53 protein-coding genes (1 of these 53 cut by a window edge) are annotated in these 56,973 nt (G+C 62.0%); 15 read left to right on the top strand and 38 right to left on the bottom strand.

The window, feature by feature from the left end:
• The 3 genes in view from A3AY_RS0126375 to A3AY_RS0126365 are tightly spaced (at most 15 nt apart) and all read right to left on the bottom strand, a layout consistent with a single transcriptional unit that may run on beyond the window.
• On the bottom strand, positions 1-254 hold the 5' portion of the coding sequence (locus A3AY_RS0126375; RefSeq protein WP_018328685.1) for a mandelate racemase/muconate lactonizing enzyme family protein. Its footprint begins 868 nt before the window's first position; 254 of the gene's 1,122 nt are visible here — the first part of the coding sequence; it begins with the start codon at positions 252-254; its stop codon lies off the left edge, out of view.
• A 15-nt stretch (positions 255-269) separates the two neighbouring features.
• Complete coding sequence (locus A3AY_RS0126370) at positions 270-1,769, bottom strand: aldehyde dehydrogenase (protein ID WP_018328684.1); 1,500 nt, start codon at positions 1,767-1,769, stop codon at positions 270-272.
• 2 nt (positions 1,770-1,771) lie between these two features.
• Positions 1,772-2,914, bottom strand: coding sequence for an iron-containing alcohol dehydrogenase (locus A3AY_RS0126365; protein ID WP_026203849.1), 1,143 nt, complete (start codon positions 2,912-2,914; stop codon positions 1,772-1,774).
• A 115-nt stretch (positions 2,915-3,029) separates the two neighbouring features.
• On the opposite strand from A3AY_RS0126365, the gene A3AY_RS0126360 reads away from it, so the two are divergent.
• The gene (locus A3AY_RS0126360) at positions 3,030-3,932 is read left to right on the top strand and encodes a LysR substrate-binding domain-containing protein (protein ID WP_018328682.1); all 903 of its coding nucleotides are present in this window, start codon (positions 3,030-3,032) and stop codon (positions 3,930-3,932) included.
• Positions 3,933-4,110: 178 nt separating this feature from the next.
• Here A3AY_RS0126360 and A3AY_RS41115 read toward each other — a convergent pair whose 3' ends face one another.
• Positions 4,111-4,245 (bottom strand): hypothetical protein, encoded by a 135-nt coding sequence (locus tag A3AY_RS41115; RefSeq protein WP_268841570.1) that lies wholly within the window; start codon positions 4,243-4,245, stop codon positions 4,111-4,113.
• 191 nt (positions 4,246-4,436) lie between these two features.
• On the opposite strand from A3AY_RS41115, the gene A3AY_RS0126350 reads away from it, so the two are divergent.
• Positions 4,437-5,279, top strand: a complete 843-nt coding sequence (locus tag A3AY_RS0126350; protein ID WP_234913119.1) for a DUF6030 family protein — start codon at positions 4,437-4,439, stop codon at positions 5,277-5,279.
• A gap of 431 nt (positions 5,280-5,710) precedes the next feature.
• Complete coding sequence (locus A3AY_RS0126345; RefSeq protein WP_420830256.1) at positions 5,711-6,460, top strand: sugar transferase; 750 nt, start codon at positions 5,711-5,713, stop codon at positions 6,458-6,460.
• A gap of 401 nt (positions 6,461-6,861) precedes the next feature.
• On the opposite strand, the gene A3AY_RS0126340 is transcribed toward A3AY_RS0126345, so the two are convergent.
• From A3AY_RS0126340 to A3AY_RS0126305, 8 genes are all read right to left on the bottom strand, one after another.
• A complete protein-coding gene (locus A3AY_RS0126340; protein WP_018328678.1) occupies positions 6,862-8,586 on the bottom strand; it encodes an ABC transporter substrate-binding protein in 1,725 nt (574 codons plus the stop codon).
• A gap of 75 nt (positions 8,587-8,661) precedes the next feature.
• A complete protein-coding gene (locus tag A3AY_RS36160) occupies positions 8,662-9,081 on the bottom strand; it encodes a DUF2160 domain-containing protein (protein WP_018328677.1) in 420 nt (139 codons plus the stop codon).
• A complete protein-coding gene (locus A3AY_RS0126330; protein WP_018328676.1) occupies positions 9,081-9,905 on the bottom strand; it encodes a carbohydrate ABC transporter permease in 825 nt (274 codons plus the stop codon). Before A3AY_RS0126330 ends, A3AY_RS36160 begins: the two co-directional genes overlap by 1 nt.
• Positions 9,906-9,927: 22 nt before the next feature.
• Positions 9,928-10,794: a carbohydrate ABC transporter permease gene (locus A3AY_RS0126325; protein ID WP_018328675.1), complete on the bottom strand. Its 867-nt coding sequence runs from the start codon at positions 10,792-10,794 to the stop codon at positions 9,928-9,930.
• Between the two features lie 2 nt (positions 10,795-10,796).
• Positions 10,797-11,885 carry an ABC transporter ATP-binding protein gene (locus tag A3AY_RS0126320; RefSeq protein WP_018328674.1) on the bottom strand — a complete coding sequence of 363 codons (1,089 nt, stop codon included), beginning with the start codon at positions 11,883-11,885 and terminating at the stop codon, positions 10,797-10,799.
• Positions 11,886-11,895: 10 nt separating this feature from the next.
• Positions 11,896-12,990, bottom strand: coding sequence for an ABC transporter ATP-binding protein (locus A3AY_RS0126315; protein WP_018328673.1), 1,095 nt, complete (start codon positions 12,988-12,990; stop codon positions 11,896-11,898).
• Between the two features lie 46 nt (positions 12,991-13,036).
• Entirely contained in the window at positions 13,037-14,569 is a 1,533-nt protein-coding gene (glpD, locus tag A3AY_RS0126310) for a glycerol-3-phosphate dehydrogenase (protein ID WP_040669236.1), read from the bottom strand.
• Positions 14,570-14,681: 112 nt separating this feature from the next.
• Positions 14,682-15,446 (bottom strand): DeoR/GlpR family DNA-binding transcription regulator, encoded by a 765-nt coding sequence (locus A3AY_RS0126305; protein WP_018328671.1) that lies wholly within the window; start codon positions 15,444-15,446, stop codon positions 14,682-14,684.
• 167 nt (positions 15,447-15,613) lie between these two features.
• On the opposite strand from A3AY_RS0126305, the gene A3AY_RS0126300 reads away from it, so the two are divergent.
• The 7 genes from A3AY_RS0126300 (at position 15,614) to A3AY_RS36155 (ending at position 24,007) form a co-directional block, all read left to right on the top strand.
• Positions 15,614-16,384: an SDR family NAD(P)-dependent oxidoreductase gene (locus A3AY_RS0126300; RefSeq protein WP_018328670.1), complete on the top strand. Its 771-nt coding sequence runs from the start codon at positions 15,614-15,616 to the stop codon at positions 16,382-16,384.
• 33 nt (positions 16,385-16,417) lie between these two features.
• Positions 16,418-17,314 carry a LysR family transcriptional regulator gene (locus A3AY_RS0126295; protein ID WP_018328669.1) on the top strand — a complete coding sequence of 299 codons (897 nt, stop codon included), beginning with the start codon at positions 16,418-16,420 and terminating at the stop codon, positions 17,312-17,314.
• A gap of 196 nt (positions 17,315-17,510) precedes the next feature.
• Positions 17,511-17,990 (top strand): formate dehydrogenase subunit gamma, encoded by a 480-nt coding sequence (locus A3AY_RS0126290; RefSeq protein ID WP_018328668.1) that lies wholly within the window; start codon positions 17,511-17,513, stop codon positions 17,988-17,990.
• Positions 17,987-19,543 carry a formate dehydrogenase beta subunit gene (locus A3AY_RS0126285; protein WP_018328667.1) on the top strand — a complete coding sequence of 519 codons (1,557 nt, stop codon included), beginning with the start codon at positions 17,987-17,989 and terminating at the stop codon, positions 19,541-19,543. The genes A3AY_RS0126290 and A3AY_RS0126285 overlap by 4 nt, the downstream gene beginning before the upstream one ends.
• A 230-nt stretch (positions 19,544-19,773) precedes the next feature.
• The gene (gene fdhF / locus A3AY_RS0126280; protein WP_018328666.1) at positions 19,774-22,653 is read left to right on the top strand and encodes a formate dehydrogenase subunit alpha; all 2,880 of its coding nucleotides are present in this window, start codon (positions 19,774-19,776) and stop codon (positions 22,651-22,653) included.
• 240 nt (positions 22,654-22,893) lie between these two features.
• Positions 22,894-23,721, top strand: coding sequence for a formate dehydrogenase accessory sulfurtransferase FdhD (gene fdhD, locus A3AY_RS0126275; protein WP_018328665.1), 828 nt, complete (start codon positions 22,894-22,896; stop codon positions 23,719-23,721).
• On the top strand, positions 23,711-24,007 hold the full coding sequence (locus A3AY_RS36155) for a formate dehydrogenase subunit delta (RefSeq protein ID WP_018328664.1): 297 nt from the start codon (positions 23,711-23,713) through the stop codon (positions 24,005-24,007). Before fdhD ends, A3AY_RS36155 begins: the two co-directional genes overlap by 11 nt.
• Here the strand turns inward: A3AY_RS36155 and A3AY_RS0126265 are convergent.
• Positions 23,997-24,428, bottom strand: a complete 432-nt coding sequence (locus A3AY_RS0126265; RefSeq protein ID WP_018328663.1) for an Lrp/AsnC family transcriptional regulator — start codon at positions 24,426-24,428, stop codon at positions 23,997-23,999. The genes A3AY_RS36155 and A3AY_RS0126265 overlap by 11 nt on opposite strands.
• Before the next feature lie 123 nt (positions 24,429-24,551).
• Here A3AY_RS0126265 and A3AY_RS0126260 point away from each other — a divergent pair, with 123 nt between their 5' ends.
• The gene (locus A3AY_RS0126260; RefSeq protein WP_018328662.1) at positions 24,552-25,655 is read left to right on the top strand and encodes a saccharopine dehydrogenase family protein; all 1,104 of its coding nucleotides are present in this window, start codon (positions 24,552-24,554) and stop codon (positions 25,653-25,655) included.
• 133 nt (positions 25,656-25,788) lie between these two features.
• Here A3AY_RS0126260 and A3AY_RS0126255 read toward each other — a convergent pair whose 3' ends face one another.
• The 8 genes from A3AY_RS0126255 to A3AY_RS0126220 form a co-directional block, all read right to left on the bottom strand.
• Positions 25,789-27,216: a mannose-1-phosphate guanylyltransferase/mannose-6-phosphate isomerase gene (locus tag A3AY_RS0126255; RefSeq protein WP_018328661.1), complete on the bottom strand. Its 1,428-nt coding sequence runs from the start codon at positions 27,214-27,216 to the stop codon at positions 25,789-25,791.
• Positions 27,217-27,450: 234 nt separating this feature from the next.
• Entirely contained in the window at positions 27,451-27,858 is a 408-nt protein-coding gene (locus tag A3AY_RS0126250; protein WP_026203846.1) for a F0F1 ATP synthase subunit epsilon, read from the bottom strand.
• 130 nt (positions 27,859-27,988) lie between these two features.
• Entirely contained in the window at positions 27,989-29,509 is a 1,521-nt protein-coding gene (atpD, locus tag A3AY_RS0126245) for a F0F1 ATP synthase subunit beta (RefSeq protein WP_018328659.1), read from the bottom strand.
• A 25-nt stretch (positions 29,510-29,534) separates the two neighbouring features.
• Complete coding sequence (locus tag A3AY_RS0126240; protein WP_018328658.1) at positions 29,535-30,410, bottom strand: F0F1 ATP synthase subunit gamma; 876 nt, start codon at positions 30,408-30,410, stop codon at positions 29,535-29,537.
• A 28-nt stretch (positions 30,411-30,438) separates the two neighbouring features.
• On the bottom strand, positions 30,439-31,968 hold the full coding sequence (atpA, locus tag A3AY_RS0126235) for a F0F1 ATP synthase subunit alpha (RefSeq protein ID WP_018328657.1): 1,530 nt from the start codon (positions 31,966-31,968) through the stop codon (positions 30,439-30,441).
• A complete protein-coding gene (locus A3AY_RS0126230) occupies positions 31,968-32,534 on the bottom strand; it encodes a F0F1 ATP synthase subunit delta (protein WP_026203845.1) in 567 nt (188 codons plus the stop codon). Before A3AY_RS0126230 ends, atpA begins: the two co-directional genes overlap by 1 nt.
• A gap of 263 nt (positions 32,535-32,797) precedes the next feature.
• Positions 32,798-33,184 carry an AGROH133_08824 family phage infection protein gene (locus tag A3AY_RS0126225; RefSeq protein WP_018328655.1) on the bottom strand — a complete coding sequence of 129 codons (387 nt, stop codon included), beginning with the start codon at positions 33,182-33,184 and terminating at the stop codon, positions 32,798-32,800.
• 191 nt (positions 33,185-33,375) lie between these two features.
• A complete protein-coding gene (locus A3AY_RS0126220; RefSeq protein WP_018328654.1) occupies positions 33,376-35,580 on the bottom strand; it encodes a primosomal protein N' in 2,205 nt (734 codons plus the stop codon).
• An 82-nt stretch (positions 35,581-35,662) separates the two neighbouring features.
• Between A3AY_RS0126220 and fsa the strand changes: the two genes are divergently transcribed.
• Positions 35,663-36,316, top strand: a complete 654-nt coding sequence (gene fsa / locus A3AY_RS0126215; RefSeq protein ID WP_018328653.1) for a fructose-6-phosphate aldolase — start codon at positions 35,663-35,665, stop codon at positions 36,314-36,316.
• 147 nt (positions 36,317-36,463) lie between these two features.
• Here fsa and A3AY_RS0126210 read toward each other — a convergent pair whose 3' ends face one another.
• Positions 36,464-37,405: a GNAT family N-acetyltransferase gene (locus tag A3AY_RS0126210; RefSeq protein WP_018328652.1), complete on the bottom strand. Its 942-nt coding sequence runs from the start codon at positions 37,403-37,405 to the stop codon at positions 36,464-36,466.
• Between the two features lie 135 nt (positions 37,406-37,540).
• On the opposite strand from A3AY_RS0126210, the gene A3AY_RS0126205 reads away from it, so the two are divergent.
• Both A3AY_RS0126205 and A3AY_RS0126200 read left to right on the top strand, forming a co-directional pair.
• Positions 37,541-38,476, top strand: a complete 936-nt coding sequence (locus A3AY_RS0126205) for a tyrosine recombinase XerC (RefSeq protein ID WP_018328651.1) — start codon at positions 37,541-37,543, stop codon at positions 38,474-38,476.
• A 97-nt stretch (positions 38,477-38,573) separates the two neighbouring features.
• Positions 38,574-39,656 (top strand): TraB/GumN family protein, encoded by a 1,083-nt coding sequence (locus A3AY_RS0126200; RefSeq protein WP_018328650.1) that lies wholly within the window; start codon positions 38,574-38,576, stop codon positions 39,654-39,656.
• 101 nt (positions 39,657-39,757) lie between these two features.
• Here the strand turns inward: A3AY_RS0126200 and A3AY_RS0126195 are convergent, their stop codons facing one another.
• Both A3AY_RS0126195 and A3AY_RS0126190 read right to left on the bottom strand, forming a co-directional pair.
• A complete protein-coding gene (locus tag A3AY_RS0126195; protein WP_026203844.1) occupies positions 39,758-40,111 on the bottom strand; it encodes an EF-hand domain-containing protein in 354 nt (117 codons plus the stop codon).
• Between the two features lie 16 nt (positions 40,112-40,127).
• The gene (locus A3AY_RS0126190) at positions 40,128-40,376 is read right to left on the bottom strand and encodes a hypothetical protein (protein ID WP_018328648.1); all 249 of its coding nucleotides are present in this window, start codon (positions 40,374-40,376) and stop codon (positions 40,128-40,130) included.
• Positions 40,377-40,913: 537 nt separating this feature from the next.
• Between A3AY_RS0126190 and ftsZ the strand changes: the two genes are divergently transcribed.
• Positions 40,914-41,939: a cell division protein FtsZ gene (gene ftsZ / locus A3AY_RS0126185; RefSeq protein ID WP_018328647.1), complete on the top strand. Its 1,026-nt coding sequence runs from the start codon at positions 40,914-40,916 to the stop codon at positions 41,937-41,939.
• Positions 41,940-42,026: 87 nt separating this feature from the next.
• On the opposite strand, the gene A3AY_RS0126180 is transcribed toward ftsZ, so the two are convergent.
• The 14 genes from A3AY_RS0126180 to A3AY_RS0126115 form a co-directional block, all read right to left on the bottom strand.
• Positions 42,027-42,827, bottom strand: coding sequence for an alpha/beta hydrolase (locus tag A3AY_RS0126180; protein ID WP_018328646.1), 801 nt, complete (start codon positions 42,825-42,827; stop codon positions 42,027-42,029).
• Between the two features lie 329 nt (positions 42,828-43,156).
• Positions 43,157-44,563: a dihydrolipoyl dehydrogenase gene (lpdA, locus tag A3AY_RS0126175; RefSeq protein WP_018328644.1), complete on the bottom strand. Its 1,407-nt coding sequence runs from the start codon at positions 44,561-44,563 to the stop codon at positions 43,157-43,159.
• A 22-nt stretch (positions 44,564-44,585) separates the two neighbouring features.
• Complete coding sequence (locus A3AY_RS0126170) at positions 44,586-45,338, bottom strand: SDR family oxidoreductase (RefSeq protein ID WP_026203843.1); 753 nt, start codon at positions 45,336-45,338, stop codon at positions 44,586-44,588.
• Between the two features lie 2 nt (positions 45,339-45,340).
• The gene (locus A3AY_RS0126165) at positions 45,341-45,835 is read right to left on the bottom strand and encodes a hypothetical protein (protein ID WP_018328642.1); all 495 of its coding nucleotides are present in this window, start codon (positions 45,833-45,835) and stop codon (positions 45,341-45,343) included.
• A gap of 2 nt (positions 45,836-45,837) precedes the next feature.
• Positions 45,838-46,479, bottom strand: coding sequence for a LysE family translocator (locus tag A3AY_RS0126160; protein ID WP_018328641.1), 642 nt, complete (start codon positions 46,477-46,479; stop codon positions 45,838-45,840).
• A 42-nt stretch (positions 46,480-46,521) separates the two neighbouring features.
• Positions 46,522-46,935, bottom strand: a complete 414-nt coding sequence (locus tag A3AY_RS0126155; protein WP_018328640.1) for an MAPEG family protein — start codon at positions 46,933-46,935, stop codon at positions 46,522-46,524.
• Positions 46,936-46,946: 11 nt separating this feature from the next.
• Positions 46,947-48,185, bottom strand: coding sequence for a 2-oxoglutarate dehydrogenase complex dihydrolipoyllysine-residue succinyltransferase (gene odhB / locus A3AY_RS0126150; RefSeq protein WP_018328639.1), 1,239 nt, complete (start codon positions 48,183-48,185; stop codon positions 46,947-46,949).
• 29 nt (positions 48,186-48,214) lie between these two features.
• Entirely contained in the window at positions 48,215-48,532 is a 318-nt protein-coding gene (locus A3AY_RS0126145) for a YciI family protein (protein WP_026203841.1), read from the bottom strand.
• 13 nt (positions 48,533-48,545) lie between these two features.
• A complete protein-coding gene (locus A3AY_RS0126140; protein ID WP_018328637.1) occupies positions 48,546-51,542 on the bottom strand; it encodes a 2-oxoglutarate dehydrogenase E1 component in 2,997 nt (998 codons plus the stop codon).
• Between the two features lie 162 nt (positions 51,543-51,704).
• Positions 51,705-52,607, bottom strand: a complete 903-nt coding sequence (gene sucD / locus A3AY_RS0126135) for a succinate--CoA ligase subunit alpha (protein WP_018328636.1) — start codon at positions 52,605-52,607, stop codon at positions 51,705-51,707.
• 18 nt (positions 52,608-52,625) lie between these two features.
• Positions 52,626-53,819: an ADP-forming succinate--CoA ligase subunit beta gene (gene sucC, locus A3AY_RS0126130; RefSeq protein WP_018328635.1), complete on the bottom strand. Its 1,194-nt coding sequence runs from the start codon at positions 53,817-53,819 to the stop codon at positions 52,626-52,628.
• A 32-nt stretch (positions 53,820-53,851) separates the two neighbouring features.
• The gene (mdh, locus tag A3AY_RS0126125) at positions 53,852-54,814 is read right to left on the bottom strand and encodes a malate dehydrogenase (protein ID WP_018328634.1); all 963 of its coding nucleotides are present in this window, start codon (positions 54,812-54,814) and stop codon (positions 53,852-53,854) included.
• A gap of 194 nt (positions 54,815-55,008) precedes the next feature.
• The gene (gene zapE, locus A3AY_RS0126120; RefSeq protein ID WP_018328633.1) at positions 55,009-56,205 is read right to left on the bottom strand and encodes a cell division protein ZapE; all 1,197 of its coding nucleotides are present in this window, start codon (positions 56,203-56,205) and stop codon (positions 55,009-55,011) included.
• A gap of 98 nt (positions 56,206-56,303) precedes the next feature.
• Positions 56,304-56,849 (bottom strand): protease inhibitor Inh/omp19 family protein, encoded by a 546-nt coding sequence (locus A3AY_RS0126115; protein ID WP_026203839.1) that lies wholly within the window; start codon positions 56,847-56,849, stop codon positions 56,304-56,306.
• Positions 56,850-56,973: the final 124 nt, after the last annotated feature.

Here is a 56,973-nt window from a genome sequence, read left to right as displayed (position 1 = left end):
TGGAAAGAAATATGCGACAGCACCTCGTAGTGCCGCTCCAGATGACGCGGATCCTGACCGATGAACAGGTCCTCGTGGCCCTCGAAGCCCTTCATCAGGTCGCCGGAGCCGATCCCCTCGCGGCCCTCGTTATCACGGACGCGGACGATCGTCACGTCGAATTGTTTCCGCGGACGGCCGTCCCAGCTCGCCTTGAAGGCCGGGTCGAGCGGCAGCCGGTGATGGGTGATCTCGATGGAATTGATCTTGCTCATGCGGCTCTCCTCGCCTCAGCCGAAATGCTGCCAGATGGTCTTGTAGTCGCAATATTTGTCGATCGCATGCACCGAGCGGTCGCGGCCGAAACCGGACTGCTTGAAGCCGCCGAAGGGCGTGGCGAAATTCGACATGTCGTAAGTATTGATCCAGACGGTGCCGGCATGGATCGCCTCGGAGAAGCGGTGGGCGCGGTTCATGTCCGTGGTGAAGACGGCTCCCGCCAGACCGTAGATCGTGTCGTTGGCGATCCTCAAGGCTTCGTCCTCGGTGTCGAAGGGGATTGCCGCGAGAACGGGTCCAAAAATTTCCTGACGGGCGAGGCGCATGTCGTTGGTCATATCGACGAAGACGCCGGGGGAGACATAATAGCCGCCGGTTTCCGACAGCGTCCGCTCGCCGCCGAAGGCACGCCGCGCACCTTCCTTCTCGCCGACCGCGATCATCGAGAGCACCTTGTTCATGTGCTCTTCCTCGATCAGCGCGCCGATCTGCGCCGACGGCTCGAAGGGATGGGCGAGCGTGATGTCGCTCCTGGTGACGGCTTCGATTTTGGCGATCAGCGCCTCCTGCACCGAGCGCTCGACAATCAGCCTTGTCGAGGCATGGCAGGTCTCTCCGGAATTGTAGAAACAGCCCCAGGCGACGGCGGTCGCCGCCGCATCGAGATCGGCGTCGGCAAAGACGACGAGCGGCGACTTGCCGCCAAGCTCGAGCGCCACGCGCTTGACGTTGGATTGCGCGGCATAACCCATGATCAGCTTTCCGACCTCGGTCGAGCCGGTAAAGGCGATCATGTCGACATCCATGTGCAGCGCAAGCGGCTTGCCGGTTTCCTCGCCGTAACCGGTGGCGACGTTCAGCACACCCGCCGGAAGACCCGCCTCGAAGCCGAGCTGGGCGAGCCGGATGGCCGACAGCGAAGACTGTTCGGCCGGCTTGAGCACGACGGAATTGCCGGCGGCGATCGCCGGGCCGAGCTTCCAGGCATCGATGATCATCGGGTAGTTCCACGGCGTGATGGCGCCGATGACGCCGATCGGCACCTTGCGGACGATGGCGCGCTCGCCCGGCGGGGTCGGTGCGACCTCGTCGTAGAGCTTGTCGATCATCTCGCCGTAGAACTGGATGCCATCGGCGCAGAGGCGAACGTCGACATTGAGCGAGGCCATGACCGGCTTGCCGACCTCCAGCGTTTCGAGCAGCGCCAGTTCGTCGCCATGGTCGCGGATCGCCTGGGCCCAGTTCAGCATGATCCTCTTCTTTTCAATCGGATCCTTCTTCCGCCAGATTCCGCTTTCGAAGGATGCGCGGGCCGCCGCCACTGCGCGGTCGATATCGGCGGCATTGCCCCGTGCAAGCCTGGCGCCGGGCTTGCCATCCATGGGACGCCTGCGGGTGAAGGTCTCACCGGACGAGGACGGCGACAGTTCGCCATCGATGAAATGGCGGCCTTCCGGCTTCAAGGCCGATAGCATGTCTTCCCAATAGTCGCGAGTGTAATCCTTGGTCATGGTCAGGCGGCCTTCGGAAGGGACATGATGATGGCTGCGAAACGGGCGATGTCCTCGTCGCTGATTTCGCGGATGGTCGAGCGGCGCATCGGCTGGTTTTCCGCCGCCTTCATCTCGGCGGCGAGCACAGCCGCATCCAGCGCCTCGAACGCATTCGGCAGGGCGCGGACAATGCCGCAGCGGTCCATCAGGCCGGAGACGAAGGCCGGAAGATCCGCCGCCTTGGCAAGACCGCAGGCTTTGGCAGCCGCATTGAGATCGGCGGTATCGGCCTCGACCAGCCAGGCAAGCGTCGCCTCGAAGCCGAGAGCGGTGGCAAGTCCATGGTGGACAGGAGCCAGGCCCGCCAGCGCGTGGCTGATCGTGTGGGCGATTGCGGTGCCACAATTGTCGATGGCAATCCCTGCATAGCACGAGCCGAGCAACACCTTGCCGCGCGCGTCCAGATTGTCCGGTTCGTTGACCGCTGTTTCCAGCGCGCCGGTGATAAGGCGCAGGGCTTCATGCGCATAGATTTTCCCACCGGCATGGGCGTTACGGTTGGTGGCTGCCTCGAAAGCATGGATGAACGCGTCCATGCCGCACCAGGCCGTGAGATTGGCGGGCAGCGTCGCGGTCAGCACGGGATCAAGCAGCACCAGATCAGCCTTGGTCTCGGCCCCCCAGATCCAAAGCTTCTTGCCCGCTGGCCCGGCGAAGATGCTGGTCGCAGACGTTTCCGATCCGGTGCCTGCCGTCGTCGGCACCATGATCTTCTTCAGAGGGTTCTTCGGCAGCGGATTGGCGGCGAGCGCATAATGCATCGCATCCTCGCCCGAGACAGCACAGCAGGCGGCGATCTTGGCGATGTCCAGCGCCGAGCCGCCGCCGATGCCGATCACGACATCCGCGCCCGCGACGGCCTCGGTCGCACGCCGCACATGGACGATCTTCGGTTCGCCGGCGAAATCGCAGAAGACACACGCCGCGATGCCTTCGGCCTGCAACTGGCTTGCGATGCGACCGGCAAGCCCCGATTGGGCAAGGAAGCCGTCGATGACGATGGCGGCGGTTTTCGCACCAAAGGACGAGGCGGCGGTGCCGATCGTTTCGTGAATATTCTCGCCGAAACGGATTTCGGGAACGAAGGAAGTGGAAAAAGCCACGGTGGTGATCCTGCAATGCATGTTTGATGCTGCTTCCAGCCTGCATCACAATCTGATATTTTCAAACACACGCATTTTTCGGCCATTTTGATAATCTGAAATCATGGAGACGGGAATGCTGGACCATATTCCGCTGGAAGCGTTCCGGGTGTTCGACGCTGCCTGCCGGCAGATGAATTTTTCGAAGGCGGGGCGCGAACTCAACATCACCCAGGCCGCCGTCAGTCGCCGCATCAAGGGACTGGAGGATCATCTCGGTGCGCAACTGTTCACCCGGCGCGGCAAGAACTTGGACCTGACGCCGCAGGGCGCGCGCCTGATCCAGCGCGTTCGCGCCGCGCTGGACTATCTGGAAGAGAGCCTCGACCCCTTCCGTTCCGTTAAAGGCGGGACGATCGCCATAGCGGCGAGCGGTTCGGTGTCGCATCTCTGGCTCGGCGGCCGCCTGCGCGATTTCGGCAAGGAGAACCCGTCGATCTCTCTCAGCCTGCTGACCTCGGACACGTCGTCGGATCTCGCCGCCGAAACCAATGATCTCGTCATCCTTTATTCGACCGGCGAACACCCGCGCTGGGACCTGACTTTACTGATGCCGGAGCGGCTGATGCCCGTTGCGTCCCCGGATTATCTCGGCAGCCGCGGCCTTAATGCCGCAACCCTCACCGTCTTGCAGATCGCGTCGCTGGATCTCATCGACTACGAACGCTTCAACGCGCACTGGATTTCCTTCCGGCAGTGGTTCAGCCGCATTTCTCCGCCGCTTCGGATGAAGCTGCAGAACCCGCGGTTTTCCTTCTCCACCTATATCATGGCGATCGATGCCGCGCTCCGGGGAGACGGTATTGCACTTGGCAGCCTCGGTTTGATCGAAGAGCAGCTTGCCGATGGCAGGCTCGTGACGGTCGGCTCGGAGTGTCTTTCCACCGGCTACGGCTATTATCTCGGCCTTCCGAAAGACAAGACGGTCACGCCGGAGGCGCGGCGGCTGCATGTATTCCTGACGGGCTCGCAGGGTTGACCGGCACCCGAGCGGCAAAGCGACCTCTGCACATCCGGCAAGACACCGGGCGCTCATTTGTCCGATGCAACCGAATCATGCGATGGTCTTGCCTCTGCAGCCGGGAACCACGTTGAGCCTCTCGCCTCCATCCTCCGAACTTGCGGCCCCACCAATGCCATGGTCAAATCTGCTGCTTTCATTTTACACCTTGATATGTCTGTTTTTTCTCGACAATACGTATCGCGAGGGTGATGCCGCCGGCGGCGCCTGGGATGCGATGCGTGTTCTCGGATTGTTTTTGTGCCTGCTCTGGCCATTGCTCCTCGTTCACGTGATCATCTCGGCCTGCAGAAACCGGCAGACGGGCTGACGAACGTCCACAATCTTGCCCGCCACGCACGCCAGGATGATCTGGCACGGATCGAAGGCACCGGCGATCGGGCAGCGTGACGCCTGGGCAGGTGGAAACCGCGGAGTTCGGGTTTCGGCATGAAGGAGGAGCAGAAAAGCAGATCTGGAAAGATGTTCTTTTTCGTTGCTGTCGGCCTGATCTTTGCCGGCATCCTTGCGACCGTGCTGCTGGCCAACGGCCAGCGCAACCTCCGGCACCTGCTCGCCTATCTCGGCCATTCCGATCTTCTGGCAACGGACAAGCCGGCGCCGAGACAGGTGAAGATTACCCGCAGCAAGAGCGTCCGCCTGCCGCCGGCGCGCATGGTTCTGCCGGTCTACGCCTTCAGCGACTTCAAGGCGCCGCAACAGCAGTTCATCCGCCTGATCCAGAGCGACCCGCGCAGCCTGTGCGAACGCCTGAAGGCCGGCGGCTTCGGCGATCTCGACTGGACGATCAGCAGCGGCAACAAGGACAATTGGGAATGCTCGTCGTCCGTCGATCTTCGGCCAAGAGGCGACGGTACGGCACAGTCCTCGATCTTCATCTTCATCAAAGGCGACGGCGAAAACCGCGTCACATCCTTCCGCGTCAAGCTGAACATCGAAGACGCCGCAGATACCGGTGAGGTTGCCGACCTCGCCGGCAAGGCGGCGACCATCTTCCTGAACCAGGTGCGCTGGGAGAACCCCGGCGAGATCATCCGCAAGATCCACGCCCTCGAAGCCTTCGACATCCGCAACTTCGGCAGCCGGATCCAGTTCAAGCGCGAGTTCGGCGAAACGCCGCGCTACAATTTTCTTGCCAACCAGATCAGAACGCGCGGCCAAAGCACGCCGGGCGATATTTTCTTCGACCGGACCAAATGGTTTCCGCTGAGCGGCAGCGACGGGCTGCCGATGATCGATGGCATGGTGGCGGGCGAAAGTGCTGAAGGGCTGACGTTGACGGCCCCGGAAAAGACGGCGCCGTAAGCGGAGTTTACCTGTTTTGAAATTACAACTGGCGCCGTGTCGACGGCGGGGAGCAACGGCAGCGCATTAAAATATGCCGCATCGCAGCAAGACGTTGAACCGACACCGCAATGACCCCAAAAATGAACCATTTTGGTGCGTTGCGAATTAACCACAAACAACAACATCGCGCATTCGGAGACTTGTCAAAGACAATCATATTTAATAAACAATTAAAAACACAAAATACCTTTTGCAAAAATATTCTTCAGGGACGGCAACACTCCACAGGCGTCCAGGAGAAGAACCTTGCCGCAAGGCAGGAAGCCTTATTGCTTTGAAAAACGACCGGCGTTTTGCCGGAAAACACAATTTTCAGTGACGGCCGCTTCGCGGTGGTCAGCGCTGCCTGCCAATAATGACAGGAGTTATTTAAAGCCATGACAGAAAAAATGATGTTGCAACAATCAGCTGCTATCGGCGTGGACGATAGCCTGTTGAGCCGGAATACTTCCGGGTTGCTTGCAGTTCAAACGAGGGAACGGCGCCCGGACGATAACAATTTTTACATTAATCCGGCCAGTGCGCCGAACATGCCTGTCCAGCTTGCAATCAAGCGAATGATCGATATCGGCGGCGCATTCTTCGGTATTCTTGTTCTTTCACCGGTTTTTCTTCTGATTGCCGTGCTCATCAAGCTGGAAAGCAAGGGGCCGGTTTTCTTCAAGCAGTTGCGAACGGGTCTCAACGAAGTGCCGTTCGAAATCCTGAAATTCCGCTCGATGTATACCGATCTCTGCGACGTCAGCGGCGTGCGGCAGACAATCGATAACGATCCACGCATCACCCCGCTCGGGCGCTTTCTGCGCAGGACCAATCTCGATGAATTGCCGCAATTGTGGAACGTACTGATCGGCGACATGTCGCTGGTCGGACCACGTCCGCACGTGCCCGACATGCTGGCTGCCGGCCGCAACTATGACGAACTGGTGCAGGGCTACGAATACCGACACCTGATGCGGCCAGGCGTCACGGGTCTTGCACAGGCCCGCGGACTGCGCGGCCCGACCGCACATAGCTGGGTGGCGATCCGCCGGATCGTTTGCGACGTCGAATATGTCCGGCAGTTCTCGCTGCTCCTGGACATGAAGATCATCGTGCGCACGGTGATCAACGAGTTGAAGGGCGGCACCGGCTTCTGAGACCCGCAACGCCTCTTCATCTTGACGGTCTGCAAAGCCGCCGGCGCCAGCTGGCGGCTTTTTGTTGTTGCCCTTACTGCATAATGCCGGAAACGATGTAAGGCGGAAATTATACCGCAATTTCACAGTGCTACAGCGTCCTTTGCGCGTCACGTTTGACGCGCGGCGCTGCAGAGCCACCGCACCATCCGCTGCGGGACGAGATGGATATTCCCTCTTCCACATTGTCAGTTTGATACCAGTGTCCTTGATGACCTTGGCAGGACCTGCACATTCCGTTGCCCTCATGGAAAGCCCGAGAGCGCTCGGCGATCACGCCTCCGGGAGAATAGCCCTCCCCTTGAACGCAAACCGCCCGGGCAGAGCCCGGGCGGCGATGTCTTAAAGAAAAGCCAGAGCGCTTAGTTCGACTGCCAGCTCTTGACCAGTTCGTCGTAGTTGACGGTTTGCGGCTTTTCTTTTTCGTTCTCGATCTTCAGCTGCGGTGCAAGGTTGCCGGCCTTGACGGCTTCCGCGTTCCAGTATTCGAGGTCGTGCTCCTCGGCGAGCTTCGGACCCATTTCACCCTGGATGCCGGCGCGTTCGAGGCGCTGCAGAACCTTTTCCTGTTCGGCGCACAGCGAATCCATGGCTTCCTGGGCGGTCTTTGCGCCGGAGGAAGCATCGCCGATTGCCTGCCACCACAGCTGGGCCAGCTTCGGATAGTCCGGGATGTTCGTGCCGGTCGGCGACCACTGAACGCGGGCCGGCGAGCGGTAGAACTCGATCAGACCACCGAGCTTCGGTGCACGTTCCGTGAAGCTCGGATGCTTGACCGTCGATTCGCGGATCAGCGTCAGGCCGACATGGCTCTTCTTGACGTCAACGGTCTTCGAAGTGACGAACTGCGCGTAGAGCCATGCGGCCTTGGCGCGATCATCCGGCGTGGACTTCAGAAGCGTCCAGGAACCGACGTCCTGATAGCCGAGCTTCATGCCGTCCTTCCAGTAGACGCCATGCGGGCTCGGAGCGAAGCGCCACTTCGGCGTACCGTCGGCGTTCACGACCGGCAGGCCTTCCTTCACGAAGTCGGCGGTGAACGCCGTATACGTGAACATCTGCTGGGCGATCTCGCCTTGCGAGGGAACCGGACCGGATTCCGAGAAGGTCATGCCCTGAGCCGAAGCCGGTGCATAGGCCTTCATCCAATCGAGATACTTCTGGATCGAGTACACCGCGGCAGGGCCGTTGGTGTCGCCGCCACGGGCAACGCAGGAGCCGACCGGCTGGGACTTCTCGTTGACCTTGATGCCCCATTCGTCTACCGGAAGGCCGTTCGGCAGGCCCTTGTCGCCGTTGCCGGCCATCGACAGCCAGGCGTCGGTGAAGCGCCAGCCGAGCGACGGGTCCTTCTTGCCGTAGTCCATGTGGCCATAGACCTTCTTGCCGTCGATTTCGCGACCGGTGAAGAACTCGGCGATGTCTTCATACGCCGACCAGTTGACCGGAACGCCGAGGTCGTAGCCGTACTTCGCCTTGAAGTCGGCTTTGTTCTTCTCGTCGTTGAACCAATCGTAGCGGAACCAGTAGAGGTTCGCGAACTGCTGGTCAGGCAGTTGGTACAGATCGCCGTCCGGAGCGGTCGTAAACTTCGTGCCGATGAAGTCGGCAAGGTCGAGACCCGGATTGGTTACATCCTTGCCTTCATTGGCCATCCACTTCGTCAGGCTGCGGGCCTGCTGGTAGCGCCAATGCGTGCCGATAAGATCGCTATCGTTGACATAGGCGTCATAGACGTTTTCGCCCGACTGCATCTGCGTCTGCAGCTTCTCGACGACGTCGCCTTCGCCGATCAGGTCGTGCGTGATCTTGATACCGGTGATCGCGGTAAAGGCCGGAGCCAGTACCTTGGATTCGTATTCATGCGTGGTGATGGTCTCAGACACCACCTTGATATCCATGCCGGCAAAAGGCTTTGCGGCATCGACGAACCACTGCATTTCCGCTTCTTGGGCTGTGCGGTCGAGCGACGACAAGTCGCCGATCTCCTTATCCAGGAACGTCTTGGCCTCGTCCATGCCCGCGAATGCGGAGCCGGTGAAGGCCAGCAGCATTGCCGCTGTCGATGTTAGAAGGTGCCGTCGCATTGTAGTCCTCCCTTAAAGGTTTGCGATTGCAGTTTCGGACTGCCTCCCCGGCAAATCCGTTTCAGTAATCTTGCCTCAGACCAGCTTGAAGACGCCGATGGCGTACACGATGGAAAGAGCAAGAGCCCACCACACGTTGGGACCGACAAGCCCCAGCCATGCGAGATGAATGAAGGCGCTGCCGAGCAGCGAAACGAAGAGACGGTCGCCACGCGTCGTTTCGAAGCGCAGGATGCCGACGCGCGGATTACCGCCCGGCCGCGCGTACTCCCAGACCGCCATCAGCGAAAGAAGCGCAAAGATGGTGAGGAAGAACATCGCGCCGGGGAAAGACCAGGCCATCCAGCCGCCGGGTATCAGCGGCGCGAACCAGTCACGCGCGCCGTCCTTGATCGGCAGCGCCATGACCAGCAGCCCGGTCAGGGCGGCATAGACGGCGAGGACGGCGGTCAGCGCCAGGGGCCACCGGCTTTTGCGTTGAGATAATGTGGCCATTAGACCCTCCCCAGGGCAAAGCCCTTGGCGATATAGTTTCTGACGAAATAGATGACGATCGCGCCCGGGATGATGGTGAGCACGCCGGCCGCGGCCAACACCCCCCAGTCCATGCCGGATGCCGAAACCGTGCGCGTCATGATGGCGGCGATCGGTTTGGCGTCGGTCGTCGTCAGCGTCCGGGCGATCAAGAGTTCGACCCACGAGAACATGAAGTTGAAGAAGGCGGCGACACCGATTCCACTGGCGATCAGCGGGATATAGATGCGTAGGAAGAAGCGCGGGAAGGAATAGCCGTCGATATAGGCGGTCTCGTCGATCTCCTTCGGGACGCCGGACATGAAGCCTTCCAGGATCCACACTGCCAGCGGCACGTTGAACAGGCAGTGCGCGAGCGCCACGGCAATATGCGTGTCGATCAGGCCGAAGGCGGAATAGAGCTGGAAGAAGGGCAGCGCGAAAACGGCCGGCGGCGCCATGCGGTTGGTGAGCAGCCAGAAGAAGAGGTGCTTGTCGCCGAGGAAGCGGTAGCGCGAAAAGGCGTAGGCTGCCGGCAGCGCCACCGAAACCGAGATGACCGTGTTCATCACCACATAGATGATCGAGTTGATGTAACCCTTGTACCAGGACGGATCGGTGAAGATCACGGCATAGTTCCGGAGCGTCGGCGCATGCGGATAGAGCGAAAAGGTGCCGGTGATCTCGGTGTTCGTCTTGAAGCTCATGTTGACGAGCCAGTAGATCGGCAGGAGCAGGAACAGGATGTAAAGGGTCGGCACGATCCAGGAAAGGTTGCGACCAGAGAGTTGAGTGGCTGTATTCATTTGTTTTTCCTCCCTCCGGCCGTCACTTCTGCGCATCGCTGGTGGTCATCACGGTGTAGAAGATCCATGAGAGCAACAGGATGATCAGGAAATAGATGATCGAAAGTGCTGCTGCCGGACCGAGGTCGAACTGGCCGATGGCCGTTTTGACGAGATCGATCGACAGGAATGTGGTGGCGTTTCCGGGACCGCCGCCGGTAACGACGAAGGGCTCGGTATAGATCATGAAACTGTCCATGAAGCGGAGCAGGAAGGCGATCAAAAGCACGCGCTTCATCTTCGGCAGCTGGATATAGCGGAACACCGACCAGCGCGACGCGCCGTCGATCTTGGCGGCTTGGTAATAGGCATCGGGGATCGAGACCAGACCGGCATAGCAGAGCAGAACGACAAGGCTCGTCCAGTGCCAGATGTCCATGACGATCAGCGTCACCCAGGCGTCGAAGACATTGTTGACGTAGTTGTAGTTGATGCCGAGCGCTGCCAGCGTATAGCCGAGCAGACCGATGTCGACGCGGCCGAAGACCTGCCAGATGGTGCCAACCACATTCCACGGAATGAGCAGCGGCAGCGACATCAGGACGAGGCAGACGGGAACGCCGAGCCCCTTCTTTGGCATGTTGAGAGCGATCAGAATACCGAGCGGAATCTCGATCGCCAGGATGATCGCCGAGAAGATCAGGTTGCGCGTCAGCGCGTCCCAGAAGCGGTCTGAATGCAGGACGTCGGTGAACCAGTCGGTTCCCGCCCAGAAGAATTCATTGTTGCCGAAGGTGTCCTGAACCGAATAGTTGACCACCGTCATCAGCGGGATGACCGCCGAGAAGGCGACCAAAACCAGTACCGGCAGGACCATGAACCAGGCCTTGTTGTTCCAGGTCTTTTCCATGATCAGGCCGCCCCCCCGATCGGCAGAGAATCTGTGACGCGCCAGGAATTGGCGTAGATATTGATGGCAGACGGATCGAAGGTGACGCGTGGATCGGTCGGGATCTCACCGTCCTCGTGAACGACGATGGCGATCGGCCGGCTTGCGAAGGAAGCACGGACGATCTTCTGGCGGCCGATATCCTCGACCTTGGAAATCGTCACCGGCATGCCCTCGCGGCCGAGCCGGACAAATTCCGGCCGGATGCCGAGTTCCGTCTTGGCGCCAGCGGCGATCTTCGGTGCAAAGGACAATGCGACCTTCTGGCCGTCGAGATCGACGGATGAGCCGTCGATCTTCGCCGGCAGCACGTTCATGCCCGGGGAGCCGATGAAATAGCCGACGAAGGTGTGCTTCGGCTTCTCGAAAAGCTCGGCCGGCGTGCCGATCTGGACGATCTCGCCGTCATACATGACGACCACCTTGTCGGCGAAGGTCAGTGCTTCGGTCTGGTCGTGAGTGACATAGACCATGGTGAAGCCAAACTGCTTGTGCAGCCGCTTCAACTGCGAGCGCAGCACCCATTTCATATGCGGATCAATGACGGTCAGCGGTTCGTCGAACAGGATGGCGCTGACATCGGAGCGCACCAGGCCGCGGCCAAGAGAGATCTTCTGCTTCTGGTCGGCGGTCAGCCCCTGCGCCTTCTTCTTCGCCCGGTCTGCAAGACCGATCATTTCGAGGATTTCATTGACGCGTCGGTCGACCTCGCCTTCCGGAACATGGCGATTGCGCAGCGGGAAGGCCAGATTGTCGTAGACCGTCATGGTGTCGTAGATGACCGGGAACTGGAACACCTGCGCGATGTTGCGGTCCTGCGTCGACAGGTAGGTGACATCCCGGCCATCGAACAGGATCTTGCCTTCGGATGGCTGCAGCAGCCCGGAAATGATGTTAAGCAGCGTGGTCTTGCCGCAGCCGGACGGGCCGAGCAGCGCATAGGCGCCACCGTCGTTCCATTCGTGATGAACTTCCTTCAGCGAATAGTCCGAAGGCGATTTCGGGCTAGGGCCGTAGGCGTGGCGGATATGATCGAGATTGATGCGTGCCATGGTGTCCTCCTCACGCCGCCCGAAAGGCGGAACCGCCGGCATGACCGCCGATCGCGCGCCCGTCTGTCCCGAAGGCCATCAGATGGCGCGTATCGACGAAAAGCTCGATCGCGGTGTCGGGCTCGATGTCGTGAATGCCGTGTTCGAGCATGACCCAGCGCGAACCGGCGCAATCGACGTGGATGAAACTTTCCGAGCCGGCGATTTCCGAAATGATGATCCGCGCCTTCAGCACCGCTGCGGTGTCATGCGGGCGGGCGAGTGAGAGGTGGTGTGGATGGAAGGCAACTGTGCAGGGGCCGTCGGCGATCCCCGACAGATGTGCCGGCACCGGCAGAACAGTGATGCCATCGCGATCGAAAGTATTGCCGGATTTCTGCAGATCAATGGTGTTGAGCGGCGGATCGGCAAAAGTCTTTGCGGTGACGATGTCCGCCGGCTTGCGATAGACCGAAATGGTCGATCCGAACTGGCTGACGCGACCCTCGTTGAGCGTCGCCGTGTTGCCGCCGAGAAGCAGCGCTTCCTGTGGTTCTGTCGTCGCATAGACGAAGATCGAACCGGACGCGGCAAACAGCTTCGGCAGTTCCTCGCGCAGTTCTTCGCGCAGCTTGTAGTCGAGGTTGGCGAGCGGCTCGTCGAGCAGCACGAGGCTGGCGTTCTTGACGATGGCGCGGGCAAGGGCCGTGCGCTGCTGCTGGCCGCCGGACAGGTTGAGCGGCGTGCGCTCCAGATAGGGCGTCAGCTTCATCAGCTCGGCCGCCTTGCGAACCTCGCGATCGATCGTTGCAGCATCCTTGCCGGAAATGCGCATCGGTGAGGCGATATTCTCATAGACCGTCATCGCCGGATAATTGATGAACTGCTGGTAGACCATGGCGACCGAGCGATCCTGCACGCGCACGCCGGTCACGTCTTTTCCGTCAAAGGTGATGGTGCCGGTCGTCGGCTTGTCGAGGCCGGCCATCAACCGCATCAGCGACGTCTTTCCGGAGAGCGTCGGGCCCAACAGCACATTGAGCGAGCCCCGCTCCAGTACAAGATCGGTCGGGTGGATATGCGTATCCGCTCCGACGACCTTGGTTATGTTTTTCAGTTCAAGCATTCTCAGGCTTCCTCCCAGCCGTCGGCAGCGCCATCCCGGCGCTTCCTCAGGCAACTTTGCGGATAGTCTCCCGCATGTATTCCTCCAACCCGGCGGCTTCCGCCTGGGTCAATTTCAATCCAAGCTTGGTGCGGCGCCACAATACGTCCTCGGCGCGGCGCGCCCACTCCTGGCCAATCAGCCACTGCACCTCGACCTCATAGAGATCGGCGCCGAAATGCCGCCCAAGGCCCTCGGCCCTGTCGATCTCGCCGAGCAGGCTTACGGCCAGCGTGCCATACAGCCGAACCAGCCGGCGCGCATGGCGCTCGGCCAGAAAGGGATAGCGGTTCTTCAGCTTTGCGACTTCGGCCTCGTAACCGTTCGCCGGGAAATTGCCACCCGGCAGTACGCTGTTCGCCGTCCACGGAGCACCCTTGGCGCCGATCGCATCGGCGATTTTTTCCAGCGCATGTTCGCTGAGCCGGCGATAGGTCGTCAGCTTGCCGCCGAAGACGTTGAGAAGCGGCGCGTCGCCATTGTTGGCGTCGATCTTCAGCACATAGTCCCGCGTGGCCTCCTGCGCCTTCGAGGCGCCGTCATCGTAGAGCGGGCGCACGCCGGAATAGGTCCAGACGACATCGGCAGGCTTGACCGGTTCGGAGAAGTACTCGCTCGCCGCATTGCAGAGATAGCTGACCTCGCCGTCGGTGATCTGGATGTTCTTCGGGTCGCCGGTGAAATCGCTGTCGGTCGTGCCGATCAGGGTGAAATCGGTCTCGTAGGGGATTGCGAAGATGATGCGGTTGTCCGGATTCTGGAAGAAATAGGCGCGCAGATCGTCGAACTTCTTCTTCACGACGATATGGCTGCCCTGAACGAGGCGGACATTGTGGACCTTGTTCTTGCCAACGGCATTGGACAAAACGACATCGACCCAGGGGCCGGCGGCGTTGATCAGCATGCGCGCCTTGAAGGTGTTGACGGCACCGGTCGCACCATCCTCGACATCGACCGACCAGAGGCCGCCCTCGCGCCGGGCAGAAACCACGCGGCTGCGGGTCATGATGCGGGCGCCCTTTTGCGCGGCGTCGCGGGCGTTCAGGACCACGAGACGGGCATCATCGACCCAGCCATCGGAATATTCGAATGCCTTGGTGAACAGCGCCTTCAGCGGCTTGGCGGCCGGATCACGGCGCATGTCCAGCGTGCGGGTGGCGGGAAGCAGCTTGCGGCCGCCGATATGGTCGTACAGGAAGAGGCCGAGCCGGATGAGCCAGGCCGGCCGGATACCGCCTTTGTGGAACGGCAGGACAAAGCGCATCGGCCAGATGATGTGCGGGGCCATCGCCCAGAGCACTTCGCGCTCCATCAGCGATTCACGCACCAGCCTGAACTCATAATGTTCAAGATAGCGCAGTCCGCCGTGAATGAGCTTGGTGGCGCGCGAGGATGTGCCGGAAGCGAAATCGTCCATTTCAGCCAGCGCCACCGAATAACCGCGGCCGACGGCATCCCTTGCGATGCCGCACCCGTTGATGCCGCCACCGATGACGAAGATGTCGAACACGTCCTGCGCAGGCACTGCTTTCCCTCCCATATTTCGCATTGCACAATATTGAGCACATGCGAAAGTGAAATCAATTAAAACGAAATTCTTACGAATGTCAAACGAATGTTTAAAGAAAGCCTGCACGCGGAAAACGCGGAAACTAGCGCGCGGTCTCGATCAGCCGGACGTCCTGCTCCTGGCAGATGGTCCGCACGTTTTCGACCGGACAGATGTCGGTGATGAAGGTGTGAACCTGGGTTATGTGGCCGATCCGCACCGGAGCGGTGCGCTCGAACTTGGTCGAATCGGAAACGAGGATGACATGGCGGGCATTGGCGATGATCGCCTGCGCCACTTTCACTTCGCGATAATCGAAATCGAGAAGCGCGCCGTCGTGATCGATCGCCGACGCGCCGATGACGGCGTAGTCCACCTTGAATTGCCGGATGAAATCGACGGCCGCCTCGCCGACAATACCGCCATCGGCACCGCGCACCACGCCCCCGGCAATGACCACCTCGATCGACGGGAAAACCCGCAAGCGATTGGCAACATTGATATTATTGGTGATAACCATCAACTCGGTGTGGTCAAGAAGCGCTTCGCCGACGGCCTCGGTTGTCGTACCGATATTGATGAACAGCGAGGAATTGTTGGGGATCATCGCCGCAGCCGCCTGGCCGATCGCCTGCTTCTCGAGCGCTGCAATCGACCGGCGGGCTTCGTATTTCACATTCTCGTTGCCGCGCGGGAAGATCGCTCCGCCATGAATGCGCGTCAGCACGCGCCCGTCGCAAAGATCGTTCAGGTCCTTGCGGATGGTCTGCGGGGTCACCGAAAAACGCGCGGCGAGCTCATCGACGAGAACCCGGCCCTCCGTTTTGGCAAGATCGAGGATTTCCGACTGCCGGCCCGTCAGATACATGAATATTCCTCCCCTTCTCGTTTTCGTTTTCTTTCATAATATGCAAAAACGAAAGCGACGCAATTTCATAAACGTGATGAGCGCTCGAAAATGAACCTGCATGCGCTTGTGCGTTGCAATTCGGGCCGGGATGCGACAGCCTGTCGTCGCTGAGGAGGAAGTTCGGAATGTTTCACCCATCGCTGTTCAAGGGCATGAATGTCGTCGTCACGGGCGCCGGGCGCGGGATCGGCCTGGAGGTGGCGCGGCAGTTTCTCGATTGCGGTGCGACCGTCTATCTGCACGGAGGACGCGTGGCGCGCGAGCCGCTGCCCGACTTTCTCGAGGCAGCCCTGACCGACGGCCGGGCGTTTCTGTCCTATGCCGATTTCTCCACCGCCGGCGGCGTCGAGCTGCTTGCAGCAAGCATCGCCTCGCGATTCCAGGCGATCGACGTGCTGGTCAACAATGCCGGCACCATGGTCGGCCGGTTTTCAGCCGACGAGCTGACGGACGAACACTATGAGACGGTGGTGCAGCTGAACCAGACCTCCGTCGTCCAGACCACCCGCGCCCTGCTGCCGCTTCTCAGGCGCGGCACGCACCCGGCCATCGTCAACACCGTTTCGATCTCGGCGCTGACCGGCGGCAGCGCCGGCTCATCGATCTATTCGGCGACCAAGGCCTTCGTCTCGACCTATTCCAAGGCGCTTGCCCGCGAGCTGGCGCCGGCCGGCATCCGGGTCAATTGCGTTTCGCCGGGCACGATCACCACCGACTTCCACGAGCGCTATTCCTCGCCCGAGAAACTGGAAGCGACGCGCAAGACCATCCCGCTGCAGCGGCTCGGCACGGCGGAAGATTGCGCGCCCGCCTATCTCTTCCTCGCATCGAGCGCGCTCTCCGGCTATATCACGGGCCAGGTTCTCGAAGTGAACGGCGGGCAGTTGATCTGCTGAGAGCAGACGAGACGGCAGTCGGGAGGGATCGGCGTGATCGACAAGCTGGAATTCTTCATTGCCCTTGCCCAGGAAAGGCATTTCGGCCGTGCCGCCGAACAATGCGGCATCACCCAGCCGACGCTCTCGGCCGCGATCAAGCAGTTGGAAGATCAGCTCGGCGTCATGCTGGTCAATCGCGGCTCGCGCTACCAGAGCCTGACACCGGAAGGCCAGCGCGTGCTGGAATGGGCCCGCCGGATCGTCGGCGATTCGCGCACCATGCACGAGGAGATGCGCGCAGCGCGACGCGGCCTCGTCGGCCACATCAGGCTGGCGGCGGTGCCGACGACGCTTGCCATGGTGCCGCGCATCACCGCTCCCTTCCAGGAAAAACATCCGGAAGTGACCTTCTCGATTCTTTCGACGACATCGCTCAAGATCCTCGGATTGCTGGAAAATCTCGAGATCGACGCCGGCCTGACCTATCTCGAGAACGAGCCGCTGGGACGCGTCACCAGCGTGCCGCTGCAGGTGGAGCGCTATCATCTCGTCACCGCCGCCGGAACCGAACTGGCCGATCGCGAAAGCGTGACCTGGAAGGAAGTCGGCGGTATTCGGCTTTGTCTATTGACCGCCGATATGCAGAACCGGCGCATCATCAACCAGCATTTCGCCGAAGCCGGCGTCACCGTCGCGCCGACGCTCGAATCGAACTCGATGATCGTGCTCTTTTCGCATGTGCGCACCGGCCACTGGTCCAGCATCATGCCCTACAACGTCGGGAAATCATTCGGGTTTCACGATGAAATCCGCCTGATCCCGATCGTCGAGCCGGATGCGCAGCACACCGTCGGCCTGGTGGCGACGCACCGCGAGCCGTTCACCCCGCTCGTCTCCGCGCTTTTGCATGAAGCCCGCATTTTGGCCGAGGCGCAAACCTTTCGATAGAAAATATCTATCACCCAACGAAACAGGCGTATTGACCCCTTCCGTCGCTGCTGCAAAGCTCATTTCCTGCGCGAAGCGTGATTGCGGCTTTGCCCTGACCGGCCGGATGTTCTTGGAGGAGCGCCGATCAACGTGGTCTCGGCAGATTGGTCTGTATCGCCAAGCGAAACTCGTTTCAGTTCGGGAGGTCTGAACGTTGAACCTGCATCTATCAAGCCGCGATATCGGCATCAGAACGCTGGATATCGTCAGCGAGAGGAAGTCGCTCGAAGGGCCGCTTCTGCCGATCCTGCACGAAATCCAGGCCGAGTTCGGCTATGTGCCGCAGGAGGCCCTGCCGATCATTGCGCGCGAGCTCAACCTCTCGCGCGCCGAAGTCCACGGCGTCGTCACCTTCTATCACGACTATCGCGACCACCCGGCAGGCCGGCATGTCTTGAAACTCTGTCGCGCCGAAGCCTGCCAGTCGATGGGCGGCGACCAGCTTGCCGAACGGGTCAAGACCCTGCTTGGCATCGATTTCCACCAGACGACGCTGGATGGAGCGGTAACGCTCGAACCCGTCTACTGTCTCGGGCTCTGTTCCGCCGCACCCGCCGCGATGCTCGACGGCGAGGTGCATGGTCGGCTCGATGCGGATGCGGTAGATGGCCTCGTTGCGGAGGTCCGCGCATGACCGTCAGGATCTTCGTTCCCAGGGATGCGGCGGCGCTGGCGCTTGGCGCCGAGCGGGTTGCCAAGGTGCTCGCAAGCGAAATCGAAGCACGCGGCCTCGACGCGACCATCGTGCGCAACGGATCGCGCGGCCTGCACTGGTTGGAGCCGATGGTAGAGGTCGAAACGCCCGAAGGCCGGATCGCCTACGGCCCGGTCAAGTCATCCGATGTCGCCGGCCTGCTCGATGCCGGGCTGATCGAAGGTGGCAATCATGCGCTCTGTCTCGGGAAGACCGAGGAACTGCCGTTCCTGAAACGCCAGACGCGGCTGACCTTTGCCCGCTGCGGCATCATCGATCCGCTGTCGCTTGCCGACTACCGGGCGCATGACGGGCTGAAGGGCTTGGAACGGGCCGTAACCCTTGCGCCGGCCGATATCGTCGCCCATGTGACCGAGAGCGGCCTGCGTGGACGCGGCGGTGCGGGCTTCCCGACCGGCATCAAGTGGAAGACGGTGCTCGAGACGCCGGGCGTGCGCAAATACATCGTCTGCAATGCCGACGAGGGCGACTCAGGTACCTTTGCCGACCGCATGATCATGGAAGGCGACCCCTTCGTGCTGATCGAGGGCATGGCGATCGCCGGCATCGCGACCGGTGCGACCAAGGGCTTCGTCTATATCCGCTCGGAATATCCGCACGCCATCGCGACGATGACTGAGGCCGTCGAGATCGCCCACAAGGCGGGGGTACTCGGGACTTCGGTGCTCGGCTCGGCGCACGCCTTCGATATCGAGATCCGCGCCGGTGCCGGCGCCTATGTCTGCGGCGAGGAAACGGCGCTCCTGAATTCGCTCGAAGGCAAGCGCGGCATCGTGCGCGCCAAGCCGCCGCTGCCCGCCCACAAGGGCCTGTTCGACTGTCCGACCGTCATCAACAACGTCATCTCGCTCGCCTCGGTGCCGATCATCATGGACAAGGGGCCGATCTACTACAAGGACTTCGGCATGGGCCGCTCGCGCGGCACGATCCCGATCCAGATCGCCGGCAATGTCCGGCATCGCGGGCTTTATGAGGTAGCCTTCGGCCTGACGCTGGGTGAGATCGTCGACGACATCGGCGACGGCACGGCCTCGGGACGGCCAGTGAAGGCGGTCCAGGTCGGCGGCCCCCTCGGCGCCTATTTCCCGCGCGCACTGTTCGACACGCCGTTCGACTACGAGGCTTTCGCGGCAAAAGACGGGCTGATCGGCCACGCCGGCATCGTCGTTTTCGACGATACGGCCGACATGCTGAAGCAGGCGCGTTTCGCCATGGAATTCTGTGCGGTGGAAAGCTGCGGCAAGTGCACGCCCTGCCGCATCGGCTCGACGCGCGGCGTCGAGGTGGCCGACAAGATCGCCAAGGGAATCGAACCGGAAAAGAACCGCGAACTGCTGGCCGACCTCTGCAACACGATGAAATTCGGCTCGCTTTGCGCGCTCGGCGGTTTTACGCCCTACCCCGTCATGAGCGCGATGAACCATTTTCCAGACGATTTTTCGCCGGCTCCGATTGTGGAGGCGGCGGAATGATGTTCAGAGCTTGTGGCTTCACCCCCCTCTGCCCTGTCGGGCATCTCCCCCACAAGGGGGGAGATCGCATGCGACTCCGCCCCGTTGCCAGGAACAATATCGCCTTACTCGGAATGCCCGAGGGAAAAGAACAATCTCCCCCCTGTGGGGGAGATGTCACGAAGTGACAGAGGGGGGTAAAGCCTCCCCGCGCGCAAAATTTTCCGTCCTTTCCGCACAGGAGGCCGCCCATGCCCCTCATTTCTGAAATCGACTTCGGCACCCCCGCTTCCCGCTCGGAAAAGATGGTGACGCTGACCATCGACGGCAACGAGATCACCGTGCCCGAGGGCACCTCGATCATGCGGGCCTCGATGGAGGCCGGCATCGAGGTGCCGAAACTCTGCGCCAGCGACATGATGGACTCCTTCGGCTCCTGCCGGCTCTGTCTCGTGGAAATCGAAGGCCGAGCCGGCATGCCCGCCTCGTGCACGACGCCGGTGGCGCCCGGGATAAAGGTCTCCACCCAAACCCCCCGATTGAAGGATGTCCGCCGCGGCGTCATGGAACTCTACATTTCCGACCATCCGCTCGACTGCCTGACCTGTGCCGCCAATGGCGATTGCGAGTTGCAGGACATGGCCGGAGCGGTCGGCCTGCGCGACGTGCGTTACGGCTACGACGGCGAAAACCATGTCAAGGCGCGCAATGACGGCGCGATCAACATCAAATGGTCGCCAAAGGACGAATCCAACCCCTATTTCACCTTCGATCCGGCTAAATGCATCGTCTGTTCGCGCTGCGTGCGGGCCTGCGAAGAGGTCCAGGGCACGTTTGCGCTGACGATCGAGGGACGCGGTTTCGACAGCCGGGTTTCGGCCGGCATGCATGAAAATTTCCTCGAATCGGAATGCGTCTCCTGCGGCGCCTGCGTGCAGGCCTGTCCGACGGCGACGCTGACGGAAAAATCGGTGATCGAGATCGGCCAGCCGGAGCATTCGGTCGTCACCACCTGCGCCTATTGCGGCGTCGGCTGCTCGTTCAAGGCGGAGATGCGCGGCGAGGAACTGGTGCGCATGGTGCCGTGGAAGGACGGCCAGGCCAATCGCGGCCATTCCTGCGTCAAAGGCCGCTTCGCCTATGGCTATTCGACCCACAAGGAGCGCATCCTCAACCCGATGATCCGCGAGAAGATCACCGATCCCTGGCGCGAAGTCAGTTGGGAAGAGGCCCTTGCCCATACCGCCGCCGAATTCCGCCGCATCCAGTATCAGCACGGCCGCGATTCGGTTGGCGGGATCACCTCGTCGCGCTGCACCAACGAGGAAACCTATCTCGTCCAGAAGCTGGTGCGCGCCGGCTTGGGCAACAACAATGTCGATACCTGTGCCCGCGTCTGCCACTCGCCGACCGGCTACGGTCTCGGCGCAACCTTCGGCACCTCTGCCGGCACGCAGAACTTCGATTCGGTCGAACACACCGACGTCGTCATCATCATCGGCGCCAATCCGACTGACGGCCATCCCGTCTTTGCCTCGCGGCTGAAGAAGCGGCTGCGCCAGGGTGCCAAGCTGATCGTCATCGACCCGCGCCGTATCGACATGGTGTCCTCGCCGCATGTCAAGGCGTCGCATCACCTGCCGCTGCGCCCCGGTACCAATGTCGCCGTCATCACCTCGCTGGCGCATGTCATCGTCACCGAGGGCCTCTACGACGAGAAATTCATCCGCGAGCGCTGCGACTGGTCGGAATTCGAAGACTGGGCGGCCTTCGTCGCCGAACCGCATCACAGCCCGGAAGAAGTCGAAAAACTTTCCGGTGTGCCGGCCGAGGAAATCCGCGGCGCCGCCCGGCTGTTTGCCACCGGCGGCAATGGCTCGATCTATTACGGCCTCGGCGTCACCGAACACAGCCAGGGCTCGACGACGGTCATGGCGATCGCCAACCTCGCCATGGCGACCGGCAATATCGGCCGCCCCGGCGTCGGCGTGAACCCGCTGCGCGGCCAGAACAATGTCCAGGGTTCCTGCGACATGGGCTCCTTCCCGCACGAACTGCCGGGCTACCGCCACGTGTCCGACGATGCGACCCGCGACATCTTCGAAAAGCTCTGGGGCGTGACGATCTCCAATGAGCCGGGCCTGCGCATCCCCAACATGCTGGACGCCGCCGTCGACGGCTCGTTCAAGGGCATCTACATCCAGGGCGAGGATATCCTGCAGTCCGACCCTGACACCAAGCACGTCTCGGCTGGTCTCGCCGCCATGGAATGCGTCGTCGTGCAGGACCTGTTCCTCAACGAGACGGCCAACTACGCGCATGTCTTCCTGCCCGGTTCAACCTTCCTCGAGAAGGACGGCACCTTCACCAATGCCGAGCGCCGCATCAACCGCGTGCGCAAGGTGATGACGCCGCGCAACGGCTATGCCGACTGGGAAGTGACCCAGAAGCTGGCGCAGGCGATGGGCTTGAACTGGAACTACAGCCATCCGTCGCAGATCATGGACGAAATCGCCGCGACGACGCCGAGCTTTGCCATGGTCTCCTACGACTATCTGGAAAAGATGGGTTCGGTGCAGTGGCCCTGCAACGAGAAGGCACCGCTCGGCTCGCCGATCATGCACGTCAACGGCTTCGTGCGCGGCAAGGGCAAGTTCATCCGCACTGAATATGTGGCCACCGACGAGAAGACCGGCCCGCGCTTTCCGCTGCTGCTCACCACCGGCCGCATCCTGTCCCAGTACAATGTCGGCGCCCAGACGCGGCGCACGGACAATGTCGTCTGGCACGAGGAGGACCGGCTGGAAATCCACCCGAACGATGCCGAGATGCGCGGCGTGCGCGACGGCGACTGGGTGAAGCTGATGAGCCGCTCCGGCGATACGACGCTCCGGGCCCTGATCACCGAGCGCGTCGCCCCCGGCGTCGTCTACACCACCTTCCACCATCCGACGACGCAGGCGAACGTTATCACCACGGACTTCTCCGACTGGGCAACCAACTGTCCCGAATATAAGGTGACCGCCGTGCAGGTCTCGCCGTCGAACGGCCCGTCGCAATGGCAGGTCGACTACGACGAACAGGCTCGCCAGTCGCGCCGGATCGCCGGCAAGATGGAGGCGGCGGAGTAATTTTCCGATGTTCGAGTTTGCCGTGCTCACCCCCCTCTGCCCTGTCGGGCATCTCCCCCTCAAGGGGGGAGATTGGCTGGGCACGCCCACAGCGTCGCACCCCTCGGTATTGCACCTGGAACTTTCTACGAGCGCGAATTTAAATGGAGCTCGCGGAAACATCCGCATATTCCAATCTCCCCCCTCGAGGGGGAGATGTCACGCAGTGACAGAGGGGGGTGCCGTGCACTCCGTTGCCGCATGACCCCATTCAAACTCACCCAGAAGGTCTCCGAAACCGCCCGCCGCAACGGCAAGCTCGCCGCCGGCACCCGCGTCGTGCCTGAGGAAACCCCGATCGCCTTCTCCTATGGCGGCTCGACCCATGCGGTGATGATGGCGACGCCCGGCGATTTCGAGGATTTTGCCGTCGGCTTCAGCCTGACGGAGGGGATCATTGCCGATCCCGCAGAGATCGAGTCGATCGAAGCGGTGGCAGACGAGAAGGGCATCGATCTGCAGATCGTCCTGAAAGACGAGCAGAACGACGCACTCATCGCCCGCCGCCGCCATATGGCCGGGCCGGTCGGCTGCGGGCTCTGCGGAATCGAATCGATCGAGCAGGCGGTGCGCAAGACACCGTCGGTGACGGGTTCGCCGCTACGCCTCACGGAAGTGCAGATCGTCGAGGCGGTGGCGCTCTTGAACGGCCAGCAGCCGCTGCATTTCGAGACGCGGGCCGTGCACGGCGCCGGCTTCTATGTCCCCGGCAAGGGACTGATCGCCGTGCGCGAGGACGTCGGCCGGCACAATGCGCTCGACAAGCTGGTGGGGGCTGCGGCGCAGGCCGGTCATCCCGGCGCAAGCGGCGCCGTCGTCGTCACCAGCCGGGTTTCCGTCGAGATGGTGCAGAAGACCGCCATCATCGGCAGCCCCTTCATCATCGCGATTTCCGCCCCGACGGCGCTTGCCATCCGCACGGCAGACGAAGCCGGGATGACGCTGATCGCGCTGGTGCGCGGCGCCGATTTCGAGATTTTCACCCATTCAGACCGTATCCAGTCCGGAGCCATCGCCGATGTCGCTTGATCACACCAATGCCAAACTCGTGCGGATGGCGAACCAGATCGCTACCTTCTTCAAGTCGCAGCCGGAGGCCGAGCGCGTCCATGGCGTTGCCACGCATATCAACAAGTTCTGGGAACCGCGCATGCGCAAGGCGTTCTTCGAACTTGTCGAACGCGGCGATGCGGGCTTCGACCCGATCGTGATTGCAGCCGCCGATATCATCAAACGCCCCGGCAGCCCTTCTCCGGCTGCGGAGACGCCGGAGCATGTCGATCTCGCCATGCAGCAGGCCGGCTTCAGCGATTGATTCGCGTCGACAGGATGATTGACGACAGGGTCTTCTCGACACCGTCGATCTCGCCGATCCGGTCGATAACCAGGTCGAGTTCACTGATCGAGGATGCGGCAATGATGGCGATCAAATCGAAGCTGCCGCTGACCGAATGCAATGTCCGCACGTCCTCGATGGCATGAAGCTCCTGCGTCACCCGCGAAAGCGCCTTTGGCGCCAACGTGATCAGCACATGCGCCTTGACGAGCCCCTTCTCGAAATCCTCCGATAGCCGCACGCCATAGCCGGCGATCACCCCATCCCGCTCCAGCCGCTCGATCTTCGCCTGCACCGTGGTGCGCGAGAGGCCAAGCTTGCGGGCAAGCAGCGCCGTGGCCATGCGGGCGTTTTCGCTGAGCAGCGACAGAAGCTGCCTGTCCTTGTCGGCCAACGTCATTATGAACATCCTTAACGGCGATATGCCGATTATTGTACGGCATTTCTATCATATCAGCGCTTCATATCAACAGTCGAAACTCCGACAATCGCAGCAGACAGATTCACGTTTGGGGGACCCGCCATGAAAAACATCGTCGTCATCGGAGCCGGCAAGATCGGCTCGACCATCGCCCGGCTTCTTGCCCATTCCGGCGATTACCACGTCATGCTCGCCGACCGCAGCGCCGAGCAGCTTTCCCAGATCGAAAGGCACGACGCGATCACCACCGCCGAGATCGACATTGACGACGGCAACGCGCTGGTCGGCCTGCTTGCCGGCAAGTTCGCGGTTCTCAGCGCTGCTCCGTTCCATCTGACGATCGCGATCGCCGAAGCCGCCTCCAAGGCCGGCGTCCACTATCTCGACCTCACCGAAGACGTCGAATCGACTCGCCGGGTGAAGGCCATCGCCGAAACTGCAAGCACCGCCTTCATCCCGCAATGCGGCCTGGCGCCAGGTTTCATCTCGATCGTCGCCAATGATCTTGCCCATCATTTCGACACGCTCGACAGCGTGCGCATGCGCGTCGGCGCCCTGCCGCAGTACCCCTCCAATGCGCTCAACTACAACCTGACCTGGAGCACGGACGGCGTCATCAACGAGTATATCGAGCCCTGCGAGGCGATCGTCGAAGGCCAGCTGATCGAAGTTCCGGCGCTCGAGGAACGCGAGGAGTTTTCGCTCGACGGCGTCACCTACGAGGCATTCAACACCTCCGGCGGCCTCGGTACGTTGTGCGAGAGCCTCAAGGGCAAGGTGCGCACGCTCAATTACCGCACCATCCGCTATCCCGGCCATGCCGCGATCATGAAGGCTCTGCTCAACGATCTCGGCCTGCGCCACCGCCGCGACGTGCTGAAGGATATCTTCGAGAACGCCCTGCCCTCGACCATGCAGGACGTCGTCATCATCTTCGTCACCGTCGCCGGCCGCAAGGATGGCCGCCTCGTGCAGGAAACCTACGCCAACAAGGTCTACAGCGCCGTCGTCGCCGGCCGCATGATGAGCGCCATCCAGATCACGACGGCCTGCAGCATCTGCGCCGTGCTGGACATGCTGGCCAAGGGCGAACTGCCATCGAAGGGCTTCATCCGCCAGGAGGAAATCGGCCTCGACGCCTTCCTCAAGAGCCGTTTCGGCCATTACTACGAACAGAAGGCCTATGCGGACAAAATGGCAGGCTGACCGGCGGGGCGGCATTAACAAGACCATGGACCGCAGCGCCCGGGATCGTCAAAATCCCGGGCGCTTTCGTATTCATCGTTCAGGACATTTGCAGGAGCTTGCGTGGCGTCGAGGCCCCATGTGCCCCGAAACTCTAGGTCCGGCCGAATTCGTCGGCCAGCCGGACAGTATCATCGTCCTTGAGATAGGAACCGGTCTGCACCTCGATCAGTTCCAGAGGGATCTTGCCGGGATTGGTCAGCCGGTGCACGACGCCCTGCGGGATATAGACCGACTCGTTTTCGTGCAGCAGGCGGGTCTCGTTACCGATGGTGATTTCCGCCGTGCCGCGCACGACGATCCAGTGCTCCGAGCGATGGTGATGCTTCTGCAGCGAGATCTTGCGGCCGGGTGTGACATGGAGCCGCTTCACCTCGAAGCGTTCGCCGCTCAGCACCGAGGAGACGTCACCCCAGGGGCGATAGGACGTCGGGTGGGTTTCCGTCAACGGCCGCGTCTTGGCCGACATGGCGAGCTTCTTGACGATCTTGCCGACGTCCTGGCTGTCCTTGAGGTGCCCGACATAGACGGCGTCCTCGCTGGCGATAACGGCGACATCCTCCAGCCCGTGCACGGCGAGATGAATATCCCGCGACAGGACGAGAGAGTTGCGGGTGTTGCTCACCGAAGCGTTTTCACCAACGACATTACCCTGTTCGTCCTTTTCGCCGATGGCCCACACCGAGTCCCAGCTGCCAAGGTCGGACCAGCTGAAGGATGATGGAACGACTGCCGCATCGGCCGTATTTTCAAACACCGCATAGTCCACCGAAATGTCCGGTGCCTGCGAGAAGGCCGCCTCATCAAGCCGGTCGAAGTCGAGATCGTGCTTCTTATCCTGGATCGCCCGCAGCGCCGCATCATGAACGGCCGGCGCATAGCGCAGGATTTCCGCGAGGAACCGGCCGACGGGCAGCATGAACATGCCGGAGTTCCAGAGATAGCGGCCGCTCGCCAGCAGTTCCTCGGCGCGTTCACGGTTCGGCTTCTCGACGAAGCGGGCAACGGTTTTTGCGCCCGTGTCGAGATCAGCACCCGTTTCGATGTAACCGTAACCGGTCGCCGGTTCGGTCGGCCGGATGCCGAACGTCACAAGCTTGCCGGCCCGGGCGGTCTCCCGCGCGATGCGGATGCAATCGAAATAGTGGTCGCCGGCGTCGATCTCGTGATCCGACGCGAGCACCTGCATGATCGCGTCATCGCCATATTCACGCTGGACGGCAAAGGCGGCCGCGGCAAGTGCCGGCGCCGTATTGCGGGCGATCGGCTCCAGCAGGATGCTCGACAGAGGCGCTTCGAGCGCGCGCGCCTGCTCGGCAACCATGAAGCGGAATTCGGCATTGGTGACGACGACAGCCGGCGTGTACCACTGCGGATCGGACACCCGCTGCAAGGTCTTCTGGAACAGCGAATGGTCGCCGAGAAACTGGAGAAACTGTTTCGGCGCCGCCGATCGCGACAGCGGCCACAACCGCGTTCCTTTGCCACCGGCCATGATGACCGGCACGATCTTCGAAGGCATGCGTATCCTCTTGTCCCTTGTCGGGCGGCCCGCCCGAAATACAAAAAGTCTGCGAAGGACGCAGCCTACCGGAAAACGATCGTTAGTGAAACCATCTCGCAAATGCGGGAATTTAGAAACAAAGCCTTAGCGCGGTAGTGGCCGTCCGGAAAATGGATATGTCGCGTCAAAATCGAAATGGTGGTTATTAAAAAACCCCGCCGGAGCGGGGTTGGAAAGTCATTCATTAGCCTTTCAGAAGGCGACTAGAATGCCGTTCAACTGGGTGAGCTCGGTCAGGAACGTCTCGGCCCTCGTACGCTGTTCGTCGCCATGCGCAATGCCCTCGAGTTCGTTCTTGGCGGCCTCGATCCGTTTCTCGATCAACGTGCGATCGACCTCCTCGACAGGAACGGCCGATTCGGCAAGCAGTGTGCAGCCCGTCGGCAGGATGTCGGCGAAACCGCCGAATACGACGTAACGGCTGACCTTGCCGTCGGCTGCCTTCACGGTCACGACTCCGGGCTTGACCGTCGTCATCGTCGGGGCGTGATTGGCCATGACGGTCATCTCGCCTTCCGTTGCCGGAATGACGACTTCGCTGACGCGCTCGGACAGCAGCAGGCGTTCCGGAGAGACGAGTTCGAAATTGAAATCAGCCATGATCATTCGCTTCTTTTGGAGCTACCGGCCAAAATCCGCCAGTAGAGAATTCCGTTCGGTACAGCCGGACTTATCCAACCGCAGCGATTGAAGATCGGGGCGAGCCTTGGTCCGCCCCGATCGAAACGCATCAAGCGGCTTCGGCAGCCAGCTTCTTGGCCTTTTCGATTGCTTCCTCGATGGAGCCGACCATGTAGAAGGCGGCCTCCGGGAGATGGTCGTAGTCGCCGTTGACGAGGCCCTTGAAGCCCTTGATCGTGTCTTCGAGCGCAACCAGCTTGCCCGGCGAACCGGTGAAGACTTCGGCGACGAAGAACGGCTGCGACAGGAAGCGCTCGATCTTGCGGGCGCGGGCAACGGCCAGCTTGTCTTCTTCCGACAGTTCGTCCATGCCCAGGATGGCGATGATGTCCTGGAGCGACTTGTAGCGCTGCAGGGTCGTCTGCACCTTGCGCGAGACTTCGTAGTGCTCTTCGCCGACAACCATCGGGTCGAGCATGCGCGAAGTCGAGTCGAGCGGGTCAACAGCCGGGTAGATACCCTTTTCGGCGATCGAGCGCGACAGAACGGTCGTCGCATCGAGGTGGGCGAACGAGGTCGCAGGCGCCGGGTCGGTCAAGTCGTCGGCCGGAACGTAGATGGCCTGAACCGAGGTGATGGAGCCCTTGGTCGTCGTGGTGATGCGTTCCTGCATCTGGCCCATGTCGGTGGCGAGCGTCGGCTGATAACCCACGGCCGAAGGAATACGGCCGAGAAGAGCCGACACTTCGGAACCTGCCTGGGTGAAGCGGAAGATGTTGTCAACGAAGAACAGAACGTCCTGACCTTCGTCGCGGAACTGTTCGGCGATCGTGAGGCCCGTCAGAGCGACGCGAGCGCGCGCGCCCGGCGGTTCGTTCATCTGGCCGTAAACGAGGGCAGCCTTCGAGCCTTCGCCGCCGCCATGCTTGTTGACGCCGGATTCGATCATTTCGTGGTAGAGGTCGTTGCCTTCGCGGGTACGTTCACCCACGCCTGCGAACACCGAGTAACCACCGTGCGCCTTGGCGACGTTGTTGATCAGTTCCATGATGAGAACGGTCTTGCCGACGCCGGCGCCGCCGAACAGGCCGATCTTGCCGCCCTTGGCGTAGGGAGCCAGAAGATCGACGACCTTGATGCCGGTGACGAGGATCTGCGCTTCGGTCGACTGCTCGACGTAGCTTGGTGCTTCCTGGTGAATGGCGCGTTTGCCGGAGGTGACCAGCGGACCCGCTTCGTCGACCGGCTCGCCGATGACGTTCATGATGCGGCCGAGCGTTTCCAGACCGACCGGAACGGTGATCGGGGAACCCGTGTCGGTGACCGGCTGACCGCGGACCAGACCTTCGGTCGAGTCCATGGCGATCGTGCGGACGGCGTTTTCGCCGAGGTGCTGGGCAACTTCGAGAACAAGGCGGCTGCCGTTGTTGTCGGTTTCCAGCGCGTTCAGGATCGCCGGCAGCTGGCCTTCTTCGAAGGTTACGTCGACGACGGCGCCGATGACCTGCGTGACGCGACCGACTGCACCCGCCGATGCGATGACTGCGGATGCCTTTACAGCCGCAGGCTTGCGGGCTGCTGCGGGCTTCTTCGCCGCTGCTGTATCTGTGGGGGTAGCTGCCTTAGCCATAATCCTTACCCTCTTGTCCTAGACCTTAGAGCGCTTCCGCGCCCGAAATGATTTCAATGAGTTCCTTGGTGATCTGAGCCTGGCGCTGACGGTTGTAGGAAAGCGTCAGCTTGTTGATCATTTCACCGGCATTGCGCGTGGCGTTGTCCATCGCGCTCATCTTGGCACCCATTTCGCCGGCAACATTTTCGAGCAGAGCCCGGAAAACCTGCACCGAAATGTTGCGCGGGATGAGATCGCTGAGGATCTCGCCCGCGTCGGGCTCGTATTCGTAGATTGCGCCGGTATCGGCGACCGCTTCCGCCGGAGCCGCCGCCGGGATCAGCTGCAACGTCGTCGGAACCTGGCTGATGACCGACTTGAACTCCGAATAGAACAGCGTGCAGACATCGAACTCGTCCTTTTCGAACAGGCCGATGATCTTCTTGCCGATCTGGTCGGCGTTCTCGAAGCTGATCTTCTTGACTTCGCGCAGGTCGACACGGTCGATGATCAGCGACGAGAATTCGCGACGCAGGATATCGAAGCCCTTCTTGCCGACGCAGATGATCTTCACCGTCTTGCCTTCGGCAAGCAGCTTGCGCACGTGGTCACGAGCGAAGCGGGCGATCTGCGAGTTGAAGCCGCCGCAAAGACCGCGTTCCGCCGTGCAGACCACCAAGAGGTGCGTCTCGTCGCGGCCGTTGCCGGTCATCAGGCGCGGCGCGCTGTCGTCCGAACCGACAGCCTGAGCGATGTTCGAGAGAACCGCGCTCATCCGCTGCGAGTAAGGCCGGGCGGCCTCGGCCGCCTCCTGGGCACGCCGAAGCTTCGCCGCGGCGACCATTTTCATCGCCTTGGTGATCTTCTGCGTCGCCTTGACGGAGGCGATCCTGTTTTTCAGATCCTTAAGTGAAGGCATCCGTTATTCCGTCCTTAATGGAACCCGATCAGGCGAAGGATTTTGCGAAGGCGTCGAGAGCAGCCTTGAGCTTGCCCCTGGTGTCGTCGCTGATGGCCTTTTCCGTGCGGATCGTATCGAGAATGCCCTTGCCTTCGGAGCGCATGTACGAAAGCAGACCCTGTTCGAAGGCGCCGACCTTGTTGACGGCGATCTTGTCGAGGTAGCCGTTCACACCCGCGAAGATAACAGCGACCTGCTCTTCGGTCTTGAGCGGCGAGAACTGCGGCTGCTTCAGGAGTTCGGTCAGGCGCGCGCCACGGTTCAAGAGGCGCTGCGTTGCAGCGTCGAGGTCCGAACCGAACTGGGCGAACGCGGCCATTTCGCGATACTGGGCGAGTTCGCCCTTGATCGAGCCGGCAACCTGCTTCATCGCCTTGACCTGGGCGGCCGAGCCGACGCGGGAAACCGACAGACCAACGTTAACGGCCGGGCGGATACCCTGGTAGAACAGGTCGGTTTCAAGGAAGATCTGGCCGTCGGTGATCGAAATCACGTTGGTCGGAATGAACGCCGAAACGTCGTTGCCCTGGGTTTCGATGACCGGCAGAGCCGTCAGCGAACCAGCACCCTTTTCGTCCGACAGCTTTGCAGCGCGCTCGAGAAGGCGGGAGTGCAGGTAGAAGACGTCGCCCGGATAGGCTTCGCGGCCCGGCGGGCGGCGCAGAAGCAGCGACATCTGACGATAGGCGACGGCCTGCTTGGAAAGGTCGTCGTAACCGATCAGCGCGTGCATGCCGTTGTCGCGGAAGTATTCGCCCATAGCAGCGCCAGCGAACGGTGCGAGATACTGCATCGGAGCAGGATCGGAGGCCGTCGCAGCAATAATGATCGAGTACTTCAGGGCGCCACGCTCTTCAAGCACCTTGACGAACTGGGCAACCGTCGAACGCTTCTGGCCGATGGCGACGTAGACGCAGTACAGCTTTTCCGCTTCCGGGCCGTTGTCGTGAATGGCCTTCTGGTTCAGGATCGTGTCCAGAATGATGGCGGTCTTGCCGGTCTGGCGGTCGCCGATGACGAGCTCGCGCTGGCCGCGGCCAACCGGGATCAGGGCGTCGATAGCCTTGAGGCCGGTCGACATCGGCTCATGTACCGACTTGCGCGGGATGATACCCGGAGCCTTGACGTCAACGCGCGAGCGCTGCTTGGCATTGATCGGGCCCTTGCCGTCGATCGGGTTGCCGAGCGCGTCGACGACGCGGCCGAGCAGTTCCGGACCAACCGGCACGTCAACGATGGCGCCAGTCCGCTTGACGGTGTCGCCTTCCTTGATTTCGCGGTCGGCGCCGAAAATAACGACACCGACGTTGTCGGCTTCGAGGTTCAGCGCCATGCCACGAATTCCGCCTGGGAATTCAACCATCTCGCCGGCCTGGACATTGTCCAGACCGTAGACGCGGGCAATACCGTCACCGACGGAAAGCACCTGACCGACTTCGGAGACGACTGCCTCCTGGCCGAAGTTTTTGATTTGATCTTTCAGAATTGCGGAAATTTCCGCGGCGCGGATATCCATCAGCCGACCTCTTTCAGTGCAAGCTTAAGGCTCGAGAGCTTTGTGCGAAGGGAAGTGTCAATCTGGCGGGACCCGACCTTGACGATCAAACCACCGAGAATAGACGGATCGACGGTGACGTTGACCGCCACGTCTTTGCCGGTGACGCCCTTGAGCGCCGCCTTCAATTCAGTTTGCTGCGCTGCCGTGAGCGCATGGGCCGAAGTCACCTCAGCGGAAACCTCGCCCCGATGACGGGCGGCGATTTCGCGATACGACTTGACGATGCCGGGAACCGCGAACAGGCGGCGATTGCGTGCAACGACTTTCAGGAAGTTGCCTACCAGACCCGTGATGCCGGCCTTCGCGACGATCGCGGAAATGGCCTTGAACTGGTCGTCGGCGGAAAAGACCGGGCTGACAATGAGGCGCTTCAGATCGGCACTGTCATCGATCATGCGCTGGAATGCGTCCAGATCAGACCCGACGCTCTCCACCGCTCCCGCTTCAAGCGCGAGATCGAAAAGCGAAGACGCGTACCTTTCTGCAACACCGGAAATAAGCTGGGATGTGTCTGCCACGGGCACAAACTTCTCTTATTTTAATCCAAGGGCGATGTCTGCGGAGAAACCGTAAACCCAACACCTTGAATTTGTTGCTATATTTTTAAGGATGCGCAAGCCGGGCGGCCTGCTTCCCCCACAAGTCGCGGTTCGTCTAGCATAGGATATCTGGACTCGCAACACGCGAACGGTACGAATGCGTGATAAGTCTGCATCGTTTTGGCCGAATTTCGCCAAAAATGGGGTATGAGCTGGCGAAGTCGTTGTGCGCCCGCCGCAAAACCTCGTCAGACGAGGCCGAAGACGTAGGCCAAGGGCAAGGCCGCGAGCACGATTTGAACGCTCAGGAACAACCAGTTCATGACGGTGTTGCCGCCGTCCGACAGCATCGACAGGATGCGGCCGAAAGCGGCGAGAGCGAAGGCGGCACCGAGCGCCAGATACACCATCGGCTGGGCGAGAAGCAGGGCGGCGATGCCGAGGCCAAGATGAAAGCCACCCATGGTCGAGCGCGCCTCGGCGTAGCCACCGCGCCGACCCTCGCGCAAATCGATGCCGACGACCCGATAGGCGAGACCGGGCGCAAAGAGAAAGACAACCCCGATCAACGCCGTGACCACGGCCGCGCAGAACGCCAGAAATTCTCCTGTTTCCGCCGGAATGTAGAACTCCATGGTGCGCCCCTCGCCACTCGCTCAGCCGAATCGCTTATCGCACAGACGGATTCTTCCGAAAAGGCGATCATGGTTGCGGCATGCGCCCCACATCACACATCTATTGGAACGCAGGTATCATCCCTTTTTCGCCTCAGATCTGCGAAGCAGGGGTAATTCCTACGGAAGGGAGACCGGCCGATACTGTCGCCTCACAGAAAACTCTGCGGGTCGATATCGAGCTGCACGCTGACGGAGCCGCGCACTTTCGGACCGCTCGCCATCATCGTCTTCACGAAGGCCTGCATGTCGCTGTTGCGGCGGCCGTGCACCAGGAGCCGGAAGCGGTGACGGCCGCGGATCAGCGCGAGTGGCGCCTCGGCCGGCCCGAGGATGCTGATGCCGCTGACGCGGGGTGCGGCCTGCCGCAAGCCGCGCGCGTGCGCTTCCGCATCGGCGCGGGTATCGGCCGAGACGATGACGGAGGCCAGGCGCCCGAATGGCGGCAACAGCGCCTTTTCGCGCTCGTTGATCTCCCGCTCGTAAAACGCTTCCGAATCGCCCGAGACAATCGCCTGCATCACCGGATGCTGCGGCTGGTAGGTCTGCAGCAGGCCGAGGCTCTTCAGGCCGGTGCGCCCCGCCCGACCCGTCACCTGGCTGAGCAGCTGGAACGTTCGCTCGGCCGCCCGCGGATCGCCATTGGCAAGGCCGATATCGGCATCGACGATGCCGACGAAGGTCATCATCGGGAAATTATGGCCCTTGGCGACGAGCTGCGTGCCGACGACGATATCCGCTTCGCCGCGGGCAATGGCCTCCAGTTCCAGACGCAGCCGCTTGACGCCCATCAGATCGGAGGAAAGCACGATGGTGCGGGCATCGGGGAAATGCCGGTCGACCTCTTCGGCGATGCGCTCGACGCCGGGACCGCAGGCAACCAGATGATCGAAGGTGCCGCATTCCGGGCAGCTCTCCGGCGTCCTTTGCGCATAGCCGCAATGATGGCACTGGATCTGCCCACGGAACCGGTGCTCGACCAGCCAGCTCGAGCAATCGGGACACTGGAAGCGATGGCCACAGACGCGGCAGAGCGTCAGCGGCGCATAGCCGCGGCGATTGAGGAACAGCAGCGCCTGCTCGCCGCGCCCGACGGCCTTGCCGATCTGGTTGAGCAGCACCGGCGACAGGAAGCCGCCGCGCTCCGGCGGATGCCGGCGCATGTCGACGACGCCGAGGTCCGGGAGTGCGGCGTCGCCGAAGCGAGTCGGCAGGTGGATCGGCCTGTAGCGGCCGAGATCGCCGTTCACCCGGCTCTCGACCGAAGGCGTCGCCGAAACGAGAACGATCGGGAAATTGCCGATGCGGGCGCGCACCACCGCCATGTCGCGCGCATTGTAGAAGACGCGGTCTTCCTGCTTGTAGGCCGGGTCATGCTCTTCGTCGACGATGATGAGGCCGAGATTTTCGAACGGCAGGAACAGCGCGGAGCGCGCGCCGGCGACGACACGGACACGACCCTCCGTCACCTGCCGCCAGACCTTTTCGCGTGTGCGCGGCGCAAGATCCGAATGCCACTCGGCAGGCTTGGAGCCGAAGCGGTCCTGGAAACGCTCCAGAAAACTCGCCGTAAGCGCGATTTCCGGCAACAGGATCAGCACCTGCTTGCCCGCCCTCAGCGTCGCCGCGATCGCTTCGAAATAGACCTCGGTCTTGCCGGAGCCGGTGATGCCGTCGATCAGCGAGACGGAAAAACCGCCTGCCGCGACACTCTCCAACAAGTCCTGCGCCGCCTGTTTCTGCGGTCCCTCGAGACGATGCTCGACATAGTCCGGGTCCGGCACAGCCACGACCGGCGGCGGCGCCATGAAGACCGTCTCGAACACGCCCTGCGCCACGAGCCCGTCGATCACGCTCGACGAGGTTCCCGCCGCATGGGCAAGGCCCGAGCGCGTCCAGGCAAAGCCGTTATCGGCGGCGGCTATCACCCGCTCGCGCGCTGTCGTCATCCGTTCGGGCCGCGTGTCGGTGAGCCGCAGCCCCTCGATCATCGGCTCCGGATCGAAGGCAGCCGGCGCGCGCAGCGCCATGCGGGCGACGAGACCGGGTGGCGAGACGGTATAGGTTGCGACCCAGTCGATGAAAGCGCGCATGTCCTTCCCGAGCGGCGGGCAGTCGAACACCTGGGTAACGGCCTTGAGCTTCTTCGGGTCGACGCCGCCATCATCCGTGCCGTCCCAGACGACGCCCATGACCTGGCGCGGTCCGAGCGGCACCTGCACGATCGAACCGGGTTCGACGGCCATTCCTTCCGGCACCGTATAGGAGTATGCTTTCGGAGCGGGCATCGGCACCAGCACGGGCACGACCCGGCGGGCGAACAGGCCGTCAAACAAATCGGTCGAATCTTCGGTCATCAGCCGTGACCTTGCCTGCGGATTGCGTTAAAGAAAACCCCCGAAACATCAAGCAGCCCGCGCATCCCAAGGGAGAATACCCATGAAGTTTTTTGTCGATACAGCCGATGTGAACGAAATCCGGGAGTTGAATGACCTCGGGCTCGTCGATGGCGTGACGACCAATCCGTCGCTGATCCTGAAGTCCGGCCGCAACATCCTGGAAGTCACCAAGGAAATCTGCGGCATCGTCGAAGGCCCGGTTTCGGCTGAAGTCGCGGCGACCGATTACGAATCGATGATGAAGGAAGCGGCTGTCATATCGAAGATCGCCGACAACATCTGCATCAAGCTGCCGCTGACGCTCGATGGCCTGAAGGCCTGCAAGAACCTGACCTCCGACGGCCACCAGACCAACGTGACGCTGTGCTTCTCGGCCAACCAGGCGCTGCTCGCCGCCAAGGCCGGCGCCACCTTCGTATCGCCCTTCGTCGGCCGTCTCGACGACATCGCCTTCGACGGCATGGACCTGATCCGCGAAATCCGCCAGATCTTCGACAATTACGGCTACGAGACCGAAATCCTCGCCGCCTCGATCCGCACGGTCAACCACGTCAAGGAAGCAGCCCTGATCGGCGCCGACGTGATCACCGCACCGCCGGCAACGCTGAAGGCGCTGGTCAAGCACCCGCTGACCGACAAGGGCCTCGAAGCCTTCCTCGCCGACTGGGCCAAGACCGGCCAGAAGATCGCCTGATTGGTTCAGAGCGTTGAATGAGCTGGAAGCCTCGCGAGACGATCGCGGGGCTTTTTTTGTGTGGGGCAGCGCCGTCCAGCGCGCTTCAAGCCCACCTTACTACCTGATACCTAAATCGGAATCTATCTAAGGAATTATGCAGCAGTTTCAGAGTGCTACATCGTCCTTTGCGATGGGCTCCCGCGACGGAACAGCTGTGAACGCCGCATCGCCATCCCGCGCCAGATCAAACACCGTGTGCTGCTCCAGAGCGCGCGTCACCTCGGCCGGATCGCCGTCCAGCGCATCAGGCCCGATGAGGTTGCCGATGGTGAAATCGAAGACGTTGCCCTTCTTGTTCAGAAGTTCGTGGAACACCGTCATGTCGCGCAGTTCGGTCGACCACTTGGCCAGCCAGTAGAACAGGCCGGAATTGCGCGCCGTCATGTGGACCGGCAGGATCGGCAGATTGTATTTGCGGGCAAAGCCGACGGCGGAGGTTTTCCACGGACGTTCGTTGAGCCGCCCGTCCGCCCAATAGGCGATGCGGCCGGACGGAAAGAGCACGGTCGCCTTGCCTTCCGCGATCGCCCGGTTGGTGACTTGCAGCGTTTCGCGCGCCTTCAGCTTCGTCTTGTAGTCGTCGCGCCATTCGACCGGAATGACCATCTCGACAAGGCGCGGATTGACCCGGATGGCATCGCGATTGGCGAAGAACATCATGTCGGGCCGGCGCTGCTTCAGAAGGTCGAAGACGGCGACGCCGTCGGCAATGCCGGTCGGATGGTTGCTGACCAGCAGGAAGCCGCCGGTTTGGGGAATGCGCTCGACATTGCGCACACGGATATCGAGCGCGAGGACATCACTCAGATACTGGAAGGCATGAAAGCCCGGCAGGTTGGCGACATTGTCGGCAAACTCGATGGCCTTGCGATAATTCAGGACCGTATAGAGAAACGGCCGCATCACCGGCCAGAGCGGATGCCTGACGATACGCTCACCACGCTCGGCAATCAGCCTGTCGACGATATGCCCCGGCTGGCCCTGGGAAACCAGCGCGATCGTCTCTGCAAAATACGTGAAACCGCTTGCCGAATCGCGTCTTGCCATCGTCTTCCCGCCTCGTCTGCGCTCAGCTATCGCAGGTGAATATGATCCGGACGTGACAGTTTCCAAGGGTCATTAGGAAAAACATAACGGCATCCGGGGCAAACTCGCCACGACCGAATGGCGGGGAAAACGAGCATGAACGAACTGCTGATTATCGGCCATCCGGAACTGATGGCGGAGCGCCAGCGCTGGCTGGCGGCGCTCAGCCGGGAGCGGCGGCTGTCGGACAAGACCGTCGTCGCCTACGAGCGCGACACGCGGCAGTTCCTGCACTTCCTCACCGGCCACCTGAGCGGCCCGGTCCGCTTGAGCGATATCCACGCGCTGCGTCCGGGCGACCTGCGCGGTTTCCTTGCGGCCCGCAGAAAAGACGGAGCGGGTGCACGAACGCTCGGCCGCGGGCTTGCCGGGCTGCGCTCCTTCCTTAGGCATCTGGAGAAAAAGGGCCTCGCCAACGCCGCCGGTGCAGCGGCCGTCCGCTCGCCGAAACAGCCGAAATCCCTGCCCAAGCCGCTGACGGACAAGGACGCATTGACCGTCGTCACTCATGAGGCGCAGCTTGCCGAAGAACCCTGGATTGCCACCCGCAACGCCGCGGTGCTCACGTTGCTTTACGGCTGCGGCTTGCGCATCTCCGAAGCGCTCGACCTGACGCCATCCGATTTTGCCGGCACGCCGACGGCGCTGCGCATCCATGGCAAGGGGGGCAAGACCCGCGTGGTCCCGCTGATCGCGGCGGCGGTCGATGCCGTGCGGGCCTATGAGAAACTCTGCCCCTATCACCTTGTTGACGACGGCCCGCTGTTTCGCGGCGCCAAGGGCGGCAAGCTGCAGGCGGCGATCATCCAGCGCGAAATGCAGCGGTTGCGCGGCGCGCTCGGCCTGCCGGACACCGCAACGCCGCATGCGCTGCGCCACTCCTTCGCCACGCATCTTCTGGCCGGCGGCGGCGACTTGCGGACCATCCAGGAACTGCTCGGCCATGCCAGCCTCTCGACCACCCAGGTCTATACCGGCGTCGATTCCGCCCGGCTCCTGGAAATCTACGACCGGGCGCATCCGCGCGCCTGAATTTCGCCCTCGTCGAAGCGTTAACCAGCTTTGTTAAACGCGCGTGAGGCTTGCGCGGATAGGCTGGCGCGATGACCCGCCACACACAGGATCGATAATGTTTCAGCATCTTGCAAAGCCGGCCCGCGCCGTGGCGAGGGAACTGGGCGACACGGTTCTCACGCTGATCGCAACGCTGCATGTGCTGTTTGCTCTCAGCCTGATTGTCACGCTTCTCTCCCTCTCGCCGGCCCGTGCGGCGCAGGATGCCTGCGGCGGCAGGAACCTGATCGCCGAGATGCGTGCCTCCGATCCCGCGCGGTTTGCCGCTCTTGAAAGGCAAGCCGCGGCCGTGCCGAACGGCAAGGGCCTGTTCTGGAAGATCGAGAAGCCGGGTATCGCGTCGTCCTATCTGCTGGGCACCATGCATGTCACCGATCCGCGCGTGCTTGCCATGCCCAAGGGTGCCAGCGAGGCCTATGAAACCGCAAAGACCGTGATCGTCGAATCCGACGAGATCGTCGACGAGCGCAAGGCAGCGGCAGCGCTCCTGATGCAGCCGGAACTGACGATGTTTACCGACGGCAAGTCGATCAAGGACTTTCTGAAGGCCGAGGAACAGGAAAAGCTGACGGCAGGATTGAAGGAGCGCGGCATTCCGCTGACCTTGGTGGCGAAGATGAAGCCCTGGATGATCGCCAGCTTCGTCGCCCTTCCCGCCTGCGAGATGAGCCGCAAGGCGGCCGGCGCCTCGTTCCTCGACAAGAAACTGGCGGAGGATGCGCTGAAACAGGGCAAGAGCCTGAAAGGTCTGGAAACGCTGGTGGAGCAGCTGAAGGCCATGGACGCGCTGCCGGTGCAATTTCATCTCGATGCGCTGATCGAGACCCTTGATCTCGGCGACACCGTCGCCGACGTGATGGAGACGACGACGGAACTCTATCTGACCGGCGATACCGGCATGGTCATGCCGCTGATGAAGGCCGTTTCGGAGGAGAAGTCACCTGGCGACAGCACCGATTACGCCGATTTCGAGCAGCGCATCGTCATCGACCGCAACAAGACCATGGCCGCCCGCGCCAGGCCGATCCTCGACGGCGGCAACGTCTTCATGGCGGTCGGTGCGCTGCACCTGCCGGGGGATGAGGGCGTGATCGAACTGTTGCGCAAGGACGGTTTCAGCATCACTGCGGTCAACTGAAGCCAGCCTTACCGGGCGGCGGCTGTTGCGTACCCCTGCAATCCGATACCCCGGCAGATCCGGCAGCGGAAATGCCGGGGCATCGAAACAGCAAGCCGAACTTATTGCAGACCGCCGTCCCCGCTGCGATCTGCGGCGGTAAAGTCCGTCATGACCCGATCCATGAATTCGCTCTGGCCAACGACGCCGTCGCGGTTGGCATCGCTGAGGGAGAACTGCTGGGGGGTTAACACCTTCGCCACTTCCGCGGACTGCAAGCTGCCATCCTTGTTCTTGTCCAGGCTGGTGAACGCGGTCGCCATGAAGGCCTGATACTCCGAGCGTTCGACGGTTCCGTTGGAATTGCTGTCAAGCTGGTCCTTTTGCCCCTGATACATGGACACAGGCTGATCCTGCGCGGCGACAAACGTTGGCTGGCACAGCAGCAATATCGCGATCATGGCTCTCATTTTCATGGCCGAACCCGCCCCCTTACATGCATGTCAGGCGATTGCCGAGCAGGCCTCCGAGCCCGATGCCACCGCCGATGGCGGCGATCTGGCCGGTTCCGGAGCCTATGGTGCCTCCAATCAGGCCGCCGACGATCGCGCCGCCGACCGTTCCCGCAACGCAGCCGAATTCGGCGTTGCGATCGATGACAGCCTGGGATGTCGGTGCAGACTGGCAGGCGGACAGCGCCAAGCACCCTGCGAGGGTGACGGTTACAGTACGTTTGCTCATTTCTTCCTCCACAATTTCCACCACGATCGCGACTGGATCGGTGGATGTGCTGGCCTGCTGCCCGGATAAAATAAGCTTTCGCCTCCTCGGCGGGAAAGGCGCCTGTGTCAGGTCAATAAATGGCTCGCCAGAAGGTATTCAACATCAGGGCGGCAAGAGCGTGACGAATTCACACACCGTACGGTATTGGGCCTCGCTTGAGACCCGGTCCCGATACTACAACTGGGCATGCATGATGACAACTCTCCGCGTCTGCCGACAGTCCCAACGGCGTCGTGGATTGCCGCTCGAGCTTGCGCGCGTGGAACCGAGCGCGCTCGATCGTGGGGGACCCTCACGCAAAATCGTTGCAAATTCGTCCATCGTCGTCAAAGCAAGGCACCACACACTTGCACCCGCGCCGTCTCTCTGCCTTTTTGCGAAGATAACCTGCGGCGGCCTGATTCGCGCCCGCTCCGCTTCGCATTCTTGTTGCAGCTTCCGGAACGCGCTTCCATACGTGCCGGGGCAGCGACCACGTTCCAAGGAGATGACGAGATGTCAGAGATCAAGAAACCCGTGATTTCGGAGATGAGACCGAAGATCACGGTCATCGGCGTCGGCGGCGGCGGCGGCAACGCCATCAACAACATGATCGCCGAAGGCCTGCAGGGCGCCGACTTCGTTGCCGCCAACACGGATGCGCAGGCGCTCACCATGTCGAAGGCGCCGCGGCTGATCCAGCTTGGGGCGCAGGTGACCGAAGGTCTCGGTGCCGGATCGCTGCCGGAAGTCGGCCGCGCCGCGGCGGAGGAATCGATCGACGAGATCATGGATCACCTTGGCGGCACTCATATGTGCTTCGTCACCGCCGGCATGGGAGGTGGCACCGGAACGGGTGCTGCGCCGGTGATCGCCGCCGCTGCCCGCAAGGCCGGCATCCTCACCGTCGGCGTCGTCACCAAGCCGTTCAGCTTCGAAGGCAAGCGGCGCATGCAGGCAGCCGAGGAAGGCATCGAACGGCTTCGCGAAGCGGCCGACACCGTGATCGTCATCCCCAACCAGAACCTCTTCCGGATCGCCGATGCAAAGACCACCTTTGCCGATGCTTTCGTCATCGCCGACCGGGTTCTCTATTCGGGCGTCGGCTGCATCACCGACCTGATCGTCAAGGAAGGCCTGATCAACCTCGACTTCGCCGACGTCAAATCGGTGATGAAGGGCATGGGCCGGGCAATGATGGGAACCGGCGAAGCGATCGGCGACGGTCGCGCCTCCAAGGCCGCCGAGGCGGCGATCGCCAATCCGCTGTTGAGCGAAGTCTCGATGAAGGGCGCCAGGGGCGTGCTGATCTCGATTTCCGGCGGCTCCGACATGACGCTGTTCGAGGTGGATGAGGCAGCGACCCGCATCCGCGAGGAGGTCTACGAGGACGCCGACATCGTCGTGGGCGCAATCTTCGACAAGGGACTGGACGGCGTCTTCCGCGTTTCGGTCGTCGCCACGGGCCTCGACCAGCACGCCCCTGGCAGCGAGGTTACGGCCGGCGCAACACAGCCGGCGCAAGCGCGGACACTGCAGTAGGCCAAAGAGGCTACCGAGCGGGCGGCACGTTTCCCGCCCGGTAGCCATGTGATCGCGCTGCTCACCAAGTTCCGGCTCCGGGGCGGTTCATTTCAGCGCCTCCACGAAGCCGATAACCTCGCCAACCGTACGGTCATTCCAGATATCATTGTGACCCGAGCCGTCGTCGATCAGCATTTGCTTGGGTTCGGGTGCGATGCGGTACAAGGCCTCGCCCGAAGATAGGGGGATGCTGTCGTCACGCCGACCATGGATGAACAGCTTTGGTTGGCTCACCTTCGCTATTTTGAAATCCGAGCGGAAGGGATCCTTGATGAGAAGCGCGACCGGAAAGAACGGATAGTGCGACTGCGCGACCGACAGAACCGACAGGTATGCGGACACGAGAACCACGCCGATGGCCGGCCTCTGCGCGGCCGTGTTCACGGCGATGCCGGTGCCCAGCGAGCGGCCGAGCACAACGATCTCGCTTTTGGAGCTTGCTGAAAGCCAGTCGAACGCCGCGATGCCGTCGGCTAGCAGCGCCTCCTCGCTCGGTGAGCCGGTCGATCCCGGATAGCCGCGATAGGAAATCGCCAGCAATCCAATACCTCGCGCGGCCAGCGCCTGTGCGAGAAAGCCGTAGCTGCCGACACGATCACCGTTCCCGAAAAAGAGCAGAACGCACGGCTTGCCGGATGTGCCATGGCTATAGAGTCCGTGAAGCATTTCTCCGTCGGGCGTCTTGATGGAGACGTTCTCGCCCCACTCTGCGTGCTCTGAGGCAGGTGCCGCGCCTGTGCCGGGAAAGAGGAGGGCACGTTGCGAAAGATACACCAAGCCAACCAGCGACACATAGGCAAAGGCCACCGTCAGAGGCAGGATCAGCAGGAGTTTTGTGGCGCTCATGCAGCATATTCATCGGAAGATTCGTCAGTGTCCAGAACTCTTCCGCATCGAACTCGCCCCGCTTCTGGGCATAGCAGAAGCCTCGAGCGCATGCCGTCAGCTTGCGGTCGGACGGGCAGCCGGTCCAACATCGTGCGGACGATCAACCGGTGGAAGGGCGTGATCACGGCGATTGCCCGGAAGGATTTCTCGGTAGAGCAGGGTCGTCATGCTGACGATCTGCACGGCATCTCCGACGTCACGTATAGCCGCGACAATGCGGAAATCCAGCCGCGGCGAGCGCTGGACGGGGGGCAAAGGGGCCGATTGTCACGGCCCCTTGCAGTTCCTTACATATGGATCGGCTTTGCGAAGGTCGCCAGTGCCGCTTCCTTGACCGCTTCCGACATCGTCGGGTGGGCGTGGCAGGTGCGGCCGAGATCTTCCGACGAGCCGCCGAATTCCATCAGCACGGCGATCTCGTGGATCATCTCGCCGGCGCCGAAGCCGACGATATGGCCGCCGAGAACGCGGTCGGTGGCCTGGTCGGCGAGGATCTTGACGAAGCCGTCGGTGGCCAGCATGGCGCGAGCGCGGCCGTTGGCAGTGAACGGGAACTTGCCGACCTTGTAGGCGATGCCTGCCGCCTTCAGTTCTTCCTCGGTCTTGCCGACGGAGGCGACTTCCGGCTGGGTGTAGACGACGCTCGGGATGACGTCATAGTTCACGTGACCCGCCTGGCCGGCGATGATCTCGGCAACGGCGACACCCTCGTCTTCCGCCTTGTGGGCGAGCATCGCACCGCGCACGACGTCGCCGATCGCATAGATGCCGGGAATGCTGGTCTGGAAATGGTTGTTGATCTCGACGCGGCCGCGCGTGTCCATGACGACGCCGGCCTTGGCGAGGCCGAGACCCTCGGTGAACGGCTTGCGACCCGTTGCGATCAGGACGACCTCGGCGTCGATCGTCGCAGCATCGCCGCCCTTGACCGGCTCGAAGGTCACCCTGGCGCCGGAACCCTGCTTTTCAACGCCGGTCACCTTGGCGCTGAGCTTGATATCGATGCCCTGCTTGGCGAGCATCCGCTGGAACTGCTTGGCAACGTCGCCGTCCATGCCGCCGAGGATGGTGTCGAGATATTCGACCACAGTTACCTTGGCGCCGAGGCGCGACCAGACCGAGCCGAGTTCGAGGCCGATGACGCCGCCGCCGACGACCACCATGGTGGCCGGAACCTTTTCCAGCGCGATACCGCCGGTCGACGAGATGATGACCTTCTCGTCGATCTCGACCTCAACGCCCGGAATGCCGGCAACATCGGAGCCGGTGGCGATGACGATGTTCTTCGTCTCGATCACCTGCTCCTCGCCCGCGTCGTTGGTCACCGAAACCTTACCTTCACCAAGCACCTTGCCGGTGCCCTGGAAGGCATCGATCTTGTTCTTCTTGAATAGGAAAGCGACGCCGTCGACGTTCGCCTTCACCGTCGCATCCTTGTGGGCGAGCATCTTCTCAAGGTTCAGCTTCGGAGCCTGTACCTCGACGCCGAGAGCGTCGATGCCATGGGCGGTCTGGTGGAAGACCTCCGAGGCATGCAGCAGCGCCTTGGATGGAATGCAGCCGACATTGAGGCAGGTACCGCCATAGGTGGAGCGCTTTTCGATAACGCCGACCTTCAGGCCGAGTTGGGCTGCCTTGATGGCGCAGACATAGCCGCCAGGTCCGGTGCCGATAACGATGAGATCATATGCCATGAATGGTCCTTCCTGAGAGCGGCTATCGTCCGCCGCTGACGTTGAGAATGGCGCCCGTTACATAGGACGACGAAGGGGAAAGCAGGTAGAGAACGGCGTCGGCGACCTCTTGCGCGGTGCCCGGCCGTTTCAGGGGAACGCTTGGTGAGAGTTCGCGAGCGCGATCCGGAAGACCGCCCGAGGCGTGTAGCTCCGTATCGATGATGCCGGGACGGACCGCATTGACGCGGATGCCGTCCGAGGCAACCTCGCGCGACAGGCCGATGGTGAAACTATCGATCGCGCCCTTGGAGGCGGCATAATCGACATATTGTCCGGCCGATCCGAGCACTGCGGCCATCGAGGAAATGTTGACGATCACGCCGCCCTTGCCGCCGTGACGCACCGACATGCGCCGCACGGCAGCGGCCGCGCAAAGGATCGAGCCGGAGACGTTGACGCGCAGCATGCGGTCGAGCCGCTCCGGCGTGATCTCGTCGATCCGGGCCGGCATGCCGACGATGCCGGCATTGTTGACCAGGCCGTCGAGACGGCCGAAGGCCTTGTCCACCGCGTCGAAGATCGCACTGACGCCGGCTTCGCTGCCGACATCGCCTTCGACCGCGACGGCAGTTCCGCCGGCTTGCGCGATCGCGGCGACGACGGCATCCGCCGCGGGGCGGTTAGAGGCATAGTTGACCGCGACGGCCCAGCCGTGCTCGGCCGCCGAGAGGCAGACAGCCGCACCGATACCGCGGCTGCCGCCGGTTACCAAAAGGACGGGTTGATCGCTGATCTTCATTGGACGCATCCCTTCAAAGACAGAACATCCCAGGGCGCGACGGTCGCCTTGCCCCAGATGGACGAGTTGCGCACGGCGGGACCGAAATCAGGCAAAAGCAGCTGGGCTGCCGCTTCCGATCCCTCCTCGGGCAGGGGACCGACCTTGCCGTCGCCACCGATGGCATAGATCACGCCCTCCCAGACGGTGCAGGCGGCGATCTCCTCCCCGGTGGAATCGCCCTGCGGGCAGTTGTTCATGATCATGCCGTTCGGCCGGACGGGTTCGCCCGACTGCATGACGATACCGTCGAGAACCAGATCGGTCTTTGCCACCTTGACCTTGAAGTGATTGCTGGTCGCGGCGCTTGCCGAGCCCACCGGTTCGAAACGCAGTTCATAGGCGCCGTCCGCATCGCCATAGACCGCCTGCTCCTGCAGGCACTCCGCCGCAGCCGCTGGCGTCACGGCCAGCAGGATACAGAGGATCGATGCGGGAGCGGCGGGGCGCATGCTCAGGAAGCCTTTTCCGTGGCGAGCTTCAGGCCAAGCGCGATGAAGACGAGGCCGCTGACGCGATCGATCCACTGGCTCGCGCGCGAGAAGGCGGCGCGCATCTTCGGCGTCGTCATGAACAGGCTGACGCCGACGAACCAGAGGATCAGGCTGCCTGCCATGACCAGGCCATAGCCGAACTTCACCGCGATCGGCGTATGGGCGCTGACCACCGTCGAGAAGATCGACAGGAAGAAAAAGACGGCTTTCGGGTTGAGCGCATTGGCAGCAAAACCGAGGCCGAAGGCCTTCAACACGGTCTGGCGCTTTTTCGTCGGGTCTGCGCCTTCGTGCTCGACCGTCATGTCCGTCTTGCCGGCCCTGAGTGCCTTGACACCGATATAGAGTAGGTAGGCGACGCCGCACCATTTGACGATGTTGAACAGGTAGATCGACTGCGAGATGACCAGCCCGAGACCGAGGATCGTGTAGGTCACATGAAACATCAGCGCCGTGCCGACGCCGAAGGAGGTGACGATCGCCGCGCGGCGGCCGTGAACCAGCGATTGGCGCATGACCATGGCAAGATCGGCGCCGGGCGAGACGATGGCGAAGGAGAAGATCGCCATCAGCGACACGAGTTCGAGGAGATAGGGATGCACGGCACGTCTCCGGTTATCGCTGTCGGGGTTCCGCTTTCCTGTTTAGAAAACGAGCGCCGATACCATGATGAGAAGCCCGGCGAGCGAGCCAAGCCAGAAGAGCGAGCGGACATAGGAAACGCCCGCCAGATAAAGCGGAATATAGGCAATCCTGAAGGCAAACCAAAGCCAGGCGCCGGTCAGGCCCCAGCCGGTCGGGTCGCCGGCGATGGCAAGGGCAAGCGCCAGTCCGACGAACGCCGGATAGGTCTCCTGGAAATTGCCGGATGCCCGCTCAGCGCGTCCGGCCAGCTTGCCGGACGGCTTCCTTTCGTCATCCCGCGGACCGGCATTCCAGGCCGATCCGAGTTCGAATGTAGACATCATGCCCTGCAGGCTGACATGAAAGACGAGCAGCACGACGCTCCAGGCGAGAAGCGAAATAAATGGCGATGCCGCCAGTGCTGCCGCGTCCATTGGGGCGCTCCTTAGAGATCCAGAACCAGACGTTCCGGATCTTCCAGGCTTTCCTTGACGCGCACCAGGAAGGTCACGGCCTCCTTGCCGTCGACCATCCGGTGATCGTAGGAGAGCGCCAGATACATCATCGGACGGATGACGATCTGGCCGCCGACGACGACCGGGCGCTCCTGGATCTTGTGCATGCCGAGAATGCCGGACTGCGGCGCGTTGAGGATCGGCGAGGACATCAGCGAGCCGTAGACGCCGCCATTGGTGATCGTGAAGGTGCCGCCCTGCATGTCTGCCATGGAAAGCGAGCCGTCACGCGCAGCCTTGGCAAGACGGCCGAGATCCTTTTCGATTTCGGCGATCGACATCTGGTCGGCATCGCGGATGACCGGAACGACCAGGCCCTTGTCGGTGCCGACGGCCATGCCGATGTGGCAGAAGTTCTTGTAGATGATGTCGGTGCCGTCGATCTCGGCGTTGACGGCCGGGATTTCCTTCAGCGCATGCGTCACCGCCTTGGTGAAGAAGCCCATGAAGCCGAGCTTGACGCCGTGCTTCTTTTCAAAAAGATCCTTGTAGCGGTTGCGCAGGTCCATGACGGCCGACATGTCCACCTCGTTGTAGGTGGTAAGCATGGCCGCCGTGTTCTGGGCGTCCTTCAGGCGCTTGGCGATGGTTTGGCGCAGGCGGGTCATCTTGACGCGCTCTTCGCGCGGGGCGTCCTCGGTCGAGGACGGACCACGGGTCACGATCTTGACCGGCTCGGTAGCCGCCGGCGTCGAAATTCCCTTGGCGACGGCAGCGATGACATCGCCCTTCAGCACCTGGCCGCGCTTGCCGGAGCCATCGACCTGATCGGCCGACAGGTTGTTTTCGGCAAGCATCTTGGCGGCGGCCGGAGCCGCCGGCATGGCAGACGCGGCCTGCGGGGCAGCAGCGGCAACCGGAGCAGCGGCGGCGGCAGCCGGAGCGGCGACCTTCTTTTCAGCCGCGGGCGCGGCAACAGCGGCGCCGGCGGCGCCGTTGGCGATCTGGCCGAGCAGGGCGCCGAGGCCAACGGTTTCACCGGCATTGGCGACGATTTCGGAAAGCGTGCCTGCGGCTGGCGCCGGAACCTCGATGGTCACCTTGTCGGTTTCGAGCTCGAGCAGCGGTTCATCGGCTTTGACGGTGTCGCCCACCTTCTTGAACCATGTGCCGACGGTCGCTTCGCTGACGGACTCTCCGAGGGTAGGAACGCGGATTTCTGTGGCCATTTTCAGATCCTGACTTTGATCGTTATCGGTTATGCGGCAGGTGCGGCGACGTGCCGGAGAATGAGTTTGGGTATCGCGGCAATTTCGAACCGGAAGCCGAGGCTGGCGGCGATGACGGGGTCGCCGTCGGCGAGAGCCTGGGCGGCATTCCCGTCGGGAACCTCCACCAGCGCCATGCCCCAGGCACCGTCCTTGGCGAAGACGGGACCGAGCGCAATGGCGCGTCCCGCATCGGCCTGGGCTCGCCAATAGGCTGAGTGACGCTCCATCGCAGCCATTTCCTCAGACGTTGCATCCTGAGGAAACGTGCTGCGGGGTGGCACTAATTTCAGATGAAAATAGGCCATGGAGCGCTGCCTCTCAACCGCCGAGCGCGTCTTCTAGGAAGGCGGCGAGCTGGGCGAGGTGCTTGGACATCAGGCCCGTCGCCGGAGAGGCGGCGGCCGGACGACCGGTGTAGCGGACGCGCTGGTACTTCGCATCGATATGGGCAAGCACCCATTCCAGATACGGGTCGATGAACGACCAGGCGCCCATGTTCTTCGGCTCTTCCTGGCACCAGACCATTTCCGCATTGCGGAAGCGCGAGAGCTCATTGATGAGCGCCTTGGCCGGGAACGGATAGAGCTGCTCGACGCGCAGCAGATAGACATCGTCGATGCCGCGCTTCTCGCGCTCTTCCAGCAGGTCATAATAGACCTTGCCGGTGCAGAGAACGACGCGACGGATCTTGGCGTCCTTCTGCAGCTTGATCGGGCCGTCCTTGATGACTTCGGCATCGTCCCAGAGCAGGCGATGGAACGAGCTTTCGCCGGCCATTTCCGACAGCGAAGAGACGGCGCGCTTATGGCGCAGCAGCGACTTCGGCGTCATCATGATTAGCGGCTTGCGGAAGTCGCGCTTCACCTGACGGCGCAGGATGTGGAAGTAGTTCGCCGGTGTCGTGACGTTGGCGACCTGCATGTTGTCTTCGGCGCACATCTGCAGCCAGCGCTCGAGGCGAGCCGAAGAGTGTTCCGGACCCTGGCCTTCATAGCCATGCGGCAGCAGGCAGACGAGACCGGACATGCGCAGCCACTTGCGTTCGCCCGACGAGATGAACTGGTCGAAGACGACCTGTGCGCCGTTGGCGAAGTCACCGAACTGGGCTTCCCACAGCGTCAGCGCATTCGGCCGGGCGAGCGAATAGCCGTATTCGAAACCGAGGACCGCCTCTTCCGAGAGCATCGAGTTGATGACCTCGTAGCGCGCCTGGGTCGGCGACAGATTGGCAAGCGGGATATAGCGTTCCTCGGTCTCCTGGTCGTAGAGGACCGAATGGCGCTGCGAGAAGGTGCCGCGCTCGCAATCCTGGCCCGACAGGCGGATCTTCGTGCCTTCGATGGCAAGCGTGCCGAACGCAAGCGCTTCCGCCATCGCCCAGTCGATGCCTTCGCCGGTCTGGATCATGTTGGCGCGGCTGTCCATGAAGCGCTGGATCGTCTTGTGGACGTTGAAGCCTGCCGGGACCTCCGACAGCTTGCGGCCGACATCCTTCAGCGTCTTCATCGGCACCGAGGTCTTGCCGCGGCGCTGTTCGTCCTGGTTGTCGGCAGCGCGCAGACCCGACCAGACACCGTCCAGCCAGTCGGCCTTGTTCGGCTTGTAGGCCTGTCCCGCCTCGAATTCCTGCTCCAGATGGGCGCGCCAGTCGGCCCGCATCTTCTCAAGCTCGCCTTCGGTGATCAGGCCCTCGGCGATCAGGCGTTCGCCATAGAGCTGGACGACCGTCTTGTGGGCGCGGATGACCTTGTACATCTTCGGCTGCGTGAACGACGGCTCGTCGCCTTCGTTATGGCCGAAGCGGCGATAGCAGAACATGTCGATGACGACTGGCTTGTGGAACTTCATCCGGAATTCGGTGGCGATCTTGGCCGCGTACGTTACCGCTTCCGGATCGTCGCCGTTGACATGGAAGATCGGCGCCTCGATCATCTTGGCCACATCCGACGGATAGGGCGACGAGCGCGAGAAGGCCGGATTGGTGGTGAAGCCGATCTGGTTGTTGATGATGAAGTGCACGGTGCCGGCGACGCGATGGCCGCGCAGGCCGGACAGCCCGAGGATTTCAGCCGTCACGCCCTGGCCGGCGAAGGCGGCATCGCCGTGCAGCAACAGCGGCATGACCTGGGCACGCTCCGACAGGGGAATGATGTCGCCCTCGAAGACCTTCGCCATCTGGTCCTGCTTGGCACGGGCCTTGCCCATGACGACCGGGTTGACGATTTCAAGATGCGACGGGTTCGCCGTCAGCGAGAGGTGGACCTTGTTGCCGTCGAACTCGCGGTCGGAAGAAGCACCCAGATGGTACTTCACGTCGCCCGAACCTTCGACATCGTCAGGTGCTGCAGAACCGCCCTTGAACTCGTGGAACACGGCGCGGTGCGGCTTGCCCATGACGTTGGTGAGCACGTTCAGACGGCCGCGATGGGCCATGCCGAGGATGATTTCCTTGAGGCCGACCTGGCCGCCGCGCTTGATGATCTGCTCCAGCGCCGGGATCAGCGATTCGCCGCCGTCGAGGCCGAAACGCTTGGTGCCCTTGTACCTGACGTCGATGAACTGCTCGAAGCCTTCCGCCTCGATCAGCTTCTGCAGGATCGCCTTCTTGCCTTCCGCGGTGAACTCGACGCCCTTGTCGGGGCCTTCGATGCGCTCCTGGACCCAGCCTTTGATTTCCGGATCGGAGATATGCATGAACTCGACGCCGAGCGTCGAACAATAGGTCCGCTCGAGGATTTCGAGCATCTCGCGGATGGTCGCGTATTCGAGGCCAAGCACGTTGTCGAGGAAGATGCGGCGATCATAGTCGCTCTCTTCGAAGCCGTAGGACTTCGGCGACAGCTCGTTATAGTCCTCGACGGGGGCTGCAATGCCGAGCGGATCGAGCTTGGCGTGCAGATGGCCGCGCATGCGATAGGCGCGGATCATCATGATGGCGCGAACGCTGTCACGGGTCTGCTGGTGGACATCGGCGGCACTCGGCGCAACGCCGGTGACGACAGCCTGTTCCTCGGCCTTGGCCTTTACCTTCTTTTCGATGACCTTCTCGACCGTGCCCCAGTCGCCATCGAGCGCCGAGACCAGTTCGCCATTGGCGACGATCGGCCAGTTCGGCTTTTTCCAGGAGGCGCCCTTGGCCGCCTTGATCACGTCGTCAGGCTGGTCCTGCAGCGCCTTGAAGAACGACTGCCACTCGCCGGAGACCGACGACGGGTCGCTTTCGTAGCGCGCATAAAGCTGCTCGATATAGCTGGCATTCGCTCCGTCGAGGAACGAGGTCAGCAGAAATTGCTCGTTGGCTTCTTGCCTTGCCATGGTGCTTCGCGGACCTGTCCGTCCGCCTCCTGACTTGTTAACTCTTGCCGGCTTTCGGTCCCGGTCGACCTTTCTGGCATCGGCGCCTCAGCGCCGTTGCCTTCTTCCGTCGAGGGGCAGCCGGGCCGGCACCAACCGCCTGCCCGATCACATCGCGCTGTCTCAGCCCTTGAGGACTTCGACCAGCGTCTTGCCGAGGCGCGCCGGCGACGGCGACACGCGGATGCCCGCCTGCTCCATCGCTGCGATCTTGGATTCCGCATCGCCCTTGCCGCCGGAAACCACGGCGCCGGCGTGACCCATCGTGCGGCCCTTCGGTGCCGTGCGGCCCGCGATGAAGCCGGCCATCGGCTTCTTGCGGCCCTTCTTGGCTTCATCGATCAGGAACTGCGCTGCGTCTTCCTCGGCCGAGCCGCCGATTTCGCCGATCATGATGATGGACTTGGTTTCGTCGTCGGCGAGGAACATCTCCAGCACGTCGATGAACTCTGTACCCTTGACCGGATCGCCACCGATGCCGACGGCCGTGGTCTGGCCGAGACCTTCGTTGGAGGTCTGGAACACGGCTTCATAGGTGAGCGTGCCCGAACGGGAAACGATACCGACCGAACCCTTGCGGAAGATCGAGCCCGGCATGATGCCGATCTTGCATTCTTCCGGCGTCAGGATGCCCGGGCAGTTCGGGCCGAGCAGACGGGACTTGGAGCGGTCGAGGCGAGCCTTGACGCGCACCATGTCCATGACCGGAATACCTTCGGTGATGCAGGTGATAAACGGAATCTCGGCTTCGATCGCCTCGATGATCGCGTCCGCGGCGCCCGCCGGCGGAACGTAGATGACGGTCGCGTCGGCGCCGGTCTTTTCCTTGCCTTCGGCAACGGTCGCGAAGATCGGCAGGCTTTCGCCCTTCGATCCGGTCCAGGTTTCGCCACCCTTCTTCGGATGGATGCCGCCGACCATCTGCGTGCCGTAGTAAGCAAGCGCCTGTTCGGTGTGGAATGTACCGGTCTTGCCGGTCAAGCCCTGTACAAGGACCTTGGTGTCTTTATTGACGAGAATGGACATTATTTCCGGTCCTTCAAATTAGCCGTTGATCGCCGCGACGATCTTCTTCGCCGCGTCGTCCAAGTCGTCAGCCGCGGTAATCGCGAGACCGGACTCGTTCAGGATCTTCTTGCCGAGTTCGACGTTGGTGCCTTCGAGGCGCACGACGAGCGGAACCTTGAGGCCGACTTCCTGAACCGCGGCGACAACGCCTTCAGCGATGACGTCGCACTTCATGATGCCGCCGAAGATGTTGACGAGGATGCCCTCGACCTTGGGATCTGCCGTGATGATCTTGAAGGCAGCCGCGACCTTCTCCTTGCCTGCGCCGCCGCCGACGTCGCAGAAGTTGGCGGGCTCCTTGCCATAAAGCTTGATGATGTCCATCGTCGCCATGGCAAGGCCGGCACCGTTGACCATGCAGCCGATGTTGCCGTCGAGAGCCACATAAGCGAGGTCCCATTTGGAAGCCTCGATTTCCTTGGCATCTTCCTCGGTTTCGTCGCGTAGCGCGCGCACGTCGTCGTGGCGGAACAGCGCATTGCCGTCGAACGACATCTTGGCGTCGAGAACGCGCAGATGGTCATTCTTCATGACGATCAGCGGGTTGACCTCGAGCAGCGCCATGTCCTTCTCGTTGAAGGCTTTGTAGAGCAGCGGGAAGAGCGACTTGGCGTCTTCGGCAGCAGTGCCCGAAAGCTCGAGCGCCTTGGAGATGGCGGCAACGTCGGCAGCCGTCACGCCGGCTTCCGGATCGATCGCGATGGTGTGGATCTTCTCAGGCGTGTCGTGGGCGACGGCCTCGATGTCCATGCCGCCCTCGGTCGAAACGACGAAGGCGACGCGGCCGACGGAGCGGTCGACGAGCAGCGAGCAATAGAGTTCGCGAGCAATGTCGGCGCCGTCCTCGATGTAGAGGCGGTTGACCTGCTTGCCGGCTTCGCCGGTCTGCGCGGTCACCAGCGTGTTGCCGAACATCTCCTTGGCATGAGCCTTGGCTTCTTCGATCGAGAAGGCCAGGCGAACACCGCCCTTGGCATCCGGGCCGAGTTCCTTGAACTTGCCCTTGCCGCGGCCACCCGCATGGATCTGGCTCTTGACGACATAGAGCGGGCCGGGAAGCGACTTCGCAGCGGCTTCGGCTTCGTCGGCGGAGAAGATGGCGACACCTTCCGCGACCGGTGCGCCAAAGCTCTTCAGCAGGGCCTTGGCCTGATATTCATGAATGTTCATGGGGATATTTCCTGTTTAAGCCGGCGGGCGAATTACTTCAGGCTGGGCGCAATGGTGATGCAGGCTTCGCAAAGACCGGCAACGGCGGCGACCGACTTTTCGAAGGCGTCCTGCTCGGCCTTGTTGAACTCGACTTCGATGATGCGCTCGACGCCGCCGGCACCGATGATGGTCGGAACGCCGACATACATGTCCTTGACGCCGTACTGGCCGGTGAGGTGGGCGGCGCAGGGCAGAACGCGCTTCTTGTCCTTGAGGAAGGACTCGGCCATTTCGATCGCCGAGGCGGCCGGGGCGTAGTAGGCCGAGCCGGTCTTGAGCAGGCCGACGATTTCGGCGCCGCCGTCACGGGTGCGCTGGATGATTTCTTCCAGCCGCTCCTTGGTGACCCAGCCCATCTTGACGAGATCGGTCAGCGGAATGCCGCCGACGGTCGAGTAGCGGGCGAGCGGCACCATCGTATCGCCATGGCCGCCGAGAACGAAGGCGGTGACGTCCTGGACGGAAACATTGAATTCCTGGCTCAGGAACAGGCGGAAGCGCGAGCTATCGAGCACGCCGGCCATGCCGACGACCATGTTCTTCGGCAGGCCGGAGAACTTCTGCAGCGCCCAGACCATCGCGTCGAGCGGGTTGGTGATGCAGATGACGAAGGCGTTCGGGGCATATTTCTTGATGCCGGCGCCGACCTGTTCCATGACCTTGAGGTTGATGCCGAGCAGGTCGTCGCGGCTCATGCCCGGCTTGCGGGCAACGCCGGCGGTGACGATGCAGACGTCGGCACCTTCGATGGCCGAATAATCGCTGGCGCCGGTCAGATTGGCGTTGAAGCCTTCGACGGGCGAGGACTGGGCGATATCAAGGCCCTTGCCCTGCGGGATGCCGTCAGCGATGTCGAACAGGACGATATCGCCGAGTTCTTTCAGGCCGGCGAGATGCGCCAGCGTGCCACCAATCATTCCAGAACCAATAAGTGCGATCTTGTTGCGCGCCATGAAAGTGCTTCCTTTGCGATCCAAATCTGACAAGGCCTGACGTGGCGCCTGAGACGCGAGCTGGGCAAACCTTTCGGCGCAAGGAATTAACCTTCAAAATCTGAAATATCAACCCATACTTTTGAGTGGAACAATTTCAATCGGTTAGATCATAAAATTCTTACGTAAACGTAAGAATTTTCGTCGCGATATTGTCACGAAGTCACTGTTTCCGCACGATGATTTCGCGCATATTCCTCGCTCTGCATCTCGATCAGGCGCGAGACCGTTCGGTCGAATTCGAAGCCTTCCGTGCCTTTTTTTGCCGTCAGCAGATCGATCGGCGCGGAAGCCGCCGTGGCAAAAATGCGGGCGCCGTGGTCGTAGATCGTATCGACCAGCATGATGAAGCGCTTGGTCTCATTGCGGCGCTCAGGCCCAAGATGGGGGATGTGATCGATGAAGATCGTCCGGTAGTGGGAGAGGATGGCGAGATAATCGGCTGCGCCCAGCGGCCGCTCGCAGAGGTCCGAAAAGGAAAACCGGGCGCACCCGTTGGCCGCCGCCGGAACCTTGATGGTCCGGCCCTTGCGCGCAACCTCGGCAGCCGCGACCGACAGCCCGGCGGTGGCATGGATCCAGGCCCGGTCGAGCGCGGCGTCGGCCTGCGGCCCCAGCGGCGCCAGCCAGACCGGCAGGCCCTCCATCTTCGCCAGGCGATAATCCGTCCCGGCATCCAGCGGCACGATCTCGGTATGGGTCTTCAACAGATCGATGAACGGCAGGAACAACCCGCGATTCAGGCCGTCCATGTAGAGATTGCCCGGCTCGACATTGGACGTGGCGACAAGAACGCAGCCCTTGGCGAAAAGCTCGCTGAACAGCCGCGACAGGATCATCGCATCGGCGATATCGGTGACGGAGAACTCGTCGAAGCAGAGCAGCCGCGCCTCGGCGAAAATCTCCGACGCCACCGGCGGCATCGGATCGGCCTGGCGCGTCTCTCCATTCTTCAGCTTCTGCCGGTGCTTGAAGATCCGCTCGTGCACATCGGCCATGAATTCGTGAAAATGCGCCCGGCGCTTGCGCTGGATCGGCACCGTTTCGAAGAACAGGTCCATCAGCATCGTCTTGCCGCGGCCGACGCCGCCGTAGAGATAAAGCCCCTTGAGCGGCGGATGCTCATGCTTGCGCGAGGCAAACAGCCAGCCGAGCGCATTCGACTTGCGCTGCGCCCGGTTGCCGGCAAGCTCCGTCAGCAGATGATCGAAGCGCCGGGCGATACCGAGCTGGGCCGGATCGCGCCGCACCGCGCTTTCGGCTATCATGGCCTCGAGTTTTCGCGAAATACTGTCTTCGGGATTGGGCACGGGCGTAACCGATTGAAGCATTTCCAGGAAAGGTTCGAACATCCGGAAATGCGTGGAACGAAGAGGTAGAGCGTTTTCGCAACTCAGAAGACGGAAACGCGTACAGACAAAAAAGCCCGGCGTCTTGCCGGGCTTGTTGATTAGCGGCTAAGGCTGACCGGCTGGCCGCTATTGGTCGAGCCGTCGAACCGCGCATCGGCAGTCTTGAACAGACGGGCCAGCGGATTGCCGTTGCGGTCCTTGAGCACGACCTGCTTGCCGGCCACTTCCCAGGAGCCCATCTGCGTCAGTTCGCCGGCGCAACCACGCGTGCCGCCGCGCGAGCCACTGCCGAGATTGGTGAGCGTCAGGAACATGTCGCAGGAACTGCCGCCATTGGCGACGCGCCAGTTGCCGACCATCGATTCCTTGGTCACATCGAGCGCATTAGTGGCCGCCGCGACGTCAGCCCCAGCCGGCTGCACGCCGCCGACCGCCGCAGTGCCGCTGACCGGTGCTGCGGGGAACTGCGAGGTGTCGGTGGTCGCCGGAGCGTCGAGCTGGCCGGAAGACACGGTCGGCACGGGCTGTGCCTGCAACGGGGCTGGTGACGTGCTGTTGCCGCCGAAATCGCTCATGGACGTTCTCTGACATCCAGAAAGCGCCAGCACCACGGCCAGTCCCGCCACCGCATGTATTGTCCGCATATTCCTGCTCCCGATCATCTCTGGCACCGCGTTATCGACTGACATATAGGCGGAATTACCTTAAAACCATCCTTCAATTCAAGAGAACGGCAATTCGTTGACGCCTGTGGCATGATTGAAACGG

It is taken from the genome of Rhizobium giardinii bv. giardinii H152, assembly GCF_000379605.1.
In the GTDB taxonomy this organism is placed as follows: Bacteria; Pseudomonadota; Alphaproteobacteria; order Rhizobiales; family Rhizobiaceae; genus Pararhizobium; species Pararhizobium giardinii.
This window is presented reverse-complemented; position numbering and strand designations above follow the sequence as displayed.

What these genes read in the sequence shown, in the direction of transcription:
- atpD (WP_018328659.1), bottom strand. Translation starts at nt 29,509, where the DNA reads ATGGCTAAGGCAGCTACCCCCACAGATACAGCAGCGGCGAAGAAGCCC.
- A3AY_RS0126345 (WP_420830256.1), top strand. Translation starts at nt 5,711, where the DNA reads ATGATGTTGCAACAATCAGCTGCTATCGGCGTGGACGATAGCCTGTTG.
- A3AY_RS0126265 (WP_018328663.1), bottom strand. Translation starts at nt 24,428, where the DNA reads ATGACGTTGGCCGACAAGGACAGGCAGCTTCTGTCGCTGCTCAGCGAA.
- ftsZ (WP_018328647.1), top strand. Translation starts at nt 40,914, where the DNA reads ATGTCAGAGATCAAGAAACCCGTGATTTCGGAGATGAGACCGAAGATC.
- A3AY_RS0126240 (WP_018328658.1), bottom strand. Translation starts at nt 30,410, where the DNA reads ATGCCTTCACTTAAGGATCTGAAAAACAGGATCGCCTCCGTCAAGGCG.
- A3AY_RS0126205 (WP_018328651.1), top strand. Translation starts at nt 37,541, where the DNA reads ATGAACGAACTGCTGATTATCGGCCATCCGGAACTGATGGCGGAGCGC.
- atpA (WP_018328657.1), bottom strand. Translation starts at nt 31,968, where the DNA reads ATGGATATCCGCGCCGCGGAAATTTCCGCAATTCTGAAAGATCAAATC.
- zapE (WP_018328633.1), bottom strand. Translation starts at nt 56,205, where the DNA reads ATGTTCGAACCTTTCCTGGAAATGCTTCAATCGGTTACGCCCGTGCCC.
- A3AY_RS0126325 (WP_018328675.1), bottom strand. Translation starts at nt 10,794, where the DNA reads ATGGAAAAGACCTGGAACAACAAGGCCTGGTTCATGGTCCTGCCGGTA.
- mdh (WP_018328634.1), bottom strand. Translation starts at nt 54,814, where the DNA reads ATGGCGCGCAACAAGATCGCACTTATTGGTTCTGGAATGATTGGTGGC.
- A3AY_RS0126255 (WP_018328661.1), bottom strand. Translation starts at nt 27,216, where the DNA reads ATGCCTTCGAAGATCGTGCCGGTCATCATGGCCGGTGGCAAAGGAACG.
- A3AY_RS0126190 (WP_018328648.1), bottom strand. Translation starts at nt 40,376, where the DNA reads ATGAGCAAACGTACTGTAACCGTCACCCTCGCAGGGTGCTTGGCGCTG.
- glpD (WP_040669236.1), bottom strand. Translation starts at nt 14,569, where the DNA reads ATGGGAGGGAAAGCAGTGCCTGCGCAGGACGTGTTCGACATCTTCGTC.
- A3AY_RS0126155 (WP_018328640.1), bottom strand. Translation starts at nt 46,935, where the DNA reads ATGGACGCGGCAGCACTGGCGGCATCGCCATTTATTTCGCTTCTCGCC.
- A3AY_RS0126195 (WP_026203844.1), bottom strand. Translation starts at nt 40,111, where the DNA reads ATGAAAATGAGAGCCATGATCGCGATATTGCTGCTGTGCCAGCCAACG.
- A3AY_RS0126285 (WP_018328667.1), top strand. Translation starts at nt 17,987, where the DNA reads ATGACCGTCAGGATCTTCGTTCCCAGGGATGCGGCGGCGCTGGCGCTT.
- A3AY_RS0126300 (WP_018328670.1), top strand. Translation starts at nt 15,614, where the DNA reads ATGTTTCACCCATCGCTGTTCAAGGGCATGAATGTCGTCGTCACGGGC.
- A3AY_RS0126360 (WP_018328682.1), top strand. Translation starts at nt 3,030, where the DNA reads ATGCTGGACCATATTCCGCTGGAAGCGTTCCGGGTGTTCGACGCTGCC.
- A3AY_RS0126340 (WP_018328678.1), bottom strand. Translation starts at nt 8,586, where the DNA reads ATGCGACGGCACCTTCTAACATCGACAGCGGCAATGCTGCTGGCCTTC.
- A3AY_RS0126180 (WP_018328646.1), bottom strand. Translation starts at nt 42,827, where the DNA reads ATGAGCGCCACAAAACTCCTGCTGATCCTGCCTCTGACGGTGGCCTTT.
- sucD (WP_018328636.1), bottom strand. Translation starts at nt 52,607, where the DNA reads ATGTCCATTCTCGTCAATAAAGACACCAAGGTCCTTGTACAGGGCTTG.
- lpdA (WP_018328644.1), bottom strand. Translation starts at nt 44,563, where the DNA reads ATGGCATATGATCTCATCGTTATCGGCACCGGACCTGGCGGCTATGTC.
- fsa (WP_018328653.1), top strand. Translation starts at nt 35,663, where the DNA reads ATGAAGTTTTTTGTCGATACAGCCGATGTGAACGAAATCCGGGAGTTG.
- A3AY_RS0126200 (WP_018328650.1), top strand. Translation starts at nt 38,574, where the DNA reads ATGTTTCAGCATCTTGCAAAGCCGGCCCGCGCCGTGGCGAGGGAACTG.
- A3AY_RS0126330 (WP_018328676.1), bottom strand. Translation starts at nt 9,905, where the DNA reads ATGAATACAGCCACTCAACTCTCTGGTCGCAACCTTTCCTGGATCGTG.
- A3AY_RS0126260 (WP_018328662.1), top strand. Translation starts at nt 24,552, where the DNA reads ATGAAAAACATCGTCGTCATCGGAGCCGGCAAGATCGGCTCGACCATC.
- A3AY_RS0126115 (WP_026203839.1), bottom strand. Translation starts at nt 56,849, where the DNA reads ATGCGGACAATACATGCGGTGGCGGGACTGGCCGTGGTGCTGGCGCTT.
- A3AY_RS0126220 (WP_018328654.1), bottom strand. Translation starts at nt 35,580, where the DNA reads ATGACCGAAGATTCGACCGATTTGTTTGACGGCCTGTTCGCCCGCCGG.
- A3AY_RS0126210 (WP_018328652.1), bottom strand. Translation starts at nt 37,405, where the DNA reads ATGGCAAGACGCGATTCGGCAAGCGGTTTCACGTATTTTGCAGAGACG.
- A3AY_RS0126305 (WP_018328671.1), bottom strand. Translation starts at nt 15,446, where the DNA reads ATGTATCTGACGGGCCGGCAGTCGGAAATCCTCGATCTTGCCAAAACG.
- A3AY_RS0126165 (WP_018328642.1), bottom strand. Translation starts at nt 45,835, where the DNA reads ATGCGCCCCGCCGCTCCCGCATCGATCCTCTGTATCCTGCTGGCCGTG.
- fdhD (WP_018328665.1), top strand. Translation starts at nt 22,894, where the DNA reads ATGACCCCATTCAAACTCACCCAGAAGGTCTCCGAAACCGCCCGCCGC.
- sucC (WP_018328635.1), bottom strand. Translation starts at nt 53,819, where the DNA reads ATGAACATTCATGAATATCAGGCCAAGGCCCTGCTGAAGAGCTTTGGC.
- odhB (WP_018328639.1), bottom strand. Translation starts at nt 48,185, where the DNA reads ATGGCCACAGAAATCCGCGTTCCTACCCTCGGAGAGTCCGTCAGCGAA.
- A3AY_RS0126350 (WP_234913119.1), top strand. Translation starts at nt 4,437, where the DNA reads ATGTTCTTTTTCGTTGCTGTCGGCCTGATCTTTGCCGGCATCCTTGCG.
- fdhF (WP_018328666.1), top strand. Translation starts at nt 19,774, where the DNA reads ATGCCCCTCATTTCTGAAATCGACTTCGGCACCCCCGCTTCCCGCTCG.
- A3AY_RS0126225 (WP_018328655.1), bottom strand. Translation starts at nt 33,184, where the DNA reads ATGGAGTTCTACATTCCGGCGGAAACAGGAGAATTTCTGGCGTTCTGC.
- A3AY_RS36160 (WP_018328677.1), bottom strand. Translation starts at nt 9,081, where the DNA reads ATGGCCACATTATCTCAACGCAAAAGCCGGTGGCCCCTGGCGCTGACC.
- A3AY_RS0126315 (WP_018328673.1), bottom strand. Translation starts at nt 12,990, where the DNA reads ATGCTTGAACTGAAAAACATAACCAAGGTCGTCGGAGCGGATACGCAT.
- A3AY_RS0126250 (WP_026203846.1), bottom strand. Translation starts at nt 27,858, where the DNA reads ATGGCTGATTTCAATTTCGAACTCGTCTCTCCGGAACGCCTGCTGCTG.
- A3AY_RS0126370 (WP_018328684.1), bottom strand. Translation starts at nt 1,769, where the DNA reads ATGACCAAGGATTACACTCGCGACTATTGGGAAGACATGCTATCGGCC.
- A3AY_RS0126320 (WP_018328674.1), bottom strand. Translation starts at nt 11,885, where the DNA reads ATGGCACGCATCAATCTCGATCATATCCGCCACGCCTACGGCCCTAGC.
- A3AY_RS0126145 (WP_026203841.1), bottom strand. Translation starts at nt 48,532, where the DNA reads ATGGCCTATTTTCATCTGAAATTAGTGCCACCCCGCAGCACGTTTCCT.
- A3AY_RS36155 (WP_018328664.1), top strand. Translation starts at nt 23,711, where the DNA reads ATGTCGCTTGATCACACCAATGCCAAACTCGTGCGGATGGCGAACCAG.
- A3AY_RS0126140 (WP_018328637.1), bottom strand. Translation starts at nt 51,542, where the DNA reads ATGGCAAGGCAAGAAGCCAACGAGCAATTTCTGCTGACCTCGTTCCTC.